This is a genomic window from Streptomyces sp. NPDC028331, from assembly GCF_055565775.1.
Genome location: NZ_JBVHTR010000021.1, coordinates 55566 through 112276, shown reverse-complemented (window position 1 = coordinate 112276; position 56711 = coordinate 55566). Strand labels below are relative to the sequence as shown.

Sequence of the window (56711 nt, the reverse complement as noted above, 5' to 3'; positions counted from 1 at the left end):
CTGGTCTGGCTCTCTCACAGGTATTCGGGTGCACTGATGCCGAGCAGGGACAGGCCGCCGGCCAGCACCGTCCCGGCGGCTTCGGCGAGGGCGAGCCGGGCACGGTGGGCGGCCGAGGGTTTCTCCTCGCCGAGCGGAAGAACGGTGTGCTGAAAGGCGAGCAGTCCGTCGGCGACGGCGACGAGGTGCCGGGCGAGCCGGTCGGGCGCGCGGTGGGTGGCCGCCTGGGTGAGGGCGGTGGGGTATTCGCCGAGGGCCCGGGTGAGGGCGGCAGCGGTCGCGTCGGGTACGTCGCCGGGGGTGGCCTCGAATCCGAGTCTCGCGGCGTTGCGGGCCAGGGCGCGGGCGCGGGAGTGAGCGTAGCGGACGCGGAAAAGGGGGTTGCTCTCGCGCTGGAGGAGGTGATCCGCGGTGATCCGGGGCCGGTCGTGGGCGGCGGGGTGGAGGAGGGCCCAGCGGGCGGCGTCCGGGCCGAGGGGGGTGGGGTCCTCGGGCGCGGGGACGGGCCGCAGATCGACGGGCTCCCCGGGACGCGCATGATCGATCTCGGCGCGGCCGCCCTGGGTGGCGATGATCCGCACGAGGGTGTCGGCCACGACTTCGGCGCGGATGTCGTAGGGGATCCGCAGGGGGACGAGGTGGCCGTCGAGGGCGGCGCTGTGGCCGTACGTGCAGGGGCTGCCGCCGTCGGCGAGGATCCGGCGGACGATGGCGGCGGTGGCGGTCCCCTGATCGAGGTGGATGTTGAGGAACCCGGGCCCGGTGATCTCGACATCGGCGACACCGGCGGTGTCGCGCAGATGGGGCCGGAGGATCTCGGCGACCTGGAGGGCCGGACGCCCGGCGGGCCGGGCGAGCTGCAGGGCGACGTTGGTGGCGTAGTCACCCCGCCCACCGGGCCCGGGCGGCGTCACCACGACCCGCTCAGGCACAGGCACACTGAGTTCCCCCACGTCAACAGCACGACGCACCGCGCGCAGCACGGTGCGGGACAGCTCGACGGGGGTCACGGGGACAAGGGTAGGGGAGGAGGGGGGTGGGTAGGCGAGCCGGTTTGGCTGGGGGTCCGGGATGTGGACGGGGTGGGGGTGGGAGGGCTTGGGGGTGGGGGCTGCCGTTCGCGTGGGGGGCGGTGGGTGCGGGGCTGCCGTTCGCGTGTTGGGTGCGGGGCTGGCGGGGGGCGGTGCACTGGGCGGCGGCTTGCGTCGACCGGCCGAATGCCCGGGGTGGGTGGCCGACTCACCTCAAACGCCCGGCTGTCCGGCGTGGGGGGTGTCGGCTGGCGTCAACCGCCCGGCTGCCCGGCGTGGGGGGCGTGCCCGGCGGGCTCGACGCGATCGGCGTCACCGGGGTCCGGGGCGCCGTGGAGGTCCCCGGCGCCTTCTACGGCCACACTGGCGCCTTCGACGTACGCACCGGCCTGTTGAACCCCGTCGACCTGCTGCTCTCGACCGCTGGGATGCTGGTGCTGGTGCTGCTGCTGGTGTTGATGCGCAGGTTGCTGGTGATACTGCTGATGTGGCTGATGCTGCCGGCCGGCATGCGGACCGGCATGCGGACCTCGCTCGATCAAATCCTTGACGAGCCGGACGAGTTCGGAGGGCTCGAAGGGCTTGGCGAGGAAGGCGTCGACGCCGACATCGAGGCCGCTCTCGACCTCGGACTGCGTACAGGCGCTGATGATGGCGAGGGGCAGCTTCCGGGTCCGGGGATCGGCACGAAGCCGCGCAGCCGTCCGCAACCCGTCGAGCCGGGGCATGACGACATCCAGCGTGACGACATCGGGCCGCACCTGATGCACGACGTCCAGACACTCGGCACCGTCGGCGGCGGTCACGACCTCGAGACCCTCCAGCTCGAGGTTGACCCTGATCAGCTGCCGGATGACCTTGTTGTCGTCCACAACAAGCACCCGGCCGGACGCGCCTGGCACACCTCGAGAGTAGGTCGCCCCAGGGGGCCGCGTCCGGGTTTTCCCCACTTCCACCCCGTCCGGGCGAGCCGCGGCGACGGAGCCCCCGGGAAACCGTTCATGACCACCACGAAGGAGCTGGTAGGGTTCTACCCGTCAGCGCAACAGCGCGGGACACGCCCCCGTAGCTCAGGGGATAGAGCAACGGCCTCCGGAGCCGTGTGCGCAGGTTCGAATCCTGCCGGGGGCACCCAGCATGAGGTGCCCAGAGACCCCGTCACCAGCGAAAACGCTGAGGCCGGGGTCTTCGTGTTTGTGCAGGCGTATGCGACCCGCAGCGGCCGTATGTCGGGGTCTGTGGACTATTCGTGGACAGGATCTTGGAGCATCGGCCCAGGTCAGCACCGCGAATTACCAAGACCCGCGGACTATCGACCGGCCCGGCGCCTGCCTGGCCCGAGGCCCAGGGAGGCCATCAAGGGAACAAGTCGGCCCCGGCGTCCAGGCGTGAGGCCTCAGCATGAACCTCTGCGGCACGCGGGGTGAGAGCGAGAACCCCGGTACCAACAACGCGCATATCCGCCGTCAGCTTCAGCGGACTGACACCCAGAGCCGCGGCGATCTCAGGAGCGAGGTCGAACGCGGCCCACTTCCACTCGGCCTCATCCTCGTCTGATTCCGTCGCCTCGTCCCACACCGCCGGCAACCCGAGTTGCTCTCGGCGAGCCCGCTCGACGGGCAGGGGCTCTCCCACCGTCAAGTAGGCGTTCTCGGCCTCACCGGTCTCGCAGTAGCGCCGCAGCACGACGCCGTCCTGAGCAACGAGCCAGGCGGAACCGTCGCGCTGTGCCCCGTAGTAGTACGCCTGCGCCTGGCCGTAGCGGGCGCTCAGGTCCCTGCACAGCCGCAGCACATCATCACCGCGCTCAGCGTCACACGGGTCGCACCACGGGCCGATGACCAAAGTCCACCCGTCGAGTTCCGGGCTGACGTACACCCGAGCCATCCCGTCGGGGTTCTCCTCCGTCCCTCCGTGGCCGTCTTCGTCGATGATCTCCTCGGCTTCGGCGAACGTCACGGGACGAGGGTCAACAAGCCCCATCATTTCCATAACGCCTGCTTGATCACCGGTCGGTACTGCGATCCAGTAGAGCCAGCATGTGGCCAGGACTCTTGGTAGATCATCCGTGGAATTGCGCACGCGCACACACTGCCACGGGGGTCCCACGGCAACGAAGAGGCCCCTGGGATTCCAGGGGCCTCTAGGCATCTGCAGCCGGTTTCACTCGTACTCGCGCAACAGCTCTTCGATCTTGCGGTTGGCGATCTCCTGTCGGCCGTCGATGCATTTGGCGTAGCGGCTGAGCAGGACTTCAACGCTGTTGCCTGCACGTTCCGCGACCTCGGTCGGGTCCACCCCGGAGTTGAGCCAGGTCGACAGCGCCGAGTGCCGGAGGTCGTACGGACGCGCAGCGAGCGGAGAGGCGACCGCGGCCGGCGGAAGGGCCAGCGCGCGGGCTTCCTGCCAGACGCGGTAGTACGTCGAGGAGCCGACCACTCCCCCGCGCTCGTTGGCGAACAGCCGCCCATCCTCTGCAGTGCCGAACGTGTCAAGGTGCTGCCGAAGGATGGCGACGAGCTGGGGCGGGATCGGCACGCGCCGGACCTCCTCCGCCGGCCGGTTCTTCAGACCCCGGTCGTCATGGGTCTCGCCGGAGTCCGTCCACTGCTTGCCGACACTGGGGCGCGTCCGGCTCAGCAGTGCTGTCCCCCAGCCGACCTCAGGCAGTTTCAGGTCCGCACTGGTGAGGCCGACGGCCTCAGCGGGACGCAGGGCGCCGTAGTACATGCAGGCGAACAGGCCGACGAGTCGGCGACCACGCGCGCGGCCGTACCCGCCGACGTACGAGACCGCAGTCAGCAGGGAACGAGCCTGCTCAGGATTGGCGACCACCCGGGGATCGACCTCCCCGGCGACCTTCGGCTTCTTCCAGCGGATTCCCGTAATCGGGTTCTCCTTGAACTCCCCGAGGTCCACCGCGTAGTGCAGCGCGTTGACGAGTGTCCGCCGCTTACGCCGGACGGTCTCCGCGGCGGCTGCCGTCCCGTCGAGCTTCAGCTTGAGCGAGTCCAGGACGGCCCTGCCGATCGCAGCGTCACCGAGGTCCGAGAGCGGGCGCGACGCCTTGGCCACCCAGTGCAAGGTGTTCGCGATCTCGGTCGGCAATTCGCGCTCGTCCGGACCGGGAAGGACGAAGGCCCAGTTGCGGAGTGCCTTCCTGATCAGTTCCTCGGACGGCTGCCCCGGGCGATCGTCGAGAAGGGCCATCGTTACGGCGGTCAGGGCCTCATTGATCCCGTTGCGCGTGTTCGGCGCTGCGTGAGGCCACTTCATGGCCAGGTACTTCAGAGCGAAGACGTACCAGGTCATCGAGGCCGACTTCTCGACCATCGAATCGGGCAGCCCGGTGATCGTGTCGAATTCTTCACCGGCATGAGTGGCGCGGAGCAGCTTGGAACGATAGTGGTCCGCTAACCCTTTGGTACGGAACTGTTCGGAGAACACGTTTCCGGCGACAGTCCACCGGACGTCATAGGAGGACTTCTTGGTATTCCTCTTCCGGACGCCCCACACCTTCACGTCGAGGGACTTCATGCCGCCGCCTCCAACTGCCGCAGCCAGGTGGTGAAGTCACTCCGCCAAACTCGTAGCTCACCGTTGGGCAGCTTGAAAGCTGCCGGTCCAAGACCCAACTCGCGCCAGCGGTAGAAGGTCCTTCGGGAAACACCGCCCAGCTCGTCGAGGACCTGGTTCACGGTCATCAGTTCGTCGCGTCGGCGGTCCATGTCGGTTCTCCTTCCGTTCCGGGGGCGGGTTCGAGGGATGCGGCGAGCCAGGCTTCGGCGTCGGACAGGCCGGTTCCGGCGAAGACCCAGTGGGCGAGCACGAGAGTCGTGTCCGACGTGGTCTCGATTGCGGCAGCGGCTTGGGATCGGCGCCATTCCGCGCGGGCGTCTCGGAGGGCGCCGAGGGTGGTGGAGTAGCGACGGGACTTGGTGGAGAAGTGGCCGCGGAAGCCGAGCATGTGGGCCCAGGCGCGCAGACGGAGGTGTTCCAGGTCCTTGCGTGCGCCGAGGGTCCAGGCGGTTCGGACCAGTTGGCGGGCGTGGTCGCTGATGTCGAGCTGGGCGAGTTCGGCGAGGAACTTGAGCGGGCGGTCGAGAGCTCCCGTAGCTGTCTCGGCGCCCTTGGTGGCGTACTTGGCGATGTACGCGGCTACGGCCCGTTCGGTGAGCGCCTGGCCGTCGTTGAAGTCGGCGGATCGGATGGTGCGGACGTCGAGCTGGCGGCCGAAGGTGAAACTGTGCGCACGGCCGTCGATGACCGGGCCGTCGACGCAGACCTTGCCAGCGGCGGCGCCGATGGCGTCGGTGAGCAGCTCGGCGGTGGCCCAGGCAGGGGGCGGGGTGTCGCCACCGGTCGGGCCGTCGATGCGGATGACGGCATGGAAGTGGACCGCGCCGCGCTTCTGGTACTCGGCGACCTTGGCGAAGGAAACGCGGGCGTGCTCGCGGAAACGGCGCTGTGACAGCCCTGCGCGCTTGGCGACCTCTCGGCGCAGGTAGACCGAGAAGCGGCGCCAGAGCGCCCCGGCGTGTGCGTTCCACAGGACGGCGGCTTCGTAGTCGTAGGTGCCCGGGTCGAGCGGGGTGCCAAGGGCGTCGTCGTCCTGGTCGTGGTGGACGCCGCAGCGGCAGGGGCGAACGGTGCCGGCCGGGCCGGTCGGGCGGTTGTGGACCGGGCCGAAGCTGGGTGCGGTGAAGGTGGCGAAGACGCGCGGGTGTGCGGCGACCTGCTCGGGGATGCCTTTGCCGCCGCGCAGGCCTGAGGTGATCAGGTGGAAGGTGTCGCGGCGGTAGACCTCGGCGCAGGCCGGGCAGCGGGTCGTGCGGCGGTTGTTGCAGCGGACGAGGAGCTGGCCGGCGGGGAGGCTGGAGGAGTCGAGGTGCTGCAGCACGCGGCCGATCTCGCCGGTCGTGGTGTCGACGTCGTACTCGGTGCGGTGGCCGTCGAGGCGGATGGGTTGGGTGCAGCCGCCGAGTCCGGAGAGTTGGCGGAGGATACCGGGCAGGGTGCCGCCCTCGGCCAGGCTCATGAGTTCCGGAAGCGGTGGCGGGGTGTTGCCGGTGAGGATGGCTGTCTCCTTCTGACTGGCTCGGTCGAGAGGGACGGGCCCCGGGGCGGCGGATGCTTGGTCGTGTCGTGCCGCCCCGGGTGCTGGGCGGGGTTCAGCGACGGTGGTGGTCGCGGAGCATGGAGCGCAGGACCATGGCGGCGATGGCCACGGAGATGGCCGTGACGGCGACGGCGGCCAGGAGCGCGGTGAGGACGACTCCGCCGACGAGCAGGGCTATGACCGCCTTGTGGTCGATGGCGAGCGCCGGAAGCGAGCGGCGTACCGGTGCCGGGTCGGCCGGGCTGTGGTTGTACGCGGGCGGCGGAGTCGGGTTGTCGGGATACTTGGGCAGGAACACGAGCGGATCTCCTTATCTACTCGTCTAGGCGTGTTCGCCGTTTACGACGTCGACTCCAGAGCGCGTGCCGGACTCGATGGCGGGGGCCAGAAAGGTGTGGGAAAGCCAGAAGCCGAAGAGGGCGATCAGGACGACGATCCAGGTACGAACGCCGAGAAACTTGACCGCTCCCCAGGCGAAGAAGCCGAGGACGACGACGAGCGGCAGACTGACGGTCACGGGGTTCGGGGTCCTTTCAGCGGGCGGGGCAGCGGTGGGTGCGGGCGGCCAGCTCAGCGGCAGCGCGGCTGTCGTAGTCGGCGGAGAAGCCGCAGCGCGGAGCCGTGCAGGCGGCGGTGTGCTTCTCGCGGCCCCTGTGGTCGTTGAACGTGCCGACCTGTACGGGGCCGATGCGGGTGACGTCGCGGAAGCGGCGGTTGGCGGTCATGGGCTCTCCTTTCAGAGGCGGGCGGCGATGGCTTCGGCCATGGGCGCGGGGACGCCGAGCCGGGCACGCAAGGTGGGGGTGTCGATGGGGGTTCCGGTACGGGCCCGGTGCTCATCGGCGACCTTGCGGGCGTGTTCGACGAGAGCGGCCGGGACGGGAACGCCGGGACGCTCGGGCGGTGGCTCGACGGTGACCGGTTGCGCGGGCGGCTCGGGTGCAGGTTCGGGCACGTCCTCCCGGTCCTCGATCTCCGCGGTGTCGGCGGTGGTAGTCGTCGGCGCGGAGTGAGCGAGGAGGGTTCCGCCGAGGAAGGCGACCGCGGGCCAGCCCGCGACGAGGATGCGCAGCCATGCCGGCACCTGGTGCATGTCGAGCAGTCCGGCCGTGGCGACGTTCGCGCCTAGGGAGGCGGCGAGCGCGATGACGAACCAGCACCACCCGGCCGCTTTCGCGTCACTCGTCCGCAGTCGGCGCCAGGCGGCGACCAGGAGCAGGTCAACGGAGATGGGATAGGCCCACGCTTTCCATCCGTCCTGCCCGGCAGCCGAGGCGATGTCGTGCAGGTGGGCGAAGGACAGCGCTGCGGCGATGACCGCCTGGACGAGCACCGCGTCCACGCGGGCCAGTTGGGCGCGCACGATGCGGCTCCTTCAGGGTTCAGGCATGGGAGGGGTAGGGACGTGGCGTGAGGCGGTCACGCCGACCGAATGGGGCAGGTGGAAGGGTCAGTCGCTCACCGGGAGCGGCCGCACGGCCGGAGCCGCTTTCTCGACCGGTCGCACGGGCACGTCGGGCCGGAACGGCTTCAGGGACGGCACGTCGGGCATCAGGTGGGCCGAGTCCCGGCAGATCTCGGCGGCGTCGCTGAGGGAGAGGTACGGCGTGCGGATGCGGGACCAGCCGCCCGAGGTGTCGCCCGCCACGGCCAGGCCGGGGCGCTCGGGGGCGATGGCGCAGGCAGCCATGACCGCCTCAGCGGCGATGTCGCCGAGCGCCATCTTGGCCGACGCCTCGTCGTTGACGCGGTGGCAGACGCGGCCGGTCAACTGGGCCCGGAGCATCGTGGCGCCCTTGCCCAGTTCGGCGCCGAAGCGCTGCCCGCACACTTCCAGGTAGATGCCGGCCGCGCGGCCGAGCTGGGCGAGGCGGATGAGCTGGGTGACCATCTCGTCGCGCCGTTCCTCCTCCTTCTTCGTGGCGACGAGGAACAGTTCGGCTACCTCGTCGACGAACAGCACGATCGGTACCGGGCGCTCGCTCTCGGGCAGTCCCCAGATGTCCGAGGTGATCTCCTCCTCTGGGGTATCCGGCGCGATGCCCTGCCGGGCCTTGATCAAGTCGTATCGATCCTCCATCTCCTTGACGAGCGCGGGCAGCAGCTCCGCCGCCTGTTCCGGGTTGGTCGCCAGGGCCGAGAGCCGCGCGGCGAACGGTGCCAGTTCCACGCCCCTCTTGCAGTCGACGCCGACCAGGGCGACCGGTTGCCGGGCGAGCCCGGCAATCAGGTGGCGCAGATACATGGACTTGCCCGACAGCGTGGCCCCAAGGGTCAGTTGGTGCGGGATGGTCCGGTAGTCGCGCACGAAGGGCGTGGCATCCTCCCGCAGCGCCACCGGCACCTTCAGAAACCCACTCTCGGACTTGCGCGGCATGCGGACCTTGCGCAGGACGTCGAAGCCGACAAGCCGCAGTTCGACGACACCCGGCTTGATCGTCGTGACGTAGACGGCGTGAACTCCCCAGGCGTGCCGCAGCCTTTCGGCCGAGGCGGCGACGTCTGCGGGTTCCTGTCCCGGAGCGAGTCTCAGCCGAAGCCGGAGTCCGGTCGAGGTGGGGCGGATGATCCCCCGGCGCGGCGGAACCGGCCGGACCTCACGCCGGGTGGTGGCCTTCACTGCGAGGACCCGCAGCCGGGAGGGCGCCACGGTCAGCCCGCAGGCCTCCATGACCGAGCTGTACGAGCTGAGCAGCCGTACGGTGGATATCGGTAAGCCCACCGTGGACCAGTAGATGCCGGGATGCCGGGCCCGGGCGTAGGCGGCCCCGCCGCCGAGCGCGGCGACAGGACCACCCACCTCCAGCAGTGTCGTCAGGTCGGTCATCAGGCAGCGGCCCCCGACGCGGCCGGGAACGCGGCCGGGGTGACGGCTGCGGCCCGGAAGGCGATGCCGTGCCGCTGCTGCCCGTTGAAGACGCTCTCCCAAGGCCGGGCCACGAGCCCGGGCAGCGAGACCGGAGCCCCGAGGGTCAGCCCCTCGGAGATGCCGCCCTCCGGCACGGTGACCTTGATCAGCGACGACTCGCCGTCCTCGATGTAGACGACGCCGATCGTCATCAGCGCCTCACCGCTGCTGGCGTCCTTGGCGATCTCGCCGGTCTGCCGGTCGCGGACCTTGGGCTCGGGCGCCTCGGTCAGCAGGATCGTTGCGGCCGAGGTCTCCACACGGATGGTGCGCAAGGCACACTCTCCTATCTACTCGTCTATACATGATGGGTCATGCGAACCCGATCTCCGGGGTCGCGCGACTACCTTGCCACACAACTTGCCCACTCGTCTATACGAGTAAGCGTGTTGGGGTGTACGAGTTCGAGGAAGCGGCCCCGCGCACCACCGTCGCTCACCGCATCACGTCGCCGGGAGCTGGTACGACAGCACGTACGCGTCCGCCGCCATCACCGTGTCGCAGACCTCCACGGCCCGCCCCTCGGTGTCGTAGGCGGTCCGGATGAGGTGAATGACCGGCACGCCGGAGGCCAGCCGGAGCGTCTTGACCTCAGCAGGCGAGGGCATCCGGGCCCGGATCTCCTCCTCGAAGTGGTCCAGGCGATGCCCCAGCTCCTCAAGACGGGCATAGATGCCGCCGGGCCCGGGGTTGGGCTCGGCGATCGGCGTACCCCGCGCGATATCGAGCGGCAGATACGACGTGGCGAACTCGACCGGCCGCCCATCGAGCAAGTACCGACGCCGGCGGGCCAGCACGCGCCGCACGGATCCGAGCCGGGCGGAGACGTCCTGGCTGGCCTTCTCCTCCTTGACCTCCAGGCTGTCGACCTGCGGGTGACTGCCGGCCGCGTTCGCTTCGACGATGAACGCGGACTTCCCTTGCTCCCTGTGCCGCCGGGCGAACCGGTCGGAGGCGAGACGCCGCACGGGCGGTCGTGGTCGCACGAACACGCCCTTGCCATGCTCGGCGTGCACCAGACCCTCGCCCTGCAGGATGGAGAAGGAGTTCCGGACCGTCATACGGGAAACCCCGTAGTGCTCGACAAGATCGGCCTCGGAGGGCAGTTTGTCGCCCTCCTTGAACCGCCCGCGGTCGATGGCCTCGCGCAACTGGTCGGCGATCTGCCTGAAGACCGCACGATCGCTCGTGGGGTCGAGATCGCCGAGGAGGCCGGAAGGAAGAGGGCTCACGAGTACTCCTTTAGGTATCTAGACGAGTGGCTGAGTCTTGTTGCTACGGTGGAGAGCCTAGCCAGCCGAGAGGGCAGAGGAACGTGACCACTGACCGTCCGCACTCCGTGAGCGTTGCCGGAGTCGTCATCGACGACCAGGGCCGCGCCCTCTTGATCCAGCGCCGTGACAACGGGCACTGGGAGCCCCCGGGCGGAGTCCTCGAACGGGAGGAAACCGTCCCCGAAGCCCTCCAGCGTGAAGTGCTCGAAGAGACCGGCATCAAGATCGCACTTCCCGCGACCCTGACCGGCATCTACAAGAACATGAAGGGCTTGATCGTCTCGCTGGTCTTCCGCTGCGAGGCCGCCGACGGCAGCCCCACCACCGGTGACGAGACCCGCGCACTGCGTTGGGTCACCCGTGAAGAGGTCACCGAGCTCGCCGACGAGGCGTACGCGATTCGCGTCCTGGACGCGATGGACGCGGCGTCTCCGCCTGCTATCCGCGCCCACGACGGCGTGAAACTCGTCTAGCCCGAACCCGCTACACATGGCGGCCTATCAGCGCGAAGGAACTTGTATGCACGAGTATACGAGTCAGATTCGGACTTGGGGACTCACTTGCCCAGGTTTTCCGGAAGAGGTCAGCCGGGCCCGCCGCTGGACGCGGGACATCCTGCGCGGATCGCCCCTGGCCGAGGACGCCGAGCTGATCGTCAGCGAGCTGAGCGCGAACGCGATTCTGCACACGGCGAGCGGCCAGGCATCCGGCCGCTTCCACCTGGCGCTCGCAGTCTCCCCGCAGGTGATCGCGCTGTCGGTCACGGACGACGGCGGGACGGACTCCGCCCCGAAAGTCGAGCGCCCCCGGGAAGACGCAGTGCACGGCCGAGGCTTAGGGCTGGTCAGCGCGATCGCACACCGGGTCGTCGTCCACGACAGCCACGGCGGCTACACGGTCACCGCGGAACTCTTCATTCAGCCCAGGCCAGGAGGACGCCCGTGCTGACGTCGACCAGGGCTGAAGAGCCGACCGCAGGCGGACAGCACGCCTCATACCAATGCTGGGCTGCCGCCTACCCCCTGCACGAAGTCCGATCCATCGCACTGGGATCGCACCGCGCCGCGAGCCCCCGCCTGGCATTGCGCTGGCTCCGGGAGCGCACGAGCCACATCACGGACCAGCTCGACACCGCATACGCCAGGCCAGGCCTCCACTGGCTCATCGACGAGGCGGAGCACGAACGAGCCCTCGCGTACCTGGCCACCGGAACGGCCTACCAACTCACCCTGTACGACGACAGCACCCGCTACGTCCTCGTGGCCTACCCCCGAGGAGCCGCATCATGAACGGGCCCGTACGCGGCTACTGGTGCGAATGCTGGACGGAAGACCTCAGCGACGAGCGGCCGCCGGCACTCCTGGCATCCTTCGACGCCTACACGGCACCGCAGGCTGACAGATGGGTCGCGATCGCACTCCGCACCGCCTCTCCAGCGCTCGACCCCCAAGCCTCCGACGATGCGTGGGCATGGCTGTACGAAGGCCGCATCAAGACCAGACGAGCCCTCTTGCGCGCCGAGCCATGCACGGTGACCATCACCCAGGCCAGCACCCGCATCACCTGGACGATCCGCCCCGTAGTCTTTCTCCCGCTCGCACACCGCCAAGGGATTGAACTCCCTGCCTGTGCAAACGGCTTCAAGCCCGCGCCGACGACTGATGAGCCTCCCCGATGACGTCAGCTCGGAACTCGCACGACAGCGAATCCTTCGCCATCCTGAAACTCGATCAGCACCACGCTGTCAACGAGGTAGATCCAGCACTCAGAGCAGGAGGCCAGTATCGCGTCCGCGTGCGCTGCTGCCAGACCCGCCCCCAACGCGATCGAGGGCACTGCAAGATTGCCCCAGAACACGACTACCAGCTCATCCTGGCTCGCATGACGACACAACAGCGCCTGCAGCTCTCCCCCGTCGAACGCTCGGGACCGCTGAAGCACCTCAGCACCATGCCAGTCCAGCCGAGACGACCCCACAACCCCGAAGTGGTTCAGGCTCAGTGCAGCGAACGCCCTGTCTTCCTCGTACGACAGCACCACGGCCGCGCCCCCAGCGGCTTCCAGAACTGTGGCAATCACCTCGGGCTGAGTCCCATAACCAACCGCGGCGTCCAAGACACACCCCGTGCTGTCGACTGAGTTACAACTTTCTCTACTATTTCAAGGCGGCTCGCTCCGCTCACCGCGCGCGGCCCGGCCCCCGGCCGGGCCTGCGCTCCTGCCTTCGTCCCGCTCCACCCCGGCCGGCGCCCGTGCCGCGCACTAAGCAGTCAGCCGCCTGATGCCAGAGAAGGGGTACATCGTGGCTGGGGCGGTCGGCTCCACGGCTTTAGCCACCTCCCCGGTCCGGGTCCCGCGTCGAGCAAGACCAGGGGGCCACTCGTGCACATTGCGGGCAGGCCCAAAGCCTGCCCGAGTTGCCAACCAGCGTACGGCCCCCTGATCATGCTCGACCCCAGACCAGGCAGGCCACCGGCCAAACCCGCTCCGCCGGCCTCCGCGGCAATGCCATACCTTTCTGGCACTGCGGGAATCAAGCATTGGTCTTATCGATTAGGCTCGGATCGAAGGCATCGCGCGAGTCGCGCTGCGCCATTCGAGAAAGAAGAGCCGAGCGATATGGTTCGCGGAGACGTCCAACTCGCTTAACGCCGTAGGTGATTGTCGACTGCGACAGCGAAATTAGCGCTTCCAGCTTCGGAGAGGCCACAATACCAGTCAACGCAGCTGTGATCTGGTCAGCCGCCTTCCCTGGCATCCCATGCGGCTCCATGGCCCTGTAAGCCTCGACTTGCTTCGCCACCCATTCGCGCAAGATCTTGAAGCGCTCCTGCCAGTTTGGCAGAACGTGGTCAGGCATCTCCTGCTCAGCGGACATAAAGCCATCGCCACTGGCGCTGAGAACGCACATGTCTAGAGCTGTCAGCGGCACATAATGTTGCTGGCTCAGCTTAACTTCAACGCCACCACCCGATTCCTCAAAGAAAAACGGGAGGTCAAATGAAGTCGCCACGCCTCCCCCCGGGTGCGTTATTACACGACCCCTGGCAGGGTTCTTCAGAGGTGCCAGCCTCACGAACTCCAGACCATTACCTCGCTTTCCGTCAGCGCGAACAGCCAGGTCGCAAGGCTGAGCAAGCAAGATCATGTGATGCACTGCTCCCGAGCGCCGCAACTCCAAAACACCATTTCCGACACTGCCCCGCGCATTGTTGTGCTTCTCGAACTGATGCGGCTTCTCGACAAACTTCTGGAACGCGAAGACGTCCCCTACTTCCAGCGGGAAATGGAGCTCGGTCAGATGATCAGCGGACTCAAAATATTCAAGCCGTTCAATATCTGCCAACTCCTGACGAACACGATCAGAATTTGATGTGCTCGGCATCTTTACCCTACTCAGGCTCGTCACCAGCTCGCTCGACATGTGAACCGTGCGATCAGCGCGAAGCTTGGCCCGTACAGAATCCTGTGTGAACGCGGTAGCAATCCGCAGCAGCGTTTCGGGCCCCCAGGTACCATCTGTCAGCCTGTCGCCATTAAGCGCAGCCTCGAGCGTGTAGGGGTTAATCAGTCCAACCTTTTCGATCGCCTCAGCCCACGTCCCGTTTACTGCGTCGGCGAGGCCCCCCTGCAAGCGCTCCAGTGCTGGTGCTAGCAAGGTGAGCTTCAGCATGCGCGGAAACCCATCCGCGGTCACCGAGAGACGCCCTTTTGCAATGACGAGGAACCTGGAGGAATCAGCTTCAAACTGCTGGGAAAGAGTCCTCCACGCTTCGACCTCGGCGTCATCCGGAGAAACCGTGTGCGTCAAAAGGCCAATCCGCCAGCTGTCAGGAGCATCCTGAAGCAGTGCGGAGATCTCCTCTTCTCCGGCGGTCTGCGACGCCCCTTCTCTGCTGAAGTCGCGGTCCAAGAGGATAAGGGTGCTCTTACCGTCTGCAAGCAGCGCTGTTCGCTGCTTGCGCCAGTCAGAGAGTGAGAGGGTTAGGAACTCCCTGGAGTCGGCGAGCAACCCCCGAAGGCAAGCGGCGGCCGGCTCATCTTCTTCCCCGGGAATCCCAACGCCTTCCGGGCCCAGGCGGTCGTCGGCGATTTGGCGTATCGCCTCACGCTTGCTGGGTTCCAGAGACTCCCACGCATCCCTCACTTCATCTAGAACTAGCTCTAGCGGGGCTGCAGGATCCCGTAACAGCGCTACCTCGGGAATGATGTCAGCAATCTTCTCCCGATCTGCAGCCAACAGTGCGCCCTCGGCCAGAGCTGCTAGGACGCCTTCCCCATCGTCCTCCTTCTCGGCGTACCAGTCATCTACACAGATGACTCGCTCGACCGCGGCCAGTTCAAGTAGTTGATGAGACGCAGCCTTTGCATCGAAGGCCGAGCCAGCATCCACATCGGCTTGAGCTGGAATACGAGGCAAGCCTCCACGTGCCGCTGCATCATCCTTCGCGACACTCTCTTCATGCATCAACACGCATCCCCCCCAGGTTGAGTTGGAACTTATAGAAGCGACCGTTGTTGTTCCGGTCTTGAGCCAACTCGATCCCGCATCCCTCCGAATCAAGCAGCTGTGTCACTACGTAGAGACCCAATCCCCTCCCTTCTCCACGCTTTTTGAATGATACAAATGGTTCGAAGAGCGTCGACTCTACGCTTCGATCGATCCCTCGGCCGTTATCGCTAACGACCAAATAAGGTGCATTGACCAGAAGGGATACCTCAGGGGAGGCCTGGAGACCCAGCCTGTGATCTTGGAGAAGCCAATACTCGCTGTTCAGTAGCAAGTTATCAAGAATCTGAGTCAGCTTTCCCCTATTCACCTCGACCATGAAATCTTGACCAACCTCAAGGGTGATGGAGATTGGCCCCTTGCTCCACCTGTCACGGTGATATTCTGCTACGTCTCGACAAAAATCGCTAAGCGCAATCCTTTCTCGACGTTCACGCATGTATCGGAGAGACGGGTTGAGGTGAGCGAGTTGGCGCTTCAACGCACTTGCCGCCGACTGCACATATTGGATATAGCTTGAGAGTCGCCTATCGACGATCTCCACTTCATCCAGGTGTCGCCGAACTTGAGCACTTCTAACTGCGATGCCTTCGGCTACATGAGCCACCTCGTGCGATACGGCCTCTGCGGTGAGCCCTAGTGAAACGGTCTCCCAGGTTTGAGCTAGTTGTTCACGGAGTCGGTCCGATTGTTCCCTCAAGATCTGCAGCACGGCACGCTCAGATTCTAGAGACTCAACGATCTCCTCGATTTCAACAACTGACTGCCCCCTGCGCTTGTCAGCGGCTTGCAAACTTGACAACTCCTGCGCAATAGCAGGATCCACTGAGCCGGCGAAGAGTGAGCGCTGACTCGCGTCGAGTTCATTGGCTACTCGCTCATGGCTCCTGGCCGTCTCCTCGACGTCGTCCCGGAGGGCCCTGAGTCGCTGTTTCGCGGTCACAATAGTGCGCGATCGAGTGTCCTCGACGTGCTGAATCAAGATCTCTGAACTCGCCGCGGGGTCGACGCCGACTCTCGAAGCCTCGATCTCCTGGCGATACTCGTTATATGAACGGCGGATGAAAGTTTGAAATTGTTCCGTGAAGGAGCGCCATCCCTGCAACAGTGCCATGAGGTTGCGATAGTGAGGTGTGTCAGCGAAACCTTCACGGTCTGTAGTTTCAACGAGTTGCGCGTTGTTGCGAGCTGAGATATCGATGAATCCCAAAGTATTCTCAGGACGCAAGGTGTAGAAAGAAGAGCCGCTCGTTTGCCCCTTTCGAAACCCTAGCCAGTCTTCGTCCATCCGAACGCCGAAGCCGTCACGGTAAACTCGAACCCCAGCAAGGCTTTTTAGGTAGTTTCGAAATTCGCTACGATTGTTGAAAGCCTCCGGATGCCCTTGCCCGAGCGTTACGTAGTCCACCTCACCGCGGAAAGGACCGGGATCAGCGGGCGTCATATCGCCCTCTTCTGACCGATGTAGTGCCACATTGTCGAGATCACTCAGCTTAATCGACCTGTGTGCGCGCAAAAAGTAGGGTGCCTCAGCAGCGTGGCAGTCGAAGGCTTCCATCTGCCTGGCCCGGTTCGTATTTAGCCAGTTCAAGAAAGCTGCGCCTGAATCAGCCTCAAGGAGTGAATCAAAAGCAACTCGATCTTCCGCCTTCGACCTCTTCTCTTGTGGAGCCCAGTAGCTCAGCGAGGCTTCCCCAGCTACATCAAGCTTGCCGTTTTCGTAGTTCAGCAGGTACCGGACTTCAGCAGCGTTCCTGACGCGCGATGGCAGGTCGTAGAGGTCAATCCGCTCTTCGTCGACCTTGAGGAGGATTCTGAGACCCCGCTCATCGCCATACGGCGAGATCAGAACGGATAGATCCTTCTGCAGAACAGACGCGCCGTCCTCCGATCCGCTCCGCGCAGCGTCACGCCATTGCTTCGGCTCTCTCAGCTGCGTGATCGTCAAAGTTGTCCCAGCCGACTTCTTCGTCGGTCGAGTCACTAGTGCCAAATCGACTTCATTGAGCGACGACTTACTCTGGAACGCACGCCAGTCGATAGTTAGTTCATGCTCGACTGCGGCACCTGCCGGTCTAGTCACAATGGTTACGATTTCACCGAGTCGCTGTGCTCCCAGCCGACCGAGTCCTTTATCTCCCAGAGGCGTCCTCCCGAGATGCGTGGAAATACCCTGTGCTTTCATTTCACGCTTCACAGAATTGCTGATTGTGAGCCAGCCACGCCTAATTTGCTCAACAGTCATGCCTGTGCCGTTGTCTTTAATGACAATCGAGGGAGCGTCAGGCGTCTCTGTGTCAGCGAGCCCAGTATGGATAACGATTTCCGCCCAAGTCGCATCCGCGTCATAACAATTCTTCACAAGCTCGATCAGAGCTTGCATCGAATCAGTAATGAGGTCCTCGCCGAGCTTGAACACAACAGACGGGTGTACCTCAAGATGCAAAATGTCTGCGGGCCCAAGTCCGTCGTAAGGTTGAGACACTGTTCTATCCCCTTCTTACGAGCGAGAGTCGAAGTCGGTGAAACTAGGCCCCCGCATGACCAGGATACTTTCCGTGTTCATTGTCTCAACGCTGGCATTCCTGAACGCCATGCGCTTCGACCCGCCGGGGATTTTTCTTTCTAGCGTTTCGATGTGACGAGAGCCACGAGATGCTAGGAGATCTCGAACAATGGCCACTGTGGGCACGGGGACGCCGCTGATCTTGCGTTCGCCGAGCGTCCAGAACATCCAAGCGTTGCTACGCAATTGCGCTGTTATGGCGTCCAATGCTTGGTCGAGGTCACGGACAAATCCGACGAACCTTGACTGAGCATTTCTCGGGTGGGTTTTTAGCTGGTCCAGACAATGCATAAAGGCGGGAGACTTGTCTTTCAGCTCATCAGCCCAATTAACAGCGCCCTTGAGCTTCCCGCCAAGGCTTATCGAATCGATGGACCTAGTGTTTTCGAGCAGTTCTTTCCGCATACCAGGGACGTCGGCGGAGTCAATCCACTGAAGAGGTAGATAACTGTGCTGACCGTAGGTGACCGTAGTCACGTTGTCCCCATAGGGCGGCGACGTCATTAGGACGTCGGCTGCCGCTCGACTTTTCTTCGTGGGCATGCTTCTAGCGTCGCCGACGCTACATGAAATTCTGAGATGAGGGTTTTTACGGAGCCCTCCAGACAAAGCCTCTGCCTGATCCTTCATCTGCTCAATTTGCGACGCGGAAATGCGGAGAAAGGTCCCAATTGTGTCAATCTGCCGAGCATCGATCTCGTGAGCAGGATAAGAGTGCAGCTTCACTGTGGAGGTGCGACTATTGCTCACAAGTCGAATGGTCTCAGCCATCGCAACCCAAAATGCCTGACGCATAATCTTACTGCGCTCGGCTGAAATTGCCCTCTTGAGCCTCGACAAGTCGCGCGAGACATCCGCACGGAACCATTTGTCTCTATTGTGAAAATCGACTTCGATCTCTTCGCCTGAGTCCTCAGTTACACGAAGCACGATTCTCTGGCGTACTCTGGCCAACTGTTCCGGGTCGTACACCTGCGACTTCACCGTCGCCAGCAATACAGCTAACGGGTTGATATCAGTGCCGGAAAATGAAAGCCCTCGACTTACCGATTCCAGCATTACAGTACCGGACCCCATGAAAGGGTCTATGACTGAGGAGATAGCTGGGTCTACGGCTTGCACATCCTCCAACAGGGCGCCCTGCAGCTGAGGGACCATCATTGCAGGGTAGGCAAAAATGCCATGGCCGGCCTCACGGCGGGAGCGCCCCGAGAATGACCAGAACTCCGGTGTTAAGGTTGCCCGCTCCCGGAGCTTGGACGCCAGCTCTTGCTCGGCTTGAGCGGCTAGCCTCGCCGGGGCCGCCCGATCTACTCCCAACGTGTCTCCACCCTGCGCTCTATCTCCAGTCGCGTTGGACACCGGTGGGCGAGGCATCACACTGTCCATCGAAGCGGACCCCGTTCCGTTCCTAATCAACGCGGCCCCCTGCCCGTCTAGTTGCATCTACATGTACGCAGATTGAACCAGATGACGGCCTGTCACGTCACGGGCACGACGTGCCAGAACGGCTGGACATGCAGGTCTACTTGCCTGATCTTGTAGTTTGCAGCTGGTCTCTCCGTCAGCAACGTGCCTGAGCATCGGAAGCTTACGGTGCTGGTGGTCATCCCGGGAAGCTGATGCGCAGAGCCCGGCTACGCGGTGGGGACCATGACACGGCCGCGTAAGCCCACAGAGTCGAGTGCTCCGATGAGGTGGCCTCTGAAGCATCACAGCCATCGCTGACTCAGCGCCTCAGCAGACAGGACAACTGCCAAGATAGGGCCACGGTTGCGCCTGTGAGCGGGTGGGCTGCGCTCAGGCCTGCTCCAGAGCGTGGACTAGTCGTGGACCGAAAGCCCCACCCTGCCAGGCTGTACCGCCCGTGACCTGCCGATACGAAGTAGGCTGAATCGGCCTCCGGAGCCGTGTGCGCAGGTCCGGATTCTGCCGGGACAGCCAGCATGAGGTGCCCCAAGACCCGTCATCAACGGTGAGCTGTGGACGGAGTGTCTTCCGGGACATGCAGAATGCCGCCGCAGGCAGCCGTCTGCCAGCGATCACATGGCCCCGGGCGGCACTCCAGCGCCGCCCGGAAGCGGTCGATCTCATTCACTCGGACCCCGACTCCGATGATGCTCGTATCGTGCTCGCCCGTACGAGGGTGCGGCGAACAGCGGTTCTCCGAGGCAGAAAGCGGCGATTGGCGGACACGCTCAGGCCTTTGAGCAAACGGCCAGGTCAGGCCTCCGAATGGCGGAACTCATCTGCCAATCACTGCGGAAGCGGCTTACGCGGTGGCCAGCTCGCACCACACGACCTTCCCCCGGCTGCCGTCTCTCGTCAGCGGCTGCCAGCCCCACAGGTCGGCGCACGTCCGGACCAGCGCCAGCCCTCGCCCTGCCTCCACGTCGATGACCTGCTCAAGCGGCACGGGCGGCTCCGGCGGCTCGGGGTCGGCATCCCATGCCCCGATCCTCAGTACCCCCGCCGACCAGCGCACCCGGAGTGCGGCTGGGCCTTTGGTGTGGCGTACGGCGTTGGAGACCAGCTCGGCCGCGAGGAGTTCGGCGATGTCGACCAGGCGGATCAGACCATGCATGGTGAGGATGAGGCGGAGGGTGCGGCGGCTAACGGTGACGGCGCGTAGGTCGTTGGGGATGTACAGGCAGTACTCCCAGGGTTCTGTCAGGTTTTCGGGCATGCGTCAGCTCCGTTTCAGGTCGGGGTGGGGTTGCGGGCAGGCGGTGGCATTGCCGCAGCCGTCATGGCAAGGCGGAGCGGTGCGCTTCCTCTGCGCGTACGTTACGTCACTGACGGTAGACCTTAATTTATAGGTCGAGCAAGCTGATCGCGTAATCTGTCCCCGAACGAGCTGCGCCCGCAGGCAGGTTGAACCGAGGAGCAGTTGATGGGCTTGAGGCGTGAACCAACGGCACGTCAGATGCGCCTGGCAACCGAACTGCGCAGACTTCGCGATGCCGCAGGCCTCAGGGCTCGCGAAGCAGCGGAGTTGCTCGGCGTGAGCTCGGTCCAGATCAGTCAGATCGAGTCCGGCCTTTCGGGCGTGAGTGAAGAGCGGCTCCGCCGCCTTGCGACCCATTACATGTGCACGGACGAGGACTTGATCGCAGCGCTTGCGGCCATGGCGACGGATCGGACGCGCGGCTGGTGGGAGGAGTACCGATGGTCGTTGCCCAAGCCGTTCCTCGACCTGGCCGAGTTGGAGTACCACGCGACGTTCCTGAGAGAGGTCCAGTTCCTCTACATCCCCGGCCCTCTTCAGACGGAGGACTACGCTCGCGCCGTCTTCTCCTACCGGGTCCCTGAGCTACCGCAGGATGAAGTCGAGTTGCGTGTTCGACATCGGATGCAACGCAAGACAGTTCTCGAAGGGACTCCGTACGAGGCAGTCATCCACGAGGCGGCACTGCGCATCATGGTCAGCGACCGCACCGCCTCACGAGTGCAACTCTCCCGCCTCCTGGAACTCTCAGAAGCGGAGAACGTCACCGTGCGTGTCATCCCCTTCGCCCTGGAAGGGTTCGCCGGCGCCGCGAGCGCCATGACGTACGCGGGAGGCGCCGTACCTAGGTTGGACACCGTCGTACGCGATGGCCCTCATGGTGCGGCCTTCATCGACTCCGAAGCCCAGCTCGGCGCTTTTCGAACGCTCCTTCATAAAGTGGAGGCCGCATCGCTCGTTCCCGAGCGGTCACGCGACTTCATCCACAGGCTGACGAAGGAGCTGTGAGGTACCCCATGGACACCCCCGACACCTGGCGGAAGTCGTCCTATTCCGGACCCGGCGACGGCGACTCATGCGTAGAGATCGCCAACCGCCGTACGCACATAGCCATCCGCGACTCCAAAGACCCGGCCGCCGGCATCCTCGCCTTCCCCTCCGGGTCCTTCGCTCCCTTCATCGAAGCCCTGAAGGGCTACTCCACCGTCACCGGCTTCGCCAGGTTCCGCCGCTGATCCACCTCGTGCCCCCGAGCTGTAGCCAGCTCTCGCGCGAACACCGGCAACGACAACTTCGCCGCGGGCGGCTGCAGCAACACACCTCCGTCGCGCTCACGACCGTGTGCGCATCCCTCGCCCCGATCTCCGGGTCGTTCGAGACGATCTTCATCTCCATGCCCTGCTGGCAAGGCAAGTTCGATCAAGCCCAACCCTGGCCAGTGACGTCCTGTCGCCGTGCAGTCACCCGCGATAGTCTGCATGGGTCCTGTGCGGCATAAGCGCGGACACAACCAGCGACACGCACGACGGGCAAGAGGGGGATCGTGGAGCGGCGCGGTGTGCGGGAGCACTACGAGGAACTGGCGGCCGAGTACGACGAGCACTGGGTTTACGGCCCGGACTACATTCCCTGGATGGCCGATCGGATCGCCGAGGCGCTGCAACTCAGCCCCGCGGACCGGATCGCCGACATCGGTTCCGGAACCGGCCTGTTCGCTAGGGAAGTGGCCAGGAAGCTCCAGCCACGCCATCCGATCCTGTGCATCGATCCCTCCGAAGCGATGCTTCGTCAGCTCGGTACGCCACCTCCGCCTGCCTTGACGCCAATCGTGGCTTCGGCCGAGGACATCGCCGAAGGGCGCGCCGGTCTGCCATACGAACAGCTCGACGCGATGTGGCTGAAAGAGTCGGTGCACCATGTGACCGACCAGGCGGGCACACTGCGGAACCTGGCCGAGCGCTTGACCCCCGGAGGCCGGCTGCTGGTGGTAATGCTTCCGGCCACGATCCAATACCCCCTGTTTCAGGCGGCCCTCGCCCGCTTCGAGGAGTTGCAGCCGGACCCCGCCGATATCCAAGCGCACTTGAGTGCGGCCGGCCTGGAAGCCAGCCTTACCCACGTCGAGCATGAGCTGCGCATCGACCGGGACAAGTACTTCGGCATGGTGCGCGCCCGCTACATGTCGCTGCTGTCCACCTTCAGCGACAGTGAGATCGAGAAAGGCATCGAAGAGATGCGGGCCGCTCACCCGGAGGCTGTCCTGGTGTTTCCCGATCGGTTCGCGTTCGTCCTCGGGCAGCGGCGAATGGAGGGCGCGTGAGCACCGTGGTCGACGAGCGGCTGCGGCGCCTGAGGAATGAACTCGACGACCACTCGCGGATCGCCGACCGATTAGGGCTCGATTTGGAGCGGCCACTGCGGTCCCTCAACGATGGTTACCCTGAGAACGCGGTAGCCCTGGTCGGGAAACTGACCGAGAAGCTCCTCAAGGAGCTGTGGCGCCATCACGGCGTCGAGGGCGACCCGTCAACAAAGGCCCTGAACGACCTGGTCAAGCGTTGTCGTCCTTACATCCGCAGCAGCACGGTCCTGGACGCGCTCGACGACATCCGGCGGCTCCGCAACCGGTCCACGCACGACGGATACGACATCAGCGACGAGGACGGTCTGCTGGCAGTTCGCAGGCTCGTCGACGTGCTGGTCTGGTTCACCAACACGGGGAGCGCGGCGCTGCTCGGCAGTGAACCCGACGTGGCCCCAGAGGTGGCGCGCCGCTGTGAGTTCCTTGCAGGGTTGTACGTCACCCTCGGCTACCGACAGGCCAAGCGGTTCGTCCTCAGCCCCGACACCGTGTACCAGCTCTTCTGTCGCGAGTCGGGAATGCGGCTGGAGTACGTGGAGCTGATGCTCTCCCGGGACGCCGACGACCTGAATACCGTCCTTGCCTCCAACGGTGGCGAACTCCTGCGGACGCGGCTGCCCAAGCTCACCCGGTTCGTCGTCCTCGACGACGACAGCAGCGGCAGTGCGGCGTCCGGCGCACTCCATCAGATGCTGGGGTTGGACTTCCGGATCGTGCGCTACGACGGTTTCATCGACGCCATCGTCAATCTGGACAATCACCTCGCCCCTCTCTCCTCTGCCATCAACCCTGCCGAGCCGCGGTCCACTGTCGCTGCGGCGACGCTGACCACCGACCCGCGCACCGGTGAATCGCAGGTGGTGCAGTCTGGGGACGCGACGGAACTGCTCGCGCGACTTGCGCGCGGCAGTGCGAACGTATTGGTGACCGGTCGTCCCGGGAGTGGAAAGAGCACGCTCCTGCGCGCGCTGGCAGCCGACCCCGAGGTGCGTCGCTTCCGCTTCTACTTCGACCTCGGTCTCAAACCGAAGGACGAACCGTTCTCCGAGTACGCAGGTCGTCTTCTGGCGCCGGCCATGACGCCGTCGGACCGCTCCCGCGCTTACGACCTCTTCCTCTACCTGATCCGGTCGGGGACCGCGCTGTGCGTGCTCGATGCCGTCGACGAGGGCGTCGAGGAATCGAGCCCCGCCGGATTCCTGCGGCTCTTCACCGACCTCGCCGCCGTCCTGTCCGCGGAATCGGCTGTGGTCATGAGCTCACGGGTCTCCTTCCTGGCCGACTCGCCCCAGGTGCGCCAGTTGCTGGACAGCGGCGCGGGCCGCTCCGAGCAGTTGGTCGAGCAGATGTACGCGAACGGCCTGGATCCGGCGCGAATCCCGCATTTCCACGTCGTACGCCTGGCCGAGCCCGAAGCCACCCCGCTGGAGAAGAGACTCACCGCCGTGCTCGGGCTTCCGTCGGGGCAGACGCTGGCAGACATCCTCGGCGCACATGTCACACGGACGCTGACCGAGCGCGGGCAGCCCGATCTGGAGCGCCGGCTGCCCGCCACGTTCGGGCTGGCGTTCCTCACCGACCGGACTGTCTTCTCGCTCCTTGACTTGTTCCGGCATCTGGGCGCTGACGCCTTCACGGACGGACGGCTTGATTTCGACGCCTGTGTCCTCGCACCGTTGCTGCGCCCCGCCGGGGCCGATCACGTCGCCTTCGTGCACACGGCGTACCAGGAGCTGCTGGCCGCCCGGTATCTCGCCGATCCCGCGCACCGCAACGCGGCAGCGGGCATTCCCGGCGGTGCCTTCCTCACCGAGCAAGTGCGCGCCTTCCTCGCCGGCATGCACGGCACTCCACACACCGACGACTGCGTGCTGCCCGCTGGGGCATACCTCGTCGGTCCGGCCGAACGGCTGTTGATCCGCTGTGTCCGGCGTCCCGTGCGCTTCGATCGCCATGCCGTGACCGTCGCACGCTACCGCCGTTTCCTCGACGCCCTCGACGCGGACGGGACCTCGCGGTGGGACCACCCCGACCAGCCCGCCCACATCACACACCGTCCTTCGACCGACCGGCTACGGCGACCCGACTACTACGAGAACCCGCGCTACGACGCCCACCCGGCCGTCTGCGTCAGTTGGTGGAGCGCGTACGCCTTCGCCGCCTTCGAAGGCAAGCGCCTGCCTACTGCGCTCGAGTGGGAGGCTGCCGCCCGAGGCGCCGACGGGCGGCTGTTCCCCTGGGGCGACACGCCCGACGGCATCCACGTGAACTGCGCCGACTCCTGGGTCGGCCATCCCGTCGTGACATACCAGGCGTGGTACCGGGACTTCGCAGGTGACGCCGTACGCCGGGCGGGGGTCACACCCGTCACGGAACGCCCCGGCAACCGCTCGCCTTTCGGCATCCTCGACATGGTCGGCAACTGCTGGGAGTGGACCTCCACCAGCCTTGCCGACCCCGGTGAGGCCGTCATCTGCGGCGGCAGTTACGACAACCCGATGCGCGCGGTGCAGGCAAGCAGCAAGAGCGTCTACCGGAAGCACGGTGCCAGCAACGCGGTCGGCTTCCGGTGCGTGCAGGATCTCGACAGCGATACCGACGGGACGGAGGAGAGGACAGGATGAGCGGCGACGGGCCTCGCCACGGAACCATCGTCGACACACGCCCGAGCGGTGGAGGACCGCGCGGTGTGCTGAGCTCTTACATCGTCCGGGACGACGAGGACGAGCGGTACTACGGCTTCGACTACCGGCAGATCGTGACCGAAGGATTCCGGACCATCCGCACCGGCGAACGCGTCCGATTCCATGTCAGCGCCGAAAGTCCCGACCGGGCAGAATTCGTCATCCGCCTCGACCAGCCCGACCCGGCCGAGTACTACCGGTGACCGCCGACGTTCCGCTGCTCGACGAAGTCGTAGGGGCACGCCAGGAGCTGACCGTGGTCCTGCCCGTGCACCTGCTACTCGTCCCCGACTGGGCCGAAGGCCCCTTCCCGTTCGAGCTGGGCAGCCGCCGCACCGACACCCAGACCCGATCCACCTACTTCGCCCCCGCCTCCGCACGCGCCCTGTACGGTGCACCCGGACGGCCCCGCCGCTGGCACCAGCCGCTGGACGTCAAACACGACGGAATGCACCTGCTCGGCATGGAACTCCTGCGCGCAGCCACTGCCCGCAACCCTGAACACGCCCTTGCCGTCCTGCACTTCAGCGTGGACCGACCGCTGCTGCCGGTCCTGCGGGCTCTGGCCGGACGGCAGCCCGCCTCCGCCGACGAACCGCTCATCGGGCCGTTCGACCCTGGCGGGCTCCTCGCCGGCATCGCCGATGTCCGTGCCCCTGGCGCACCGTTCGCCAACGCACGGCCCTACACTATCGCCTTCATGACGCCAACGGCGCAGCACGCTCCCGCCCTCCGCTCCGGTCCGGAAGGGCAACTGCCCGCCACTGCGGACCGCTGGCTGTGGCAACTGGCGTCACGCTCCACGTCTGAGGACTTCCCTCTCCCACCGGAGACCGCCGACGAACAACTCAAATACACCGTGCGGATCTCGGCGGACTGGAGTGCCCTGGTGCTACGACAAGGAGCTGCCTTCCTCGGCCACCGACCCGACACCGGTGCGGGTGACTTCTTCGACTTCGGGGCATTGCATTCCCGTACCGTCTATCTCGACGCCCTGCTCCTCGGTGCTCTCCAGCGCGATCACATCGACGAGCTCACCGACGAACTGTCCGGTGTGTTCGACTCCGCACGGCTCGCACACCGCGTCGCCGGCCTGGAGAGGAACATCGCCGTCTTTCGCAGCACCTACTGGCGACAGCACCTCACCGCTCACGGCCCGGCGAACGATCTGCTGCTCGCCTTCCAGAACCAGCACCGGTTACCCGCTCGCTTCCACGAGATCCTCGCCGAAGCCGCCGACTACAGCAGGCTCGTACAAACACAGGAGAGCCAGCAGATCAGCGGTGCCCTCGGCGTCCTCACCATTCTCGGTCTGCCTCTCGGCACTGCTCTCAGCATCCTGCAGGTCCTCGGCGACGACTCCGTGATACACCTGCTCATCGCACTCGCACTGTCCGTCGCTGCCACAGCGGCAGCCCTGACGACACGGTACGGGCGCCTGGTCCTGTCGTCGCTCCGGGGCGGGGAGGGCAAGGCGTAAGACGCCGGGGCTTGCAAACCCCACTTGCAGACGGCAACGGACATATCAGCTCTTCGAGCGCCGCGGAGCGTTACCGCGCCTGTTGTAGTCCAAGTCGAGCCGAGCCCCTGCCATGCCAAGGACAACAGGCGCCCCCCTAGGATCGGCTGAACACGTACGCAGCACGGGGAGGGAACGGCGTATGGGAAAGTCCAGCGACATATCCATCCACCCGCACGAGATCACGGCGCAAGCACCAGCGTTCGCCACTGGCCACGACCACTTGGCCAACGCCCTGCATCAGCTGCGGAGTTCACTCGACAGGCTGGGTGCCCCTTGGGGAGCCGACAAGCAGGGCGCTCAGTTCGCCGCCGCCTACGCTCCACAGCGCGACGCGGTTCTCAAGGCCGTGGGCATCCTCGTCACCGGGTTGAACAGCATCCACGAGGGCCTGACCACACACGCTGCGAACCACGCGGAGACCGACGCGCACAACGCGGCCGTTCTGAACCGCCTACGCTGAGTCCTACGGGGGATTAACGGGGATGAGTGAGTCCGAAGCAGCCAAGATTGTCCGGAAGACCACCGGCATGTGGTGGCCGGACGGCGACAGCGAAAGGCTGCGGCATGCCGCCGACGCTTGGCGGGCCCTGGCCGAGGTGATCGACGAGGTAACCGCCTCGACCAACCGCGCCGCGCAGACCGTGATCGGCGGCAACTCCGGCCCGGCCATCGACGCCTTCGGCGTCTTTTGGTCGCGCTACTACTCGGGCGGCAAGGGCTGGATGCCGGATACCGCCCAAGCATGTCGCCAACTAGCCAAGGCCCTGGATGATTTCGCCGAGGAGATCGACAAGGCAGTTCACAAGCTGGAGGAAGAGGCCGCTATCGTCGGCGGCTCCCTCGTCGTCGGCACTGCCCTGGCCTTCGTCACTTTCGGCGCCTCCGAGGCCGTCGCGGCGGGCACCGCCGCCGGTATCGTCGCCGCCGCGGACGCCATCGGCGTCACCGTCTCCGAGTCCATCGCCTCCATCGCCGCCACCACCCTCACCGGCGTGGCCTTCGGCGCGGCCGAATCGGTCACCGTCGACCTGGCCGTCGCCCAGCCGGTCCGCGTCGCCTTCGGCGACGGCGGCTTCTCCGGCACCGAACTTCTCTCCTCCGCCGAGACCGGGGGACTCACCGGTGGCGTGACCGGAGGGCTGGGCTCGGGCGCACGCGCCGCTGCAGAGGCGGCAGACAGCGCCGAGAACGCCTCCACTGCACTGAACGCCATCGGCAAAATCTCCACCGGGCTCGACACCACGCCCGGTCGGATGGTTTTCGGCGCCGGGGTGGCCACAGGCCAGGACGCGCTACTCAATGGCGGCCGCATCAATCCCCTCGATGTCGCCCTGGGCGCCGTCAGCGGCGCAGCTGCCAGGAGCCGGCCCACGACCGAAAAGCTCGGCACTCGACGTGAACAGGCCTGGCGGAACTCGGAACGGTCCACCTACGCGGTCCCACCGAATACCCCAGGCGACAGCGTCTTGCCCACCGGCGATCCCGTCTACCACCGCTCCGGCTCCACGGCCATCGGCTACGACCAGGCCACCATGAGCAACTTCGACAAGGTCGCTCCGAACCCCGGTTACCACGACGTCGTTGTCCACGGGAATCGGCAAGGCTACTTCGAACCCGGCCGCATCAACCCGGCCGGGAACGACTTCTCCGGTGGAAACACCCACCCGTCGCACATCGTGGACGCCATACGCAACAACCCGAACTACCGCGGCGGGCCGGTACGACTGGTTTCCTGCCACTCCGGCACGGTCGACCCGCGCACCGACGCACTGCCGGCAGCGCAACAAGTTGCCAACCAGCTCGGCGTCCCCGTCAAAGCGCCCACCAATAAGGTCGGCATCATGAAGGGTGGAGGCGATGGGCAAGAGCCCATCATCTTCGGCGGAGGCTACTGGCGGACCTTCCTCCCGCTGGTTTCCTAGAGACAGGACTAAGGACAGCATGAAGATCCTCGGCTTCTACGCAGAGCTGTGGGACAAGCGCGCCGGCATCCCGGACGGGCCCATCCGCAACTTCGTACGGGAGGCGCCGGAAGCCGACGAGCAGAAGATCCTCGCCTACTTGAAGGCCGGCCATGAGATCTTGAGCGTCATGGGAAAGTCCGACGACGTGCTCGGCAGCGGGGAGCAGATCCTCGGCGGTGACTCCCTGTTCACAGATGGCGAGTGGGTGTGGCGCGGAGACCTCCGCTTCTACCTTCACACCTACCACGTCGCCCTTCCCGTGGAGTTCCTCCAGTCGATCCGAGCCGCGAACTACGCACGTCCTGAACTCCAGCCCGGGCGTGTGGACGAGATCTGCGATGCCGTCAGCAAGATCATCTAAATCCGGCCACACACCGCAACCTTCAGCTTCAGATCTGCTGCCAGCCGGCCAAGTCGGTCAGGCCATCGTCTACGTCGCCGAGCGCGGGGCCGACCAGCCAGCGCGCGAGCTCAGGTGATCCATCACCCCCAGCTTTTACGGCCGGCCCACAGGGCTACCGGTCAAACCGGACAACGGACTGGATCACCAGTCGCCCACCCCCCATCGAGCGTGTGGCCACACACCCTCCGGCCACCGCCCTTCCTCGTGGCCCCCGCTAGATCCAGCGCGGGTGTAGCACGCGGCTTCGGATCCGTAACTCTGTGTAGATCGGGCATTGAAGGTCATACAGGCTGCCGTGAAGCCCAAGAAGGCCGACGTGGGACGCGGTCGGTTGCTGGGGTTGCTGTAGCCCGCTGCCGTGCCGTACCGAGTTCTGTCGAGACCTGTTCACGGGCGACCGTCCACGGCTTTCAGCGAGGTCCTTGCCGCCATTACGCAACGCGGCAGCCAAACGCACCCTTCACGGAGACATCGCGGCACATTGCGCGAATATCATTGAAGGGCCGGTTCTGGTGCGTTCCAAGGAGTCACAAATGGACGCCTCGGACGAACTCCTTCGAAGCGCTGTCCCTTCGGCTCTCTTGACCCTGGGCGGTGCCGTCCGCAGCCTCAATGCGGCGATGGCCAGGGCACTGGGCAGGTCGGCGGAGGAGTGCGTGGGGCGTGGCTTGGTTGATCTGATGCCCGCAGGCCAGCGGACTGCGGTCGAGAGCCTCATGGCCCACGCCGCTACGACGAAGACAATCGTGATGCGGGTGCTGGAGTTCCCCGGGGCAGGCGCACCCTCCGTGGTCTGCCTTGTCGAGGCGCGGCCCGTGAAAGATTCTGCGGGTGGCGAACCGTTGGTGTGGGTGCACTCGTTGGACGCGGGAAACGACCTGGGCGGTCTGGTGATCCCGTTCCGGTTGGCGGCCGAGGCCGCCAACCTCGGGCTGTGCATGTATTCACCCCAGGAGCGCCGGTTGGAGTGGCTGGGTGGCGCACCCGCCTTGGCGACGCTGTTCCCGGAGGCCTCGGTGTCGTTGTCCAGGGTGGTTCGGCGAGTCCACCCTGACGACCGCGGGGCTCTGCGGCGGCTCATGCGTTCGACCGCCGCCCAGTCCTCTTGGATCACGTTGCGATTCCTCACCGAGCGCGACGGCTGGCACGTTCTGGCCTGCCGGGCCCGCCGGGTCCAGCTGGGCTATGGCGGCCCTGAGCGGGTCTTCGGAGTGATCCGCGACGACTCCAAGAGGGAAGCGCGCCGGCGCAGAGCGTTGGTCGCGCTGAGTGCTGAGCGGCAGCGGGCCGCCGAGATCGCGGCCTTCTCCTCCGCCGTGATGACCGCGGTCACGGAGCAAGAAGTACAGCAGGTCGTCCTGACCCGGCTCGCCGCGACCTTCGGTGGTACCGGCGCCGCGCTGGCGTTCGCCACGAAAGGCCGCCTGCGCGTCTCCTCCGATGCCGGGATCCCGATACCGGTGGCCGCCCTGCACGGCCTGCCGCTGGACGCCCCCAGCGCGCTGCCCCATGTGATCCGCACTGGTGAGCCGCAGTTCATTCCCACCAAGGAGGAGTACATCCGCCGCTGGCCGCACGGGGCCGTGGTGCCGTACTTCGACCGGCTCGACTCCGGCTACGCCGTCTCGATCACCTCCCTCGACCCGGTCGGCGATCAGCCGCTCGCGGCCTGGTTGGTGACCTACGACAGCGAACACCATGCGTCCCCGGATGAGCGGGCCCTCATGAGTACTCTTGCCGACCTTGCAGGCCAGGCGCTGAAACGCGTCAGGTTGCAAGAGGCACGAGTCGAGCTGGCCACGGCGCTCCAGCAGACCATGCTCCCCGCGCTGCCCGAGCACCTGCCGGGCCTGGACGTCGCCGCCCGCTACCGGCCGAGCCGCGACGGGCTGGATATCGGCGGAGACTGGTACGACGCCTTCGTCACGCCTGACGGTGCGGTCGCCCTGGAGATCGGCGACACCCAAGGGCACGACGTGGACGCCGCTGCAGCCATGGGACAGGTGCGCGCCTCCATGCGCGCAATCGCCGCCCGGGAACCGGATCCCGCAACCGTGCTGACCCGCACCAACGAGCTGCTCGTCACCATAGACGCGGCACGTTTCGCCAGCTGCACCATGCTGCACATCGACCCGGACGACGGAGAGGTCACCGGCGCCAGCGCCGGCCACGTGCCCTTGCTGTACGCACGCGAGGACGGCTACCACAGCATCCGTGAGCTGCCGGGCGGCCCGGTGCTGGGAGTCCTGCCCGACACCGCTTACCACGAAGGAATCTTCACCCTGGACAAGGATGCCGCGCTGGTCATGGTCACCGACGGCGTGGTCGAAGGACCGGGCCTCACCTTGGAAGCCGGACTGGAACGAACCGGAACACTGATCGGCGCGGCCCTCCACGACGGACTGAACGTCGAGGAGACCGCCGACCGCATCCTCGACGCCGCGGTCGCGGTTGACCACCTCGACGACGTGGCCGTGCTGGTCATCCGGCGTACGTGACTGCGTCAAGCTTGCCGGGCCGCCATCAATGGCCTCAGCCTTATCAGGTCGATCCCGGGGGGACCGTCGACGTTGGCCGAGCGGGCCTGCGTCTCGGCCGATCGTCCACTGAGGTCAGGCGCTGATCGCTGATCCACGAGGACGGGAGGACCGGCCACCGTCCCCGAGTCCTCACGGACGAACGCGGATGATCGTCTTTCCCTTGCGTCGCTCGGTCGGATTGAGGGCGGCGACGGCATCGTCGAGGGTCGAGACGTTGTCGATGTTCGTCCGCAGTCGTCCGTCCTGCACCCGCCGGACGATCTCACCCAGTTGGGCACGATCGGACTCGACGACGAAGTCAACCGCCAGGCCGTCGGCGGGCCTTGCCTCCGGCGGCCCGACGATGGACACCAGCGTTCCTCCGGCCCGAATCAGGCCTGCGGACCGCTTCCCGATGTCGCCGCCGATGCTATCGATCACCAGATCGACGTCGCCGACCTCTCCGAGGCCGTCGTTCTCAAGGTCGACGAACTCCTGCGCGCCGAAGTCGAGCACCGCCTGACGGTCGGCAGCGCGTCCGGTGCCGATGACGTACGCACCGAACTCACGTGCGAGCTGCATCGCCATGGAACCGACTGCGCCGGCCGCACCGTGCACGAGCACGCTCTGCCCCGCCTGAAGGCGGCCGTGCTCGAACAGTCCCTGCCAAGCGGTCAGGCCCGAGATCGGCAGGCTCGCGCCCACCGTGAAGTCGACATCACCCGGCAGCGGCGCGAGGTTGCGCGCCTCGACGGCCGCGTACTCGGCCACGGTGCCGTCGCGGTACCAGTCCGTGATGCCGAACACCCGCTGTCCCACCGACAGTCCCGTCGTGCCATAGCCGAGGGTGGTGATCACGCCGGCCAGCTCGTGCCCAGGGATCGACGGCGTTCGGTCACGGTCGAGGCGATCGGTCCAGGTCGAGGGCCACGCCAGCTCGGTCGGGACGAATCCCGACGCATGAATCCGAACGACGACATCGTTTATCGCTGCCTGCGGCTCGGGCCGCTCGACCAGCGTCATCCCGGCCGTTCCCGCAGCCTGATCCGTCACCACGATCGCTTTCATGGGAATTGCCTCCTCGGCAATTGTCTCTTTGGTGGAGATATTGCAGGGACGGAAATTCTGTTCGCATCACCTCGGCGGGGCTGATGGACGCGGCCGGCGAACGATCTGGGTGGCGTCGGCCGGACTGATATTCGCTCGTCGGCATTTCTTCGACCTTAGGAGTGGAGCAGCCCAGGAGTGTGGTCCATTTCCATGGTAAAACCTTGGGCCACTCAGGGGTTCGGCCTGCATGTCGAGCCAACCGAGTGGGCCTGCGCAATGGGCTGACGAAGGCGCTGCGGGAACCGGTCCGCTCCGGGCGACCGGCGACCGGCGCCCGGGACCCGGCTGCCGCGACCGTTCCGAGTCAGACCAATGTCTGCACCGCTCCCGGGAATTCCATCCGCGAGGGTGCATTCCCGCCGGACGCGCCGTCTTTCAGGCTGAGTTGCAGCGCGCGGCGCAAGGGATGGAAAACGCATGATTGCCTCATTGCGGGCTGCGAGGCGGGCGAGTTCGGTCAGGATGGGCAGCACATGGCGGGCCGGATGCCGCCGCTGGCACCGCCGGTGCGAGCGCAAGGGCGGGCATTTCCCCGCCTTCGTCGACATCGCCACCACCCTCATCTGTTACCGCAGGCTGGGCGACCTCCCGCCGCGGTAATTCGATGGCGCACGAGAAGCGGTGTGTCCACCCTGGTTCGCGTGGCAGAACCAAAGCACCAGATTCGAGCCCTGCACACGGACTCCACGGTCACCGTCTACCAGGCGTACGCACCGGAGATCGGTGTGCCGGCGGCCCGGGAGGGCCGATTCCCGGCAGTGTGGCAGCGGGACCGGATGACATGGATCAAGCCGTCGTTCCTGTGGATGATGTACCGCTGCGGATGGGGCACCAAAGAAGGCCAGGAAACCGTCCTCGCCGTCGAGATCACCCGCGAAGGCTTCGAGTGGGCACTGGAACACGCCTGCCTGTCCCACTACGACCATGGGCTCCACGCCGACCATGCCGCGTGGAAGCGCCAGTTGAAGCGTGCCCCGGCCCGGGTGCAATGGGACCCTGAACGCGACCTGCATCTCCAGCCGCTTCCCCATCGGTCGCTGCAGCTCGGCCTCGCCGGCGAAGCCGCACGTCTCTACGCCGATGAGTGGATCCTCTCCATCACCGACGTCACACCGCTCGCCCACACGATCCACGCCCATGTACGGGACGGAGACCTGGACACAGCCCGGCAACTCCTGCCCCATGAACGCCCCTACCCCGTGAAGGACGGGATCCTGGCCCATCTGCGCCCATGAGCCACGGCACGTCCACGGGCGGCCCGCGCGAGCGGTGACCCGGCGCAGGCACGTGGCCGGGCACCGGACGCGCACGGCAACCGGAGACCCATGCCTGAGGCCGTTCAGCGACCGGCCGGAGCCGGACAGTTCCACCATTCCGCAGTAGGTCTGCCGCAACCGGTCCTCAGCCTGCGATGCCGGATCACTCAGGGGTTCAGAACGGCCTCCTGGGCTGCTGCCCCGTGGCGAGCCACGTTGGAAGCCTTGGAGGGAGGACAGGGCGGGGACCGCGTGGCGTTCCAGTCCGGGCGGGTGGTCTCGGCGCCGGCGGCACAGGTTCGTCCTCGAAGTCCACCTGGTGCCGCCGTCACGGGATGGCCCAAGCTGGCCCGCATGGATTGGTTGCCACTGCTCTCCACCCTGGCCGGGGCCACGATCGGCATCGTCGCCACTCTCATCGCCGATCGGAATCGGTGGAAGCGCGAGGACGTCAAAGAGGCTCTTCGGCTGCGGCTCGACATCTACACGCAGTACACGACCACCGTGAAGGTCCTCGGCGAGACCCTGCGGGCCTTGGCCGAGCGAGAGCACCCGTCGGACGACGAGCGGGCGCTGGCGCTGCGCGAAGCCTTTCGGGATTCGGGTATAGCCATCGCATCGGAACGGATGTGGCTCATCGCGCCCCAACCCGTCGTGAACGCCTCCAACAGCGTGTTCCACTGCCTGCGAAGCATCTGCGACGGGTACGTCGACGGCACGGCTGTCAGCAGTCCAGAGGATCGCGCCCGCTGGGAGGCGCGTGGCAAAGCAGCCGCCAGGATGCGCAAGCTGATGCGTGAAGATCTCGGCGTTGGCCCCCTCACCGAACGCCACAGCCCCTTGCTCAACGACTAGAACAACCCCACGGCGCCGTGATCGTGACCGTGGCACCGACGTCATGAGTGGGCGCAGTTGGCCGCGTCCGGGACCTCGACCAGCCGGTGATCACACGCGATCGTCCGCACCACGCGGGAAGACCGGAGCCTCGGACCAGCGGCGGCCAGGGCTCTGGTGAGGGCGGCGGCGAGTTCTCGAATGGCCGTCATGTGGGCGGAGCCATAAGGCTGAGTCGCGCGCGACACGACGCCGGTCACCTCAGCATCGGGTGGACGAGGTGGATAACTGGATTTCCACACCATCAGATGAGTCGCCCACCCTCATTGTGTGGCCTCGAGACGTGCCCGGCGTGCCCGGGTGCAGGGAGGTCGCGACAGTCCCCGCGCACGGGTGGGGGCTGCCTCGGACGACGCCGTCACCAGGCGGCCGAACGGGTCGGCTCACGACCCGTTCGGAGGATTGATGCACGTATCCCGTGCCTTGCGTTCGATCGTCGCCGCCGCCTCGGCGGGAGCGGCGCTGGTGGCCTCCCCGGCGTGGTCCGCCGCGCCCGCCACCGAAGCCGTACTGAAGCCGGGCGTCAACGCGCAGGCTTCCCGGTCTCCCGACTCCGGCCCCGCGGTGCACCATGACACCTCGCCACCGTTGCGGGAGCTGGCGCAGGGATCAAGACCGCTCAGGACCGCCCGCCACGTCGTGCCCCCCGGAAAGGTGTCGCATCCGCCCCTCACCAAGGCCGCGGGTCGCGACCGGGTGCTGCAGGACCACAACGGCAGCCGGGGCCGGATCCGATTGGGCGTCAGCTTCGAGGGGATCCGGGAAGGAGGGGGCGTTCCTCCCGACCCCAACGCCTCGGTGGGCTCCCACCAGATCGTGGAGATCACCAACTTCGACCTCGCGGTGTACTCCAAGTCCGGTGCCACGCTCCTGGGGCCGCTGACGACCCAAACCCTGTTCAGCGGGTTCGGCGGACCGTGTGAGAACGCTCCGACCACCTTCCTCGGGGACCCGGAAGTCCGCTGGGACTCCTTGGCTCACCGCTGGATCATCAACCAGTTCGCCAGCGACGACGGAACCACCACGAATCGACTGTGCGTGGCCGTCTCGCGCACCGCGGACGCCACCGGCGAGTACTACCGCTACGACTTCGGGTACCAGAACCTCCCGGACCACCCGAAGTTCGCGGTGTGGCCGGACGCCTACTACATGGTCGCCACCGCCAACCCCGCCGCGACGCTCTTCGAGGCGTGCGCCTGGGACCGGCAGAGGATGCTGCGCGGGGCCGACGCCGGCCAGCAGTGCTACACCGTCCCGGCATCGACCATCCCGATCGGCTCGGACCTCGACGGCACGACCCCACCCCCGCGGGGCGAGCCCAACCTGCTGATCAACCTCGGACCCACCGGCGACACTCTGCAGTACTGGCGATTCCACGTCGACTGGGCGGACCAGGCCCGCACCACCCTCAAGGGCCCGGAGGAGCTGCGGGTGGCCCCCTACACCCCGGCCTGCCAGAGTACGGACCCCAGCCAATGCGTCCCCCAGGCCGGCACCACCCAGAAACTGGACTCGCTCTCCTACTCCCCCATGTACCGGTTCGCGTACCGCAACTTCGGCGACCACGAGTCCCTGGTCTTCAACCACGCGGTCGACGCACCCGGCGGCGTGGGCGTGCGCTGGTACGAACTGCGGCTGCGCCACGGCCGACCGGTCGTCCACCAGCAGAGCACCTACGCGCCGGGGCCGACGTACCGGTGGATGGGCTCCGCCGCCCAGGACAAGAAGGGCGACATCGCCCTGGGATACTCGCAGTCGTCCCCCCAGGACCATCCCTCGATCCGCCTCACCGGACGCCTGGCGCACGACCCGCCGAACCTGATGACGTTCCACGAGACCACCGTGTGGAGCGGCGCGGGCTCCCAGACCGGGAGCAACCGCTGGGGTGACTACACCTCCATGGCGATCGACCCGGTGGACGACTGTACGTTCTGGTACACCAACCAGTACCAACCGGCCGACGGCACCGGAAACTGGAACACCCGTATCGCCTCCTTCCAGCTCTCCGACTGCCACGGCCACAGCCACCGGCACGGCCACGGATGACACCCACGGCGGACGGCGCACCGCCGTCCGCCCCGGCACCCGCCCCCGCGGGGGCCTCGCTGCGGGCCGGCCGAGCAGCCGACGGATCCGTACGCCCCCGGAAGTACGCACCCGGCCTTCCTGCGCGGGACGCCCGGCGGGGGCCGCTCTGTGATGGTGAGTGCGCCGGGGTCGGGCCTTCCGTCCCGGTCACCACTCGTCTCCGGAGGGGTCGCAGCCATGACCACCGCCACGCTCACTCGTGCCGACGCGCAGCGCCGGAACCCCGGCGCGCTGAGCGGCTTGCTGTACGTCCTGTTCTTCGTGGCCGGTCTCGTCGTCGCCGGGGTGCTGGGCCCGTCGGGCACGGTGACGCCGTACTCGAGTGACGCCGATGTGCAGGCGTATCGGCTGAAGGATCCGGCCGCGCTGGAGAACCTGTTCCGTGTTCTCGGCCTGCTTCAGGGGTTGTCCGCGCTCGCGCTGCTGGCGTTCGTCCCCTGTCTGACCGGGTTCGTACGACGATACGGCAGCGAGGTTCGGGCGGGTGCGGTCCGCGCGTCGGCCACCGTCGCCGGAGCGCTGCTCCTGCTCTCCGCGAGCTCCAGTTGGATTCTGGCCCAGCTGGGGCCCCGGGCGGAGTTGTCCACGTTCCGGGCCGTGTCGGACCTGTCCTTCATCACCGGCGCGGCCCCGGCCATCGCCACGCTCGGCACGGCCGTCTTCCTGGTCGCCGCGACGGGACGCGCCGGCGGTGCCTTGCCCGGATGGGTCGCGTGGAGCGGCATGGTGATCGGCGTCGCCAGTGTGCTGTCGATGAGCTCGCTGGTGGCTGAGGGCGGCTCGGTGTTCATCCCCGTCGGTCGCTTCCTCGGCTTCGTCTGGTTCATCGCGCTCAGCGTGTTGCTGTGGCGGCGCGGCGGGCGAACGGGCGACCTCACCGGCGCGGGCACGCCGCGGCATCCGTGAGGTGCGCGTACGGCGTCTTCCGAACTGCGGCTCCGGGCGCCGACGATCAGCCCGGCCGGAGTCGTCCGTTCGCGGTGAGGGTGACCGACGCCGTCCACCGGTCGAGTGTTTCGCACGCACTGTGTGTGGTGTGGTGCACGAGCCGGACCAGGGTGCTGGTGCGGAGCACCTGCCGTCCGTCCTGGTCCGCGGTGAGGGTGAGGGTCACCGTGCGGCGTGGGTCGGTGCCGGGCGACGTCGGGACGTACAGGTCGGCTCCGGCCTCCCCCGCCGGGTACGACCCGCAGTGACTGTCGGCGCAGGCTCGCACCGTCGCCTGTGGGTGCGATCGGGTCCAGGCCGAGACGTTCAGCCGGACGGAGGGGTACGCGGCCACCGCCGACGTCGTGCACACCGTCGGCTGGGTGGTGCACCCGGCAACCGCGCCGATCATGACGGCGCCGGCCCCGAGCAGCCGGACCACGCCGGATCGGGTCGCGCCCGGCGCCGTGAATCGAGGGCTCATGTCCATGAGGCCTCGCCGCACCGCTTTTGGTTGCCGTCGTAGCGGCGGCCCGGGCGGCCTTCAGAGGAAATCCAGAGCTTCCCGTGACTGGTGCAGGCCCGCGTCCTGCGCTAGATGTGACATGTCATGTACATGGTAGAAATCTGGATCATCGCCGGATTTCCCAGCTTTCCCAGCTTGAGGAGTGACCCCCATGAACTTCTCACCAGCACTGACGTTACGCACCCTGCGTCCCGTCGTGCAGTCCGTGTTTCGCCTGGTGACCGGTTTCCTCTTCGCCTGCCACGGCGCGGCCTCCCTGTTCGGAGTCCTCGGCGGCGCCCACGGCGGCGGCACGGTACCCACCCTGCAGTGGCCCGGTTGGTGGGCCGCCGTCATCGAGCTGGCGGGCGGAGTCCTGGTGGCCCTGGGCCTGTTCACGCGAACGGCGGCCGTCATCTGCTCCGGGTCCATGGCCTACGCCTACTTCAGCGTTCATCAGTCGAACGCGCTGTTCCCGATCGACAACGGGGGTGAGCCGGCCGTCCTGTTCTGCTGGGCGTTCCTGCTGATCGCCTGCCTCGGCCCCGGCGACTACGCGCTCGAGACGCTCCTGAAGACGGGCAGGACCACCCCGGCGGCCGAGGGTGCGGCACCGGCGACCACCTCATAGCCTCCGCTGCCGACATCCGGCGCAAGAGCACGGAGCCCCTCGGCGACCACGAGGGGCTCCGTGTCGCGGCGCGGACGGGCCGCACCCGAGCCGCGCCCTACGACTCCTCGTGCCCCAGCAGCACGTCCACCTGTTCGCGCCCGGCCGCGTCGATCTTCACCGGGGTGGCCACCGGCGGATAGCCGCTGGCCACCACGGTGTACTCGTCACCGGAGAGGTCCGTGAAGGCGTATGTCCCGTCGGGGCCGGTGGAGCGGGCCGCGACCACGTTGCCCTCCGCGTCCAGCAGGGTGACCCGGGCGTCCTCCACCGCGCGGCCGTCCCGGGTGCGTACCGTGCCGCGTACGTCGGCGGCGGGGCGGAGTTCGATGTCGTGGTGGTTGCCCTCGGTCGTGACCGTCACCAGGGAGGCCGCCGGGCGGCGGCCCGGGGCGGTGACCGTGACCGCGTAGTCGCCGGGCAGGAGGTCGGCGATCCGGTAGGCGCCGTCGGCTCCGGTCGTCGTCGAGGACGCCACGGCGCCGCGCTCGTCGGTGACGACGACCAGGGCGCCGGTCAGCGCCTCGCCGCCCGCGTCGCGTACCGTGCCGGCCAGCGTGCCCGTACCCGCGGGCATCACCAGGTCGTAGGCGATCGGTACGCCGTCCAGGGACAGGGTGGCGACCTGCGGCTGGTGCCCGGCCGCCGAGCCGATGAGCACCAGGCTGCCGCGTGCCGAGGTGTCCACGGCGTACGAGCCGTCCTCGCGGGAGGTGGCCCGGGCGATCTGGCGGCCCGTCGGGTCCAGCACCGTGATCGCCGCACGGGCCAGCGGTGCGCCCGCGCCGTCCCGGACCTGGCCGCGGATCACGCCCGGCCCGTCGGTGTCCGCGCCGTCCGCATCCGCCGCCGGGGCGACGGCCACGGGCTCCGGGGCCGGCGGGGCGGTCTCCGGGGCCGGCGCGGCGGGCGTGTCCGCCGCGGGCTGCGGCGTCGTCCTGCGGCGGAAGAGCAGGACCGTCACCAGCACCGCGAAGGCGAAGAAGGCGGCCGACCACCAGTAGGCGGTGGAGTAGCTGTGCAGCGCGGCGTTCGCCTTCACCAGCGGATCCGTCATGTGGTGCTTGGCGTAGTCCGTCGCGGCGCTGGTGGCCAGGGTGTTGAGCAGCGCGGTGCTGACCGAACCGCCGACCTGCTGCGTGGTGTTGATGGCCGCCGAGGCCACGCCCTGGTCGCCGGCCTCGACGCCGAGGGTCGCGTAGCTCATCGCCGCGGGCATCGACAGGCCGAGGCCCGCGCCGATCAGCAGCAGGGGCGGCAGTACGTGGGCGGCGTAGCCGCTGTGCAGGCCGAGTCGGGTCAGCCAGACCATGCCGCCGGCGGCCAGCAGCAGACCGATGGGCACGATCACCTTGGGGCCGATCTTCGGCACGAGCCAGTTGGTGGCGAGCTGCGCCATCACCATCAGCGCGCCCACCATCGGCAGGAACGCCACACCGTTCTTCACCGGCGAGTAGCCCAGCGTCGACTGCAGGTAGTAGGTGAGGAACAGGAAGACGCCGAACATGCCGGCGGACGAGATGAGGACCGTGGACAGGGCGGCGCCGCGGTTGCGGTCCGCCAGCACGCGCAGCGGGAGCAACGGGTGCTTCGCCCGGGACTGCCAGAGGAAGAACGCCACCAGGAGAACGCCGCCCGCGGCCAGGAAGCCCCAGGTCATCCAGTTGCTCCAGTGGTGCGTCTCCGCGTTGGCGAAGCCGTAGACGACGCCGAACAGGCCGCCGGAGACCAGGATGACGCCCGGTATGTCCAGCCGGGGCCGCTGGGCCGGGACGGAGCTGCTGATGAAGGCGATCGCGCCGATCAGCGCGAAGACCGCGATGACGTCGTTGACGTACAGCGTCCAGCGCCAGTCCAGGTATTCGGTCAGCAGGCCGCCGAGGACCAGACCGATGGCGGCACCGGAACCGGCGACGGCGCCGTAGACGCCGAACGCCCTGGCGCGTTCCTTGGCGTCCGTGAAGGTCGTGGTCAGCAGGGAGAGCGCGGCGGGAGCCAGCAGCGCGCCGAACAGGCCCTGGATGGCGCGGGCGACGACGAGCATGGTGAAGCCGTTGGCCGCACCGCCGAGCGCGGAGGCCGCCGCGAAGCCGACCAGGCCGATAATGAAGGTGGTCTTGCGGCCGACCAGGTCGGCGAGCCGGCCGCCGAGCAGCAGCAGACTGCCGAAGGCGAGCGAGTAGGCGGTGACGATCCACTGCCGTCCGTTGTTGTCGAATCCCAGGTCCTGCTGGGCGGACGGCAGTGCGATGTTCACGATCGTGGCGTCGAGCACCACCATGAGCTGGGCGAGGGCGATCACGCCCAGCGCCCACCATCGGTGCTTCGACTGGGCATGGTGGTGGGTGTGGCCGGAATCTGCGGCCGGGGCGGCGTCGGTCTGGATGAATTCCATGGGATCCCTCTGGCGGGGCTCAAAGGCTCCGGGTGGCTCAGTGCCTTCCACCCCGAGGCGGAGGGAGGACGACGGTGTCCGCCTGGCGCTCGGGGTACGGGGGTCGGCGTCGGTTCGTTCGAGGATCGGCCGGGTGCAGGTCGCTCCGGTGGGAAGGTGCGGCATCAGTGGCGTAACGGGACGGCGGGCGTGTCCCGCGGGATGCCGGGCGGCCGGGTACCCCGGGCGACGGCCGTCTTGACCTGTCCGCCGGGGGACGGACGGGGACGTCTGCGCCCGGACCTTCTGTCCGAAACGGTTTCGTACACCGTCCCGAGAGTAGGGAACCTCGTAGCGAAACGCAAACGTTTCGATGGGGAGGGAACGTGAAGCCTACTCCGGGCCCAGGGCTGTGCGGCGGCGCGCTCAGGGTGGCGCCGGGGAACCGATGTCCGAGCCGTGGCCGTCCAAGGCCGCCCCCTGCCGTTGCCGGAATCCCCGCGACGGGCCGTCAACCGCTACCTGTCGCCCCCGGGCTAGGCCCCCTTCGCCGCGGTCTTCTTCTCCGCCGCCCGATTCGCCGTGGCCCGCTTCGTCGTCGTCTGCTCGGCCGTCTTCTGCTTCGCCGTAGCCCGCTCGGCCGTCGTCCGCTTCGCCGTGGCCCGCTTCGCCGCCGTCTTCTTGGTGCCGGGCTGCCGGCCGGCAGCCCCCGACCCGGCCGCCGCCTTCTTCTCCGCGCCCCCCGGCTTCGCACTCGTCCTCTTCGCCGGCGCCGACGACTTCGCCGCCGTCTTCTTCGCCGGCGCCCTCTTCTTCCCGCCGGCCTCCTTCGGCTCCGTACGCGCCGCCTTCCGTTCCGGCAGCCGTCTGACCTCGGCCCGCTCCCCCGCACCCTGCGCTTCCCTGGCCACCCGCACGCTCTTCTCCAGCGCCGCCATGAGGTCGAGCACCTTGCCGCCCTCGGGCGCCGGCGCCGCCGGCGGTTCCCTGCCCTCCGCCTTCGCCGCGATCAGCTCCTCCACCGCCTCGCGGTACTCGTCGTGCAGTTCGTCCAGGTCCACCTCGCCCAGCGTGTCCATCAGGGCGTCCGCCAGGTCCAGTTCCTTGTCCCGGACCGTGATGTTCCCCTCCGGAACCACACCCTCCGGCGCCCGGATCTCGTCCGGCCACAGCAGTGCGTGCATGGCGAGGACGTCGCCGAACGCCCGCAGCATGCCGAGCCGTTCCCGGCCCCGCAGGGCGAACTTCGCGATGGCCACCTTCCCCGTGCGCGCGAGCGCCTCCCGCAGCAGCGTGTAGGGCTTGGCGGCCGGAGTGCCGTTCGCGCAGAGGTAGTACGCCGTGTCCATCTGGAGCGGGTCGATGAGGTCCTGCGGTACGAACGCCACGATCTCGATCGTCCTGGTGGTGGGGATGGGAAGCTGCGCCAGGTCCTCGTCCGTGATCGGGATGACCGAGCCGTCCGCGTCCTCGTACCCCTTGCCGATCTCCCGCTGCGTCACCTCGCGGTCCTCCAGCTCGCAGAACTTGCGGTAGCGGATCCGGCCGCTGTCCTCCAGATGGATCTGGCGGAAGGAGATCGAGTGGTTCTCGGTGGCGTTCATCAGCTTGACGGGGATGCTCACCAGGCCGAACGAGATGGCGCCGTTCCAGATGGATCGCACGTTCCGCCCCTTTTCCGATAGGTCGGGCGACTTCATGGGGTTCTCGTGGGATTCTCATCATATGACGCCGATCACAGAGGTGGAGGGCCGGCGGCTGGCGCTCAGCAACCTGGAGAAGGTGCTCCATCCCGCGACCGGCTTCACCAAGGGCGAACTGCTGCACTACTACGCGACCGCCGCCGGCGCCCTGCTGCCCCACCTCCGGGACCGCCCGCTGTCCTTCCTGCGCTATCCGGACGGCCCGGACGGACAGTTGTTCTTCGCCAAGAACGTGCCGCCGGGTACGCCCGACTGGGTCGCCACGGCCGAGGTGCCGCGCTCGGAGGGCGCGGCCCGCATGGTGCTGATCCAGGACCTGGCCAGTCTGATGTGGGCGGCGAACCTCGTCACCGAGTTCCACACCCCGCAGTGGCGCATCGACACGCCCGACATCGCGGACCGGCTGGTCTTCGACCTCGACCCCGGGGCGCCGGCGACGATCGTCGAGTGCTGCGAGGTGGCCCTGTGGCTGCGGGAGCGGCTGGCGGCGGACGGGATCGAGGCGTACGCCAAGACGTCGGGCTCCAAGGGGCTGCATCTGCTCGCGGCCGTGGAACCGACGCCGTCGCAGCGGACCTCGGACTACGCCCGGCAGCTCGCCATGGAGGCGGAGAAGGCGATGTCCCGCCTAGTCATCCACCGGATGACCCGCAGCCTGCGGCCCGGGAAGGTCTTCGTGGACTGGAGCCAGAACGCGGCCCGCAAGACCACCGCCACGCCGTACACGCTGCGCGCCCGGGCGGAGCCCACCGTGTCGGCGCCGGTGACGTGGGAGGAGGTGGCGGACTGCGCCTCGCCCGGCAGCCTCGTCTTCCGCGCCGCGGACATCGCTCCCCGTCTGCAGGCCTACGGGGATCTCATGGCGCCGTTGTGCGATCCGGAGCAAGCTGTTCCGCTGCCTTGAGAGCCGTGTGCAAGCGGTGTGAGCCCCTGCCGCACCGCCGTCGAACCCGACCGCTCACTTCAGGGTCACACCCGGTCGAACCCGACCGCTCACCTCAGGATCACACCCGGTCGATCCCGACCGCTCACCGCAGGATCACACCGGGGTCCATGTGTGCCGGTCCCGGGCCATCGCGTGGAGCGCCTCCACGTCCGCCGGCTTCAGCGTTCCGCCGATGCGGGCCAGACCTGGCAGGTCCGTGTCCGTCAGGACCCGGACCTCGCGCAGCGGGGCGGTGATCTCCAGGCGGGCGGGCTCGGTGACGATCAGGACCGGGTGGACCTCGGCCGTCAGCGCGTACGACGCCCGGTCCGCGTCGGCGCGCACCTGGCGTAGCAGCGGCCGTGCCTCCTGGCGGCCCACCGTCACCATCGGGTCGGCGACGAGGACGCGCTGTCTGCGGGTGTAGAGGGAGCGGACCGCGAACAGGCCGCCGGGGCCGATCGCCAGGTGGTGGATGCGGTCGCCGCCGCGCAGCGGCACCGAGTGCAGGGTGCGCCAGCCGGCGCCCTCCAGGCCGTCCAGGGCCTCGCCGACCGCCTGCTCGGCGGCGAGCGCCCGGCGCCGCGGGTCCGGGCGCAGCCGGTGTGCGGGGCCCGGGTCGCGGTCCAGGGCGATCAGCAGGGCCTCGCCGGGCCGGTTCGGCGCCAGGTCGTCGTCCGGGTGGAGGGTGAGCCGGGCCAGCTCGGCCGGGGTGGGTACGGGGGGCGGGCCCACCGTCACCGGGCCCGTCAGGAACGGGCCGAGCGCGTCGAGCACGTCCGCGCGCAGGTCCTCGCTCAGCAGGTTGACCCGGCCGGTCTCCCGGTCGTACCAGGCGATGTTCCGCCCGTCGCCGGCACACACGTACAGGCGTTCCTGTCCGTGCCGCCAGGTCGGTATGACGCGCAGTCCGTCCATGCACCATCACCCCTCGACCATGGGAACAGGCGGGGTGCTCCGGGGGCAAGAACCCGGCTACCTTTGTGAGCAGTTGGGAACTCGGTGGGAGGCGCCGTTGCGGACCCGCGGAAACCACCCCGATGTTCCGGCTCCCGACAGCCCCTGGAGCGAGATCGTGCCCGGCCTGTGGATGGGCGGCCACGAGTTCAGGAGGGGCTCCGGGGAGCTGGAGTTCGCCGTCGTGCGCGATGAGTTCGATCTGGTGCTCACCCTGTTGCGGCTGCCCGGGCACGGGCCGGACGCGGGGGTCGAGCACCATGTGTGGCCGATCCCGGACGGTCCGCTGGACGGGACGCAGCTCGCGGGGGTGATGCGGCTGGCGCAGGCCGCCGACGACGCGCTGGAGGACGGGCGCCGGGTCCTCGTCCGGTGCTACCACGGGTACAACCGTTCGGGACTGGTCGTGGCGCATGCGCTGGTCCGGGCCGGGCACACCGCCGAGGAGGCGATCCGGATGATCCGCACCCGGCGGGGACCCTGGGCGCTGCACAACGAACTGTTCGTCGAGTACCTGCGGGCGGGTCTGGGCACCGCCCGCCTCCTGGAGGAACTGGCCGAGTAACCTCACCGGCCGGTCGTAGAGTGAACAACCGGTCATCAGGTGAGCAAAGAGGACGGATGCCACCGTGTTCCCCAGCCGTCGCGTGTGCACGCCGTTCCGGCGCGGTCGCGTGGGCGCCGCCTCGGGATGCGGTCGCGTGCGCATCGCCTTCCCCAGCCGCCGCCCGGGCTCCGTCTCCCCCTCCCCCGCCCGCCGTACGGGCCCGGCGCTCCCCCGCCGCCTGCGCGCGGCCCTCGGCATCGCGGTCACCGCCCTGCTGCTGGCGGGCTGTGGCGACTCCGGCGCCCTGCGCGGCGCGGGCCCGACCGCCACCGCCGTCGGCCCGCTGCGGCTGTGGCCCCAGTTGCCGCCCGCCTCGACGCCCGCCCTCGATTACGGTGAGGCGGACACCGAGACCGTCAAGGGCATCACCGTTCCGGGGGATGACATCCACCGGGTGGATCCGCTGGACGTCGTGCGCGCCGAGGTCGCCGCGCACCCGGACGCGTACTCGGGCCCGCACGCGGTGTACGCGGAGACCCGCGAGCGGCTGAAGGACTGCGGCAGGACGGGCCCGCAGGGGCGGCAGTGCCCGGTGCTACGGGCGTACTACCGCGATCTGACCGGCGACGGCGAGGACGACATGGTGCTCGGCATCCGCTTCCCGGACAACCAGCTCGCGGTGCGCGTGTACACCGTCGAGCAGCACCGGCTGGTACGGGTCATGGGCACCTCGGACAGCGTGATCAGCGTGGAACTGGCCGGCCGGACCGTGATCATCCGCTCGCCGTCGACGCTGCCGGGCTACGAGTTCCGCACGGAGTGGACCTGGGATCCGCACCAGCACGCGATGCTGGCGACCCGGGACGAGATCGTCCGGGTGGGCACCGCGCCGCCGCGCCGGCCGGCCACGCCGGCCCCGTCCGCCTCCCCCTCGGCCGCGCCCGCTCCGTCGGCCTCCCCCTCCGCCGCGCCCGTCCCGTCGGAAAGCCACCGATGAGACCACCGATGAGTCCCCTCGGCCGCACGCTCGGCCGGCTGCCGCAGTGGACCGCCACGCTGACCTGGAAGGCGGCCGCCTTCATCACCGTCATGTGCTGCGGTCTGGCCGCGCTGCTCGGTGTGCTCGTCCATGTCCAGGTCACCGACCGGACCGTCGGTGAGGCCCGCGGCCGGGCACTGGCCCGGCTCACGGAGGCGGCGCAGGCGTACGAGGCCGGCGACCGCCTGCCGCACGGCGCGGGCATCGATCCGCCGGGACTGCCGGCGCCGCTGAGGCAACTGGCGGCGGACGGGTACCGCGGCACGATGGTCGGGACCCACGATCCGCAGCCCACGATGTGGGCGGCGGGCCCGGCCGACGGCGGCCGGGCGGTCGCCGTGCGGGTCGACTACGGCCAGGGCGCCCGGATCATCGTCGCCCTGGACGAGGCGATCCTGTGGTCCTCGGCGATGGCGAGCGGCGCGACGCTGTGCGTGGGGGCGTTCGCGGTGACGCGGGTGACCCGACGGCTGCAGGCGACCGCTCAGGTGGCACGGCGGATCAGCGCCGGCGACCTGGACGCGCGCGTGAACGACCGGCGCGCGAGGAACCCGGCGCGCCCCCAGGACGAGGTGGCCGCCGTCGCGGGCGCCCTGGACACGATGGCGGCCACACTGCAGGCCAAGCTGCTGAGCGAGCAGCGGTTCACCGCGGACGTGGCGCACGAGCTGCGCACCCCGCTGACCGGGCTGCACGCGGCGGCCGAGCTGCTGCCGCCCGGGCGGCCGACCGAGCTGGTGCGGGACCGGGTGGCGGCGCTGCGCACGCTCACCGAGGACCTGCTGGAGATCTCCCGCCTGGACGCGGGCCGCGAACGGCTGGAGCTGGCCGACGAGCGCCTGGCGCCGCTGGCGCAACGGGTGGTGCGGGCCTCCGGCACCCCGGTCGAGGTCCGGGTGGTGCGGGACGCGCGCGTGGAGACCGACCGGCGCCGGCTGGAGCGGGTGCTCGGCAATCTGGTGGCGAACGCGCACCGGCACGGCCGGGGACCGGTGGAGCTGACGGTCGACGGCCCGCGGGTCACCGTGCGGGACCACGGGGACGGCTATCCCGGGTACCTGCTGGCGCACGGGCCGCAGCGGTTCCGCACCGAGGCCGGCGCGAAGGGGCACGGCCTGGGGCTGACGATCGCGCTCGGCCAGGCGGAGGTGCTGGGCGCCCGGCTGGAGTTCGCCAACGCGCCGGACGGCGGGGCCGTGGCCACGCTCTCCCTTCCGGAGACGCCGAGGAGTACCGGAACGGGCTGATTGCCCGTGCATAACGGGACATACCGCTTACCGCTTGCTACGTTCCGCACATGATCCAGCCCGGAACCCCCGGAACGCCCGGAGCGGGGACCGTGACGCCGGCGGACGCACCCGCCCCCGCGCTGCGCCTGCCCCGGCGCCGGGGCACCGAGTTCGGCCTGATCGTCCTCGCCGTGCTGCTGTCGGTGTACGGCTACTGCGCCGTCGGCCTCGCCCGGCACGGCACCCTCCCGCCCGGCGCCCTGCGCTACGGTTCCGGCCTCGGCGTGCTGGCACTGCTCGCACACGGCGCGGTACGGCTGCGCGCCCCGTGCGCCGATCCCCTGCTGCTGCCCATCGCGGTGCTGCTCAACGGCGTGGGCCTGGTACTGATCTACCGCCTCGACCTGGAGACCCCCGGCCACCGGGCGGCCCCCGCCCAGTTGTCCTGGTCGACGGTGGGCGTCGCGCTGTTCACCGCCGTCGTACTGCTGCTGCGCCACCACCGGGTGCTCCAGCGCTACACGTACCTGTGCGGGGGTGCCACGCTGGTGCTGCTCACCCTGCCGATCTTCTTCCCCGCGGTGAACGGCGCCCGGATCTGGCTGCGGGTCGCCGGCTTCTCCATCCAGCCGGGCGAGTTCGCGAAGCTGCTGCTCGCGGTCTTCTTCGCCGGGTACCTGGCCGCCAACCGGCAGGCGCTGGCGTTCACGGGCCGCCGGGTGTGGCGGCTCCGGCTGCCCACCGGGCGGGTCCTCGGCCCGGTGGTGGCGATCTGGCTGCTGAGCGTCGGCGTCCTCGTACTGGAGCGCGACCTCGGGACCTCGCTGCTGTTCTTCGGGCTGTTCGTGGTGCTGCTGTACGTCGCCACCGGCCGCACCGGGTGGATCGCGGTCGGGCTGCTGCTCGCGGTGGTGGGCGCGTTCGCCGTGGGCCGGCTGGAGCCGCATGTGCACGCGCGGGTGCAGGACTGGCTGCACCCCTTCGCGTCGATCGACGCGGGCGAGGGCGCGGGCCAGCTCGCCCAGTCGCTGTTCGCGTTCGCCGCCGGCGGCGCGCTCGGCACCGGGCTCGGCCTCGGCCACTCGGTCCTGATCGGCTTCGCCGTGAAGTCGGACTTCATCCTGGCGACGGCGGGCGAGGAGCTGGGTTTCGCGGGCCTGTCCGCCTTGTTCCTGCTCTACGCCCTGCTGGTGGAGCGCGGCTACCGGGCGGGGCTGGCGCTGCGGGACCCGTTCGGGCGGCTGCTCGCCGTCGGGCTCGCGTCGATCGTCGCGCTCCAGGTGTTCGTGATCGCGGGCGGGGTGACGGGGCTGATCCCGCTGACGGGCATGGCGATGCCGTTCCTGGCGCAGGGCGGTTCGTCGCTGGTGACCAACTGGATCATCGTGGCGCTGCTGATCCGGATCAGCGACTCGGCCCGCAGCCAGTACGACCGGACGGCCACGTCATGAGCAGGTACATCCGCCGGGCGGCGGCGCTGTGCGCGGTGCTGCTGATCGCCCTGCTGGCGAACGCGAGCCGGGTGCAGATCGTCCAGTCCTCCCGCTACGAGGACAACCCGGCCAACCGCCGGCAGATGATCGCCCGGTACGGCGGCCCCCGCGGCGACATCCTGGTCGCCGGCCGCCCCGTGACCGGGTCCCGGGACACGGGCGGGATGTTCCGCTACACCCGTACCTACACCGACGGGCCGCTGTACGCGCCGGTCACCGGCTTCGCCTCACAGGTGTACGGGACGTCGCTGCTGGAGTACACCGAGGACGCGCTGCTGTCGGGCACCGACCCGCTGCTCGATCCGCTCCCTCTGTGGAACGGCCTCCTCAGGGCGCGCGTCCCCGGCGGCCATGTCGTCACCACGCTGAACGGGGCGGCGCAGCGGGCCGCCTACCAGGGGCTGGCCGGGCGGGCGGGCGCGGTCGCCGCGGTGGAACCGGCGACGGGGCGCATCCTGGCGCTGGTCTCGACGCCCTCGTACGACCCCGGGGAGCTGTCCGGGACGGCGCCGTCCGTGGCCCGGGCGTGGAAACGGCTGAACGGGGACCCGGCGCGGCCGATGCTGAACCGGGCGATCCGGCAGACGTACCCGCCCGGTTCGGCGTTCAAGGTGGTCACGGCCGCGGCGGCCCTGGAGGCAGGGGTGGTGACGGACATCGACGCGCCGACGGACTCCCCCGACCCCTACCGGCTGCCCGGCACGACGACCGACCTGACCAACGAGAGCGACGGCTGCGCGGACGCGTCGCTGCGGTACGCCCTCACCTGGTCGTGCAACACGGTGTTCGCGAAGCTGGGCGTGGAGGTGGGGCTGAAGACCATGACGGGCACCGCGCGCAACTTCGGCTTCGACGAACGCATCATGAAGGTCCCGTTCGCGGTGGCGCCGAGCACGTTCGACGAGAAGGTGGACGCCTCGCAGCTCGCGCTGTCCTCGATCGGGCAGTTCGAGACCCGGGCGACACCTCTGCAGATGGCGATGGTCGCGGCGGCGGTGGCGGGCGGGGGCGATGTGAAGGTGCCGTACCTGGTGGAGCGGACGACCACGAAGGACGGCGAGACGGTCTCCACCGGCACGCCCCGCACCCTGCACCGGGCGATGAGCGCGACGACGGCCGAGCAGTTGCGGGAGATGATGACGGACGTGGTGCAGGAGGGCACCGGGCGCAACGCGGCGATCCCCGGCGCCCGGGTGGGCGGCAAGACGGGCACGGCCCAGCACGGCGTCGGCAACTCCGCGAAGCCCTACGCCTGGTTCATCTCCTGGGCACAGGCCGACGACGCCCTCGAGCCGGCGGTGGCGGTCGCGGTGGTGGTGGAGGACGCGGCGGGCCGGCAGGGGGAGGTCAGCGGGGGCGGGAACGCGGCGCCGATCGCGCGGGCGGTGATGGAGGCGGTGCTCAACTCCCCGCCACACGGCAGGGGTTGAGTCCAGGTGCTGAGACGGGGGCTGTCGCCACACGGCCAGGCCGACCTACCGTTCGGTCATGACGACCACCTACGAACTCGCCGAGGTCAACATCGCCCGCCTCAAGGCCCCGCTGGACTCACCGCAGTTGAAGGACTTCGTGGAGGCCCTGGACCCGGTGAACGCGACGGCCGACGCGGCCGACGGTTTCGTGTGGCGGCTGCAGAGCGACTCGGGGAACGCCACGGACATCCCCGTGTTGGGCGACGAGTGGCTGATCATCAACATGTCGACATGGCGGGACACGAACGCCCTCACGGCATTCATGTACCAGGGGCAGCACCGGGAGATGCTGGCGCGGCGCCGGGAGTGGTTCGAGCGGCTGGAAGAGGCCGTGACGGCCCTGTGGTGGGTCCCGGCGGGCCACCGCCCGACGGTGGCGGAGGCGGAGGAGCGGTTGCTTCACCTCCGCGCTCACGGGCCGACGGAGTATGCGTTCACCCTGCGGACGTCGTTCCCTCCGGGGGAGGGGCGAGCGGTGGCCGGCGGTTGATGGCGGTGAGGTCGATGGTGAGGGGGAAGGGTACGGTCAGTTCCAGCTTGTCGTGGAAGATGCCGGTCAGACCGTAGGCCTGGGTCGCGGGGTCGAGTTCGTAGACGTACACCACCGGAAGACCCTTGTTCTCTTCGACGCGCCAGTAGTGCGGGATGCCCGCCCGCGCGTACTTCCGCGGTTTCACCTCCCGGTCCCGGTCTTCCGAGTCCTCCGAGACGACCTCGACAGCGATGACGACGTCTTCCGGCCGGTACCAGGTCTGCCGCGGACCGGCGTCGGCGTCCGCACGGAAGACCAGGACGTCGGGCTCCGGTCGATTGCGCTTGTCGAGCTTGATGGTCATCTCCCGGATGACGTCAAGCTCGACCGGCACCTGGGCCAGCAGGGTGTGCTCCAGCAAGCGCATGGCACGCGAGTGGAAAGCGGTCTGCGGACTCACGAAGACAAGACTCCCGTCGATCAGCTCCGTGTGCGGAGGAAGATTGGGAAGCTTGTCGAGGTCGTCCGCCGTCCAGCCACCCTCCGGCGGACGAGCCCACTCGTAGTCCTCGTCCAGCCCGTAGTCACGCGCGGCGCTCATGATTACTCCCATGTGCCGGAGTCTGCCTGGCACAGCCAGCGTACCCAGGGGAATATGCCGATTCGCCCGTCGACCGAGTGATCAACCGCCGAGGCGTTGACCCTCCTCGATCGCCTCCTCCACCTCGGCGACCCGCTCCCGCTCCTCCGCCGCGAAGCGCTCCGCGTCCAGCTTCTCGGCGATCTCCTCGTCCTGCGCCATCAGCAGGTCCAGGTTCGAGTCGCCCATCTCGAAGACGCCCATGTCGACATAGGCCTGCTGGAGGCGCTTGCCCCACAGGCCGATGTCCTTGACGCACGGGACGATGCGGCTGAACAGCAACTGCCGGAAGAGCTGGAGGAACTCGGACCTCTCGCTGAGCGCGTCCGCCTCGGCCTTGGGGATGCCGAAGTTCTCCAGCACCTCCACCCCGCGCAGCCGGTCCCGCATCAGGTAGCAGCCCTCGATGACGAACTCCTCGCGTTCGCGCCGTTCCGCGTCGGTGAGCTGCTTGTAGTAGTCCCGCAGCGCCATCCGGCCGAACGCCACGTGCCGGGCCTCGTCCTGCATCACGTAGGCCAGGATCTGCTTGGGCAGCGGCTTGTCGGTGGTGTCGCGGATCATGCCGAAGGCGGCGAGCGCCAGGCCCTCGATGAGGACCTGCATGCCCAGGTACGGCATGTCCCAGCGGCTGTCCCGCAGGGTGTCCCCGAGCAGCGCCTGGAGGTTGTCGTTGATCGGGTAGAGCATTCCGATCTTCTCGTGCAGGAAGCGGCCGTAGATCTCCGCGTGCCGGGCCTCGTCCATGGTCTGGGTCGCCGAGTAGAACTTGGCGTCCAGGTCCGGGACCGACTCCACGATGCGCGCGGCGCACACCATCGCACCCTGCTCGCCGTGCAGGAACTGGCTGAACTGCCAGGAGGCGTAGTGCTTGCGCAGCTCGCCCTTGTCCTTGTCGGTCATCTTCGCCCAGTAGGGCGTCCCGTACAGGGTCATCGCCTCGTCCGGCGTGCCGAGCGGGTCGTACGGGTCCACCTCCAGGTCCCAGTCGATCCGCTTCTGCCCGTCCCACTGCTTGTCCTTGCCCTTCTGGTACAGGGCCAGCAGCCGGTCGCGCCCGTCGTCGTACTCCCAGCTGAACCGGGCCGCGCCGCTCGCGGGCACCTGCCAGAGGGGATCCCCCGGGTCCTTGGCGTACAGCTCAAACGTCGGCATGAGCACACGCTCACATGAGGTAGACGCCGCGTCAACAAGTAGAGCGCAAGGGATTGACGTCCTTGCTGACAAGCAGTCTCATAAGGCTGACCGCGGGTGACAGGCGGCCCGTACGACGAGGTGGTGGGCACAGCGATGACGACCGTGACGGAAGCAGACGTACTGCGCGACGCGCTCGGACTGCTCAAGGACCGGGAGCAGGTGGCGGAGCGGCTCCTCGCCTCCTCCGCCAAGCATTCCTTCGACCCGGACGAGGAACTGGACTGGGACGCGCCGTACGAGGAAGGGAAGTGGTTCTGGCCTCCGGAGCTGGTGTCGCTGTACGACACACCGCTGTGGCGGCGGATGAGCGAGGAACAGCGGATCAGGCTCTCCCAGCACGAGGCCGCGGCGCTCGCCTCGCTCGGCATCTGGTTCGAGATCATCCTGATGCAGCTGCTGGTCCGGCACATCTACGACAAGGCGGCGACGAGCGCGCACGTGCGGTACGCACTGACCGAGATCGAGGACGAGTGCCGGCACTCGAAGATGTTCGCCCGGCTGATCGCGCACGGCGACACGCCCTGGTATCCGGTGAGCCGGGCGCACCGGCACCTGGGCCGCGTCTTCAAGACGATCTCCACCACCCCGGGCTCCTTCACGGCCACGCTTCTCGGCGAGGAGGTCCTGGACTGGATGCAGCGGCTGACCTTCCCCGACGAGCGGGTGCAGCCGCTGATCCGTGGGGTCACCCGCATCCACGTGGTCGAGGAGGCCCGCCACGTCCGCTACGCCCGTGAGGAACTGCGCCGCCAGATGGTGACGGCTCCGCGCTGGTCGCAGGAGTTCACCCGGATCACCTCCGGCGAGTTCGCACGGGTGTTCTCAGTGGCGTTCGTGAACCCGGAGGTCTACACGAATGTGGGCCTGGACAAGCGGGAGGCGGTGGCCCAGGTCAGGGCGAGCGGCCACCGCCGGGAGATCATGCAGACGGGGGCGAAGCGGCTGACGGACTTCTTGGACGACATCGGGGTGCTGCGCGGGGTCGGCCGACGGTTGTGGAGGTCGTCGGGGCTGCTGGCGTAGCCAGGAGTCGCCCCGCACCGGCCGGGGGCGGACGGGACGGGGCCCGCACCTCGGCGCTACGGGGCACGACCACCCGCGGCCACGGCGGCTCCGGTTACGCTGCGAACATGACCGAGGCCCCCATCCGCGCGTACCGCAGGCTCAGCGTGGAAGAACGCCGCAGGCAACTCCTCGACGCCGCCCTCACCCTCTTCGCGCACCGCGCCCCCGAGGAGGTCTCCCTCGACGACGTGGCCGAGGCGGCCGGCGTCTCCCGCCCCCTCGTCTACCGCTACTTCCCCGGCGGCAAGCAGCAGCTCTACGAGGCCGCGCTGCGCTCCGCCGCCGACGACCTCCGGCAGTGCTTCGCCGAGCCCCCCGAGGGCCCGCTCAGCCACCGCCTCGCCCGCGCCCTCGACCGCTACCTGGCCTTCGTCGCCCGGCACGACGCCGGTTTCAGCGCCCTGCTCCAGGGCGGCAGCGTGGCCGAGACGTCCCGCACCACCGCCATCGTCGACGGCGTACGCCGCGCGGCGGCCGAGCACATCCTCAGCCATCTCGGCGTCGAGGAGCCCGGCCCCGGGCTGCGGATGACCGTACGGATGTGGATCACCTCCGTCGAGGCCGCCTCCCTCATCTGGCTCGACCAGGACAAGCAGCCCCCGGTCGAGGAGTTGCGGGACTGGCTGGTGGACCAGTTCGTGGCGGGCCTGGTGGCCACCGCGGGACGCGATGCGCAGACGGCCGCCGTGGTCCGCTCCGCCCTGGCCGTGGAGAGTGCCGAGGGCGCGGTCGGAGCCCTGGCCCGGCGCGTCCTGCCCGTACTCGGCGACGCCGGTCACCTGCTGTGACACTGGTGCCGTGAAGAGCCAAGACACCCCGTTCGTCGGAGGGCCCCTGGACGGGCGCGTCCTCCCCGTCCTGCTCGGCCTCACCGGCCACCCCCCGAAGACGTACCGCGTCCCCGTGCCGGACGCGGCCGGCGGCCCGCCGACCGTCCTCGTCTACCGTCGTGTCCCGGCGGGTCCCGGCGGCAGGTTCGGTCTCCACCCGGGCTGGAAGTACGAGTACGACCCGGAGGGGGACGCCGGCGGCCGTTCGCGGTGGCCGTGGTCCAAGCCGCGCCGGACGCCAGGCGCCACGCCGGGCGACGGCCCGGACACCGCGCACGAGTGACCTCGCTGCGCCGAACCGGCCACTCGGCGCGCGCACGGGCCGCACCCGTCTCATCCTGCCGGTGCGAGGTGGAGGGACCACCCCGGCAGCGGAGGTGATGACGTGTCAGAAAGGTTGCTGCGGCTGGCGTGTACGGCGACGGTGACCACATGGGCCCTGCTGGCCACCGCCCCCGCGGTCGCCGTTCCGGACCCCGTCCCCGGTTCGACAGCCCAACCGGGCCCCACGCCCGGCGCCACGACCGCACCGGAGCCCGTCCCCACCTTCACAGCTCAACCGGATCCCGCCCTCAGCGCCACAGCCCAACCGGCCCCCGTCCCCAGCGCCACGACCGAACCGGGCCCCGCCCCCACCTCCGCAGCCCAACCGGACCTCGCCCCCAGCCCCACGGCGCCACCGGCCCAGGCCGCGGTCCCACCGGTCCAGCCCACGACGCCACCGGTCCAGCCCGCGAACCCCCCGATCTCCCAGCTCCTGACGGAGCTTCAGCAGCTCTACCGCGCGGCGGAACAGGCCACCGAGGCCTACAACGCCACCACCGAGAAGCTGAAGCAGCGCCGGGCGGACGTGGACCGGCTCGACGGGCAGCTCGCCAGGACCCGGCTCGACCTGCAAAGCAGCCGCGTCGAGGCCGGCCGGCTCGCCCGGCAGCAGTACCAGAGCAGCACGTCCCTCTCCCCGTACGTGCGCCTGCTGTTCGCCCGCGATCCGCAGCACGCGCTCGACGAGGGCCATCTGATCGCCCAGTTGACGCGGGAGCGGGCCGCGACCGTGAACCAGCTCACCGGCGCCGAGCGCAGTGCCGACGCCCTGGCCCGGGCGGCCCGTAAGGCGTTGGACGACCAGCTCTCCCTCAGCGACCGGCGGAAGAAGGCGCGGGACGACGTCGAACAGCGGCTGAAGGACATCGAGAGGCTGCTCGCCGCCCTCACCCCCGAACAGCTCGCCGCGCTGGCCCGGTACGAACAGGACACGGCCGCGGCGGCCCAGCAGGCGTTCCTGGCCTCCGGTGCGCTCGGCGCGGAGCGGACGCCGACCGCAGCGGGCGCCAGGGCCCTGCGGTACGCGACCGAGCAGATCGGCAAGCCGTACGCGTGGGGCGCCGAGGGGCCGACGGCGTACGACTGCTCGGGCCTGACCTCCCGGGCCTGGCAGCGCGCGGGCCGGGCCATCCCGCGCACCAGCCAGGAGCAGTGGGCCCGGCTCCCGCACGTGTCCCTGCGGGACCTGCGCCCGGGAGACCTGGTGGTCTACTACCCCGAGGCGACGCACGTGGCGCTCTACCTCGGGGAGGGAAAGGTGATCGAGGCCCCCCGGCCGGGAGCGAGGATCAAGGTGTCACCGATCGCCGCGTACCCGGTGCGGGGAGCCGTGCGCCCGGGGGCGTGAGGTCAGGAACCGGCCACCGACGCCAGGTAGGCCTCGGCCTTCTCCGGCTCGTAGAA

55 protein-coding genes, 1 tRNA gene and 2 pseudogenes (1 of these 58 only partly in view) are annotated in these 56711 nt (G+C 68.2%); 31 read left to right on the top strand and 27 right to left on the bottom strand.

Going from position 1 to position 56711, the window contains the following annotated elements; all coding sequences use genetic code 11:
- Positions 1 to 14 precede the first annotated feature (14 nt).
- On the bottom strand, positions 15 to 1010 hold the full coding sequence (gene nrtL, locus ACZ4SW_RS27540) for an ArgS-related anticodon-binding protein NrtL (RefSeq protein WP_468250976.1): 996 nt from the start codon (positions 1008 to 1010) through the stop codon (positions 15 to 17).
- A gap of 536 nt (positions 1011 to 1546) precedes the next feature.
- Positions 1547 to 1981: pseudogene (locus ACZ4SW_RS27535) on the bottom strand (response regulator); the annotation flags it as partial.
- Between the two features lie 109 nt (positions 1982 to 2090).
- Between ACZ4SW_RS27535 and ACZ4SW_RS27530 the strand changes: the two are divergent.
- Positions 2091 to 2162 (top strand) — tRNA-Arg (locus tag ACZ4SW_RS27530).
- A gap of 225 nt (positions 2163 to 2387) precedes the next feature.
- Here the strand turns inward: ACZ4SW_RS27530 and ACZ4SW_RS27525 are convergent.
- The 11 genes from ACZ4SW_RS27525 to ACZ4SW_RS27475 form a co-directional block, all read right to left on the bottom strand.
- Positions 2388 to 2990 carry a hypothetical protein gene (locus tag ACZ4SW_RS27525; protein ID WP_468250974.1) on the bottom strand — a complete coding sequence of 201 codons (603 nt, stop codon included), beginning with the start codon at positions 2988 to 2990 and terminating at the stop codon, positions 2388 to 2390.
- Positions 2991 to 3194: 204 nt separating this feature from the next.
- A complete protein-coding gene (locus ACZ4SW_RS27520; protein WP_468250972.1) occupies positions 3195 to 4568 on the bottom strand; it encodes a tyrosine-type recombinase/integrase in 1374 nt (457 codons plus the stop codon).
- Positions 4565 to 4759, bottom strand: coding sequence for a helix-turn-helix transcriptional regulator (locus ACZ4SW_RS27515; protein WP_453242472.1), 195 nt, complete (start codon positions 4757 to 4759; stop codon positions 4565 to 4567). The genes ACZ4SW_RS27520 and ACZ4SW_RS27515 overlap by 4 nt, the downstream gene beginning before the upstream one ends.
- The gene (locus tag ACZ4SW_RS27510) at positions 4735 to 6069 is read right to left on the bottom strand and encodes a replication initiator (protein ID WP_468250969.1); all 1335 of its coding nucleotides are present in this window, start codon (positions 6067 to 6069) and stop codon (positions 4735 to 4737) included. The genes ACZ4SW_RS27515 and ACZ4SW_RS27510 overlap by 25 nt, the downstream gene beginning before the upstream one ends.
- A 133-nt stretch (positions 6070 to 6202) precedes the next feature.
- A complete protein-coding gene (locus ACZ4SW_RS27505; RefSeq protein ID WP_468250967.1) occupies positions 6203 to 6448 on the bottom strand; it encodes a SpdD protein in 246 nt (81 codons plus the stop codon).
- Between the two features lie 24 nt (positions 6449 to 6472).
- The gene (locus ACZ4SW_RS27500; RefSeq protein WP_468250965.1) at positions 6473 to 6667 is read right to left on the bottom strand and encodes a hypothetical protein; all 195 of its coding nucleotides are present in this window, start codon (positions 6665 to 6667) and stop codon (positions 6473 to 6475) included.
- Between the two features lie 16 nt (positions 6668 to 6683).
- Positions 6684 to 6875, bottom strand: a complete 192-nt coding sequence (locus tag ACZ4SW_RS27495; protein ID WP_468250964.1) for a mobile element transfer protein — start codon at positions 6873 to 6875, stop codon at positions 6684 to 6686.
- An 11-nt stretch (positions 6876 to 6886) separates the two neighbouring features.
- The gene (locus ACZ4SW_RS27490) at positions 6887 to 7513 is read right to left on the bottom strand and encodes a DUF2637 domain-containing protein (RefSeq protein ID WP_468250962.1); all 627 of its coding nucleotides are present in this window, start codon (positions 7511 to 7513) and stop codon (positions 6887 to 6889) included.
- Between the two features lie 87 nt (positions 7514 to 7600).
- Positions 7601 to 8977, bottom strand: a complete 1377-nt coding sequence (locus ACZ4SW_RS27485; protein ID WP_468250960.1) for an FtsK/SpoIIIE domain-containing protein — start codon at positions 8975 to 8977, stop codon at positions 7601 to 7603.
- The gene (locus ACZ4SW_RS27480; protein ID WP_468250958.1) at positions 8977 to 9333 is read right to left on the bottom strand and encodes an SCO3933 family regulatory protein; all 357 of its coding nucleotides are present in this window, start codon (positions 9331 to 9333) and stop codon (positions 8977 to 8979) included. The genes ACZ4SW_RS27485 and ACZ4SW_RS27480 overlap by 1 nt, the downstream gene beginning before the upstream one ends.
- 168 nt (positions 9334 to 9501) lie before the next feature.
- Positions 9502 to 10290, bottom strand: coding sequence for a GntR family transcriptional regulator (locus ACZ4SW_RS27475; protein ID WP_361665459.1), 789 nt, complete (start codon positions 10288 to 10290; stop codon positions 9502 to 9504).
- Between the two features lie 107 nt (positions 10291 to 10397).
- Here ACZ4SW_RS27475 and ACZ4SW_RS27470 point away from each other — a divergent pair, with 107 nt between their 5' ends.
- From ACZ4SW_RS27470 to ACZ4SW_RS27455, 4 genes are read left to right on the top strand one after another with little or no spacing between them, the layout of a single operon-like run.
- Positions 10398 to 10805 carry an NUDIX hydrolase gene (locus tag ACZ4SW_RS27470; RefSeq protein WP_468250955.1) on the top strand — a complete coding sequence of 136 codons (408 nt, stop codon included), beginning with the start codon at positions 10398 to 10400 and terminating at the stop codon, positions 10803 to 10805.
- 46 nt (positions 10806 to 10851) lie between these two features.
- Positions 10852 to 11280: an ATP-binding protein gene (locus ACZ4SW_RS27465; RefSeq protein WP_468251051.1), complete on the top strand. Its 429-nt coding sequence runs from the start codon at positions 10852 to 10854 to the stop codon at positions 11278 to 11280.
- A complete protein-coding gene (locus tag ACZ4SW_RS27460) occupies positions 11274 to 11621 on the top strand; it encodes a hypothetical protein (protein ID WP_468250953.1) in 348 nt (115 codons plus the stop codon). Before ACZ4SW_RS27465 ends, ACZ4SW_RS27460 begins: the two co-directional genes overlap by 7 nt.
- Positions 11618 to 12010 carry a hypothetical protein gene (locus ACZ4SW_RS27455; RefSeq protein ID WP_468250951.1) on the top strand — a complete coding sequence of 131 codons (393 nt, stop codon included), beginning with the start codon at positions 11618 to 11620 and terminating at the stop codon, positions 12008 to 12010. The genes ACZ4SW_RS27460 and ACZ4SW_RS27455 overlap by 4 nt, the downstream gene beginning before the upstream one ends.
- 2 nt (positions 12011 to 12012) lie before the next feature.
- Here the strand turns inward: ACZ4SW_RS27455 and ACZ4SW_RS27450 are convergent, their stop codons facing one another.
- The 5 genes from ACZ4SW_RS27450 to ACZ4SW_RS27430 all read right to left on the bottom strand — a co-directional run bounded on the left by ACZ4SW_RS27450 (position 12013) and on the right by ACZ4SW_RS27430 (position 20094).
- Positions 12013 to 12447: a hypothetical protein gene (locus ACZ4SW_RS27450; protein ID WP_468250949.1), complete on the bottom strand. Its 435-nt coding sequence runs from the start codon at positions 12445 to 12447 to the stop codon at positions 12013 to 12015.
- Between the two features lie 418 nt (positions 12448 to 12865).
- Positions 12866 to 14800: a hypothetical protein gene (locus ACZ4SW_RS27445; protein WP_468250947.1), complete on the bottom strand. Its 1935-nt coding sequence runs from the start codon at positions 14798 to 14800 to the stop codon at positions 12866 to 12868.
- Entirely contained in the window at positions 14793 to 17261 is a 2469-nt protein-coding gene (locus tag ACZ4SW_RS27440; protein WP_468250945.1) for an ATP-binding protein, read from the bottom strand. The genes ACZ4SW_RS27445 and ACZ4SW_RS27440 overlap by 8 nt, the downstream gene beginning before the upstream one ends.
- A gap of 81 nt (positions 17262 to 17342) precedes the next feature.
- Positions 17343 to 18770 carry a TRM11 family methyltransferase gene (locus ACZ4SW_RS27435; protein WP_468250943.1) on the bottom strand — a complete coding sequence of 476 codons (1428 nt, stop codon included), beginning with the start codon at positions 18768 to 18770 and terminating at the stop codon, positions 17343 to 17345.
- Positions 18771 to 19680: 910 nt separating this feature from the next.
- Positions 19681 to 20094 (bottom strand): ATP-binding protein, encoded by a 414-nt coding sequence (locus ACZ4SW_RS27430; protein ID WP_468250941.1) that lies wholly within the window; start codon positions 20092 to 20094, stop codon positions 19681 to 19683.
- A gap of 207 nt (positions 20095 to 20301) precedes the next feature.
- On the opposite strand from ACZ4SW_RS27430, the gene ACZ4SW_RS27425 reads away from it, so the two are divergent.
- The 10 genes from ACZ4SW_RS27425 to ACZ4SW_RS27380 all read left to right on the top strand — a co-directional run bounded on the left by ACZ4SW_RS27425 (position 20302) and on the right by ACZ4SW_RS27380 (position 31569).
- Complete coding sequence (locus ACZ4SW_RS27425) at positions 20302 to 21144, top strand: helix-turn-helix domain-containing protein (RefSeq protein WP_384605406.1); 843 nt, start codon at positions 20302 to 20304, stop codon at positions 21142 to 21144.
- 8 nt (positions 21145 to 21152) lie between these two features.
- On the top strand, positions 21153 to 21371 hold the full coding sequence (locus ACZ4SW_RS27420; protein WP_468250938.1) for a DUF397 domain-containing protein: 219 nt from the start codon (positions 21153 to 21155) through the stop codon (positions 21369 to 21371).
- A gap of 323 nt (positions 21372 to 21694) precedes the next feature.
- Positions 21695 to 22456, top strand: a complete 762-nt coding sequence (locus ACZ4SW_RS27415; protein ID WP_468250937.1) for a class I SAM-dependent methyltransferase — start codon at positions 21695 to 21697, stop codon at positions 22454 to 22456.
- Positions 22453 to 25122: an SUMF1/EgtB/PvdO family nonheme iron enzyme gene (locus ACZ4SW_RS27410; RefSeq protein WP_468250935.1), complete on the top strand. Its 2670-nt coding sequence runs from the start codon at positions 22453 to 22455 to the stop codon at positions 25120 to 25122. Before ACZ4SW_RS27415 ends, ACZ4SW_RS27410 begins: the two co-directional genes overlap by 4 nt.
- Positions 25123 to 25187: 65 nt before the next feature.
- Positions 25188 to 25385, top strand: a complete 198-nt coding sequence (locus tag ACZ4SW_RS27405; protein WP_384605418.1) for a hypothetical protein — start codon at positions 25188 to 25190, stop codon at positions 25383 to 25385.
- Positions 25382 to 26662, top strand: coding sequence for a hypothetical protein (locus tag ACZ4SW_RS27400; protein WP_468250933.1), 1281 nt, complete (start codon positions 25382 to 25384; stop codon positions 26660 to 26662). Before ACZ4SW_RS27405 ends, ACZ4SW_RS27400 begins: the two co-directional genes overlap by 4 nt.
- A 181-nt stretch (positions 26663 to 26843) precedes the next feature.
- Positions 26844 to 27164, top strand: coding sequence for a WXG100 family type VII secretion target (locus ACZ4SW_RS27395; protein WP_468250931.1), 321 nt, complete (start codon positions 26844 to 26846; stop codon positions 27162 to 27164).
- A 22-nt stretch (positions 27165 to 27186) separates the two neighbouring features.
- Entirely contained in the window at positions 27187 to 28626 is a 1440-nt protein-coding gene (locus ACZ4SW_RS27390; RefSeq protein ID WP_468250929.1) for a WXG100 family type VII secretion target, read from the top strand.
- A 19-nt stretch (positions 28627 to 28645) separates the two neighbouring features.
- Positions 28646 to 29029, top strand: a complete 384-nt coding sequence (locus ACZ4SW_RS27385; RefSeq protein WP_468250928.1) for a hypothetical protein — start codon at positions 28646 to 28648, stop codon at positions 29027 to 29029.
- Positions 29030 to 29604: 575 nt separating this feature from the next.
- Positions 29605 to 31569 carry a SpoIIE family protein phosphatase gene (locus ACZ4SW_RS27380; protein ID WP_468250926.1) on the top strand — a complete coding sequence of 655 codons (1965 nt, stop codon included), beginning with the start codon at positions 29605 to 29607 and terminating at the stop codon, positions 31567 to 31569.
- A 171-nt stretch (positions 31570 to 31740) separates the two neighbouring features.
- Here the strand turns inward: ACZ4SW_RS27380 and ACZ4SW_RS27375 are convergent, their stop codons facing one another.
- Positions 31741 to 32658 carry an NADP-dependent oxidoreductase gene (locus ACZ4SW_RS27375; RefSeq protein WP_468250924.1) on the bottom strand — a complete coding sequence of 306 codons (918 nt, stop codon included), beginning with the start codon at positions 32656 to 32658 and terminating at the stop codon, positions 31741 to 31743.
- A 683-nt stretch (positions 32659 to 33341) separates the two neighbouring features.
- Between ACZ4SW_RS27375 and ACZ4SW_RS27370 the strand changes: the two genes are divergently transcribed.
- The 4 genes from ACZ4SW_RS27370 to ACZ4SW_RS27355 all read left to right on the top strand — a co-directional run bounded on the left by ACZ4SW_RS27370 (position 33342) and on the right by ACZ4SW_RS27355 (position 37844).
- Positions 33342 to 33935: a DUF4291 domain-containing protein gene (locus ACZ4SW_RS27370; protein WP_468250922.1), complete on the top strand. Its 594-nt coding sequence runs from the start codon at positions 33342 to 33344 to the stop codon at positions 33933 to 33935.
- 375 nt (positions 33936 to 34310) lie between these two features.
- Entirely contained in the window at positions 34311 to 34811 is a 501-nt protein-coding gene (locus ACZ4SW_RS27365; RefSeq protein WP_468250921.1) for a hypothetical protein, read from the top strand.
- 444 nt (positions 34812 to 35255) lie between these two features.
- Entirely contained in the window at positions 35256 to 36896 is a 1641-nt protein-coding gene (locus ACZ4SW_RS27360) for a hypothetical protein (RefSeq protein WP_468250919.1), read from the top strand.
- Positions 36897 to 37115: 219 nt separating this feature from the next.
- Positions 37116 to 37844 (top strand): hypothetical protein, encoded by a 729-nt coding sequence (locus ACZ4SW_RS27355; RefSeq protein WP_468250918.1) that lies wholly within the window; start codon positions 37116 to 37118, stop codon positions 37842 to 37844.
- A gap of 46 nt (positions 37845 to 37890) precedes the next feature.
- Here the strand turns inward: ACZ4SW_RS27355 and ACZ4SW_RS27350 are convergent, their stop codons facing one another.
- Positions 37891 to 38349, bottom strand: coding sequence for a hypothetical protein (locus tag ACZ4SW_RS27350; protein ID WP_468250916.1), 459 nt, complete (start codon positions 38347 to 38349; stop codon positions 37891 to 37893).
- Positions 38350 to 38542: 193 nt separating this feature from the next.
- Between ACZ4SW_RS27350 and ACZ4SW_RS27345 the strand changes: the two genes are divergently transcribed.
- Positions 38543 to 39001 (top strand): DoxX family protein, encoded by a 459-nt coding sequence (locus ACZ4SW_RS27345; RefSeq protein WP_468250914.1) that lies wholly within the window; start codon positions 38543 to 38545, stop codon positions 38999 to 39001.
- 97 nt (positions 39002 to 39098) lie between these two features.
- On the opposite strand, the gene ACZ4SW_RS27340 is transcribed toward ACZ4SW_RS27345, so the two are convergent.
- From ACZ4SW_RS27340 to ku, 3 genes and pseudogenes are all read right to left on the bottom strand, one after another.
- A complete protein-coding gene (locus tag ACZ4SW_RS27340) occupies positions 39099 to 39851 on the bottom strand; it encodes a carboxypeptidase regulatory-like domain-containing protein (protein ID WP_468251049.1) in 753 nt (250 codons plus the stop codon).
- A gap of 87 nt (positions 39852 to 39938) precedes the next feature.
- Positions 39939 to 41435, bottom strand: a pseudogene (locus ACZ4SW_RS27335) (MFS transporter); the annotation flags it as partial.
- 515 nt (positions 41436 to 41950) lie between these two features.
- Positions 41951 to 43078, bottom strand: a complete 1128-nt coding sequence (ku, locus tag ACZ4SW_RS27330; protein ID WP_468250912.1) for a non-homologous end joining protein Ku — start codon at positions 43076 to 43078, stop codon at positions 41951 to 41953.
- A gap of 61 nt (positions 43079 to 43139) precedes the next feature.
- Here ku and ligD point away from each other — a divergent pair, with 61 nt between their 5' ends.
- A complete protein-coding gene (gene ligD / locus ACZ4SW_RS27325; RefSeq protein WP_468250910.1) occupies positions 43140 to 44021 on the top strand; it encodes a non-homologous end-joining DNA ligase in 882 nt (293 codons plus the stop codon).
- 135 nt (positions 44022 to 44156) lie between these two features.
- Here the strand turns inward: ligD and ACZ4SW_RS27320 are convergent, their stop codons facing one another.
- Positions 44157 to 44960: a nuclease-related domain-containing protein gene (locus tag ACZ4SW_RS27320; protein WP_468250908.1), complete on the bottom strand. Its 804-nt coding sequence runs from the start codon at positions 44958 to 44960 to the stop codon at positions 44157 to 44159.
- Between the two features lie 97 nt (positions 44961 to 45057).
- Here ACZ4SW_RS27320 and ACZ4SW_RS27315 point away from each other — a divergent pair, with 97 nt between their 5' ends.
- From ACZ4SW_RS27315 to ACZ4SW_RS27290, 6 genes are all read left to right on the top strand, one after another.
- Positions 45058 to 45564 carry a protein-tyrosine phosphatase family protein gene (locus tag ACZ4SW_RS27315; RefSeq protein ID WP_468250906.1) on the top strand — a complete coding sequence of 169 codons (507 nt, stop codon included), beginning with the start codon at positions 45058 to 45060 and terminating at the stop codon, positions 45562 to 45564.
- A gap of 136 nt (positions 45565 to 45700) precedes the next feature.
- Complete coding sequence (locus ACZ4SW_RS27310; protein WP_468250905.1) at positions 45701 to 46543, top strand: hypothetical protein; 843 nt, start codon at positions 45701 to 45703, stop codon at positions 46541 to 46543.
- Between the two features lie 8 nt (positions 46544 to 46551).
- On the top strand, positions 46552 to 47832 hold the full coding sequence (locus ACZ4SW_RS27305; RefSeq protein ID WP_468250903.1) for an ATP-binding protein: 1281 nt from the start codon (positions 46552 to 46554) through the stop codon (positions 47830 to 47832).
- A 50-nt stretch (positions 47833 to 47882) separates the two neighbouring features.
- A complete protein-coding gene (locus tag ACZ4SW_RS27300) occupies positions 47883 to 49265 on the top strand; it encodes an FtsW/RodA/SpoVE family cell cycle protein (protein WP_468250901.1) in 1383 nt (460 codons plus the stop codon).
- Positions 49262 to 50737, top strand: coding sequence for a penicillin-binding transpeptidase domain-containing protein (locus ACZ4SW_RS27295; protein WP_468250899.1), 1476 nt, complete (start codon positions 49262 to 49264; stop codon positions 50735 to 50737). The genes ACZ4SW_RS27300 and ACZ4SW_RS27295 overlap by 4 nt, the downstream gene beginning before the upstream one ends.
- Before the next feature lie 58 nt (positions 50738 to 50795).
- A complete protein-coding gene (locus ACZ4SW_RS27290; RefSeq protein ID WP_468250897.1) occupies positions 50796 to 51269 on the top strand; it encodes a DUF3291 domain-containing protein in 474 nt (157 codons plus the stop codon).
- Here ACZ4SW_RS27290 and ACZ4SW_RS27285 read toward each other — a convergent pair.
- Positions 51214 to 51852, bottom strand: a complete 639-nt coding sequence (locus tag ACZ4SW_RS27285) for a Uma2 family endonuclease (RefSeq protein ID WP_468250895.1) — start codon at positions 51850 to 51852, stop codon at positions 51214 to 51216. The two genes, ACZ4SW_RS27290 and ACZ4SW_RS27285, sit on opposite strands and share 56 nt — an antisense overlap.
- Before the next feature lie 81 nt (positions 51853 to 51933).
- Entirely contained in the window at positions 51934 to 53046 is a 1113-nt protein-coding gene (locus ACZ4SW_RS27280) for a ferritin-like domain-containing protein (protein WP_468250893.1), read from the bottom strand.
- Between the two features lie 135 nt (positions 53047 to 53181).
- Between ACZ4SW_RS27280 and ACZ4SW_RS27275 the strand changes: the two genes are divergently transcribed.
- The 4 genes from ACZ4SW_RS27275 (at position 53182) to ACZ4SW_RS27260 (ending at position 56655) form a co-directional block, all read left to right on the top strand.
- On the top strand, positions 53182 to 54111 hold the full coding sequence (locus ACZ4SW_RS27275; protein ID WP_468250891.1) for an AurF N-oxygenase family protein: 930 nt from the start codon (positions 53182 to 53184) through the stop codon (positions 54109 to 54111).
- Between the two features lie 107 nt (positions 54112 to 54218).
- The gene (locus tag ACZ4SW_RS27270; RefSeq protein WP_468250889.1) at positions 54219 to 54941 is read left to right on the top strand and encodes a TetR/AcrR family transcriptional regulator; all 723 of its coding nucleotides are present in this window, start codon (positions 54219 to 54221) and stop codon (positions 54939 to 54941) included.
- 10 nt (positions 54942 to 54951) lie between these two features.
- Entirely contained in the window at positions 54952 to 55266 is a 315-nt protein-coding gene (locus ACZ4SW_RS27265) for a hypothetical protein (RefSeq protein ID WP_468250887.1), read from the top strand.
- 102 nt (positions 55267 to 55368) lie between these two features.
- The gene (locus ACZ4SW_RS27260) at positions 55369 to 56655 is read left to right on the top strand and encodes a C40 family peptidase (RefSeq protein ID WP_468250885.1); all 1287 of its coding nucleotides are present in this window, start codon (positions 55369 to 55371) and stop codon (positions 56653 to 56655) included.
- Between the two features lie 2 nt (positions 56656 to 56657).
- Here ACZ4SW_RS27260 and ACZ4SW_RS27255 read toward each other — a convergent pair whose 3' ends face one another.
- A protein-coding gene (locus ACZ4SW_RS27255; protein ID WP_468250883.1) for a styrene monooxygenase/indole monooxygenase family protein crosses the window boundary here: on the bottom strand, positions 56658 to 56711 show its 3' portion. Its footprint extends 1200 nt past the window's final position; only the last 54 of its 1254 coding nucleotides appear in the window; its start codon lies off the right edge, out of view; it ends in the stop codon at positions 56658 to 56660.

Coding starts and splice junctions, on each gene's coding strand:
- ACZ4SW_RS27360 (WP_468250919.1), top strand. CDS start 35,256: ATGCACGTATCCCGTGCCTTGCGTTCGATCGTCGCCGCCGCCTCGGCG.
- ACZ4SW_RS27395 (WP_468250931.1), top strand. CDS start 26,844: ATGGGAAAGTCCAGCGACATATCCATCCACCCGCACGAGATCACGGCG.
- ACZ4SW_RS27345 (WP_468250914.1), top strand. CDS start 38,543: ATGAACTTCTCACCAGCACTGACGTTACGCACCCTGCGTCCCGTCGTG.
- ACZ4SW_RS27510 (WP_468250969.1), bottom strand. CDS start 6,069: ATGAGCCTGGCCGAGGGCGGCACCCTGCCCGGTATCCTCCGCCAACTC.
- ACZ4SW_RS27430 (WP_468250941.1), bottom strand. CDS start 20,094: ATGCCCGAAAACCTGACAGAACCCTGGGAGTACTGCCTGTACATCCCC.
- ACZ4SW_RS27305 (WP_468250903.1), top strand. CDS start 46,552: ATGAGTCCCCTCGGCCGCACGCTCGGCCGGCTGCCGCAGTGGACCGCC.
- ACZ4SW_RS27455 (WP_468250951.1), top strand. CDS start 11,618: ATGAACGGGCCCGTACGCGGCTACTGGTGCGAATGCTGGACGGAAGAC.
- ACZ4SW_RS27350 (WP_468250916.1), bottom strand. CDS start 38,349: ATGAGCCCTCGATTCACGGCGCCGGGCGCGACCCGATCCGGCGTGGTC.
- ACZ4SW_RS27420 (WP_468250938.1), top strand. CDS start 21,153: ATGGACACCCCCGACACCTGGCGGAAGTCGTCCTATTCCGGACCCGGC.
- ACZ4SW_RS27385 (WP_468250928.1), top strand. CDS start 28,646: ATGAAGATCCTCGGCTTCTACGCAGAGCTGTGGGACAAGCGCGCCGGC.
- ligD (WP_468250910.1), top strand. CDS start 43,140: ATGACGCCGATCACAGAGGTGGAGGGCCGGCGGCTGGCGCTCAGCAAC.
- ACZ4SW_RS27520 (WP_468250972.1), bottom strand. CDS start 4,568: ATGAAGTCCCTCGACGTGAAGGTGTGGGGCGTCCGGAAGAGGAATACC.
- ACZ4SW_RS27375 (WP_468250924.1), bottom strand. CDS start 32,658: ATGAAAGCGATCGTGGTGACGGATCAGGCTGCGGGAACGGCCGGGATG.
- ACZ4SW_RS27485 (WP_468250960.1), bottom strand. CDS start 8,977: ATGACCGACCTGACGACACTGCTGGAGGTGGGTGGTCCTGTCGCCGCG.
- ACZ4SW_RS27275 (WP_468250891.1), top strand. CDS start 53,182: ATGACGACCGTGACGGAAGCAGACGTACTGCGCGACGCGCTCGGACTG.
- ACZ4SW_RS27445 (WP_468250947.1), bottom strand. CDS start 14,800: ATGCATGAAGAGAGTGTCGCGAAGGATGATGCAGCGGCACGTGGAGGC.
- ACZ4SW_RS27495 (WP_468250964.1), bottom strand. CDS start 6,875: ATGACCGCCAACCGCCGCTTCCGCGACGTCACCCGCATCGGCCCCGTA.
- ACZ4SW_RS27285 (WP_468250895.1), bottom strand. CDS start 51,852: ATGAGCGCCGCGCGTGACTACGGGCTGGACGAGGACTACGAGTGGGCT.
- ACZ4SW_RS27425 (WP_384605406.1), top strand. CDS start 20,302: ATGGGCTTGAGGCGTGAACCAACGGCACGTCAGATGCGCCTGGCAACC.
- ACZ4SW_RS27515 (WP_453242472.1), bottom strand. CDS start 4,759: ATGGACCGCCGACGCGACGAACTGATGACCGTGAACCAGGTCCTCGAC.
- ACZ4SW_RS27290 (WP_468250897.1), top strand. CDS start 50,796: ATGACGACCACCTACGAACTCGCCGAGGTCAACATCGCCCGCCTCAAG.
- ACZ4SW_RS27320 (WP_468250908.1), bottom strand. CDS start 44,960: ATGGACGGACTGCGCGTCATACCGACCTGGCGGCACGGACAGGAACGC.
- ACZ4SW_RS27295 (WP_468250899.1), top strand. CDS start 49,262: ATGAGCAGGTACATCCGCCGGGCGGCGGCGCTGTGCGCGGTGCTGCTG.
- ACZ4SW_RS27280 (WP_468250893.1), bottom strand. CDS start 53,046: ATGCCGACGTTTGAGCTGTACGCCAAGGACCCGGGGGATCCCCTCTGG.
- ACZ4SW_RS27300 (WP_468250901.1), top strand. CDS start 47,883: ATGATCCAGCCCGGAACCCCCGGAACGCCCGGAGCGGGGACCGTGACG.
- ACZ4SW_RS27390 (WP_468250929.1), top strand. CDS start 27,187: ATGAGTGAGTCCGAAGCAGCCAAGATTGTCCGGAAGACCACCGGCATG.
- ACZ4SW_RS27355 (WP_468250918.1), top strand. CDS start 37,116: ATGACCACCGCCACGCTCACTCGTGCCGACGCGCAGCGCCGGAACCCC.
- ACZ4SW_RS27465 (WP_468251051.1), top strand. CDS start 10,852: ATGCACGAGTATACGAGTCAGATTCGGACTTGGGGACTCACTTGCCCA.
- ACZ4SW_RS27365 (WP_468250921.1), top strand. CDS start 34,311: ATGGATTGGTTGCCACTGCTCTCCACCCTGGCCGGGGCCACGATCGGC.
- ACZ4SW_RS27380 (WP_468250926.1), top strand. CDS start 29,605: ATGGACGCCTCGGACGAACTCCTTCGAAGCGCTGTCCCTTCGGCTCTC.
- ACZ4SW_RS27270 (WP_468250889.1), top strand. CDS start 54,219: ATGACCGAGGCCCCCATCCGCGCGTACCGCAGGCTCAGCGTGGAAGAA.